Annotated in this window: 48 protein-coding genes and 1 tRNA gene (1 of these 49 only partly in view); 25 read left to right on the top strand and 24 right to left on the bottom strand. The window is 74.0% G+C overall.

Annotation, left to right across the window (positions count from 1 at the left end):
* Nucleotides 1-108, bottom strand: the start of a protein-coding gene (locus ABZ641_RS00245; RefSeq protein WP_359978023.1) for a helix-turn-helix domain-containing protein. The gene continues 1,140 nt to the left of window position 1, outside the view; only the first 108 of its 1,248 coding nucleotides appear in the window; it begins with the start codon at nucleotides 106-108; its stop codon lies off the left edge, out of view.
* 158 nt (nucleotides 109-266) lie between these two features.
* On the opposite strand from ABZ641_RS00245, the gene ABZ641_RS00240 reads away from it, so the two are divergent.
* Nucleotides 267-1,424 (top strand): acyl-CoA dehydrogenase family protein, encoded by a 1,158-nt coding sequence (locus ABZ641_RS00240; RefSeq protein WP_344622757.1) that lies wholly within the window; start codon nucleotides 267-269, stop codon nucleotides 1,422-1,424.
* A gap of 13 nt (nucleotides 1,425-1,437) precedes the next feature.
* Nucleotides 1,438-3,126, top strand: a complete 1,689-nt coding sequence (locus ABZ641_RS00235) for a class I adenylate-forming enzyme family protein (RefSeq protein ID WP_344622758.1) — start codon at nucleotides 1,438-1,440, stop codon at nucleotides 3,124-3,126.
* A gap of 12 nt (nucleotides 3,127-3,138) precedes the next feature.
* Here the strand turns inward: ABZ641_RS00235 and ABZ641_RS00230 are convergent, their stop codons facing one another.
* The gene (locus ABZ641_RS00230) at nucleotides 3,139-3,411 is read right to left on the bottom strand and encodes a hypothetical protein (protein ID WP_344622759.1); all 273 of its coding nucleotides are present in this window, start codon (nucleotides 3,409-3,411) and stop codon (nucleotides 3,139-3,141) included.
* 112 nt (nucleotides 3,412-3,523) lie between these two features.
* Here ABZ641_RS00230 and ABZ641_RS00225 point away from each other — a divergent pair, with 112 nt between their 5' ends.
* Entirely contained in the window at nucleotides 3,524-3,856 is a 333-nt protein-coding gene (locus ABZ641_RS00225) for a cupin (protein WP_344622760.1), read from the top strand.
* A gap of 6 nt (nucleotides 3,857-3,862) precedes the next feature.
* Here ABZ641_RS00225 and ABZ641_RS00220 read toward each other — a convergent pair whose 3' ends face one another.
* Nucleotides 3,863-4,465 (bottom strand): TetR/AcrR family transcriptional regulator, encoded by a 603-nt coding sequence (locus tag ABZ641_RS00220; RefSeq protein ID WP_344622761.1) that lies wholly within the window; start codon nucleotides 4,463-4,465, stop codon nucleotides 3,863-3,865.
* A 110-nt stretch (nucleotides 4,466-4,575) separates the two neighbouring features.
* Between ABZ641_RS00220 and ABZ641_RS00215 the strand changes: the two genes are divergently transcribed.
* From ABZ641_RS00215 to ABZ641_RS00200, 4 genes are all read left to right on the top strand, one after another.
* Entirely contained in the window at nucleotides 4,576-6,150 is a 1,575-nt protein-coding gene (locus tag ABZ641_RS00215) for an MFS transporter (protein WP_359978020.1), read from the top strand.
* Nucleotides 6,151-6,272: 122 nt separating this feature from the next.
* On the top strand, nucleotides 6,273-6,551 hold the full coding sequence (gene tatA / locus ABZ641_RS00210; RefSeq protein WP_344622763.1) for a Sec-independent protein translocase subunit TatA: 279 nt from the start codon (nucleotides 6,273-6,275) through the stop codon (nucleotides 6,549-6,551).
* Nucleotides 6,552-6,673: 122 nt separating this feature from the next.
* Nucleotides 6,674-7,939 (top strand): hypothetical protein, encoded by a 1,266-nt coding sequence (locus ABZ641_RS00205; RefSeq protein WP_359978018.1) that lies wholly within the window; start codon nucleotides 6,674-6,676, stop codon nucleotides 7,937-7,939.
* Complete coding sequence (locus ABZ641_RS00200; protein WP_344622765.1) at nucleotides 7,936-8,469, top strand: ion channel; 534 nt, start codon at nucleotides 7,936-7,938, stop codon at nucleotides 8,467-8,469. Before ABZ641_RS00205 ends, ABZ641_RS00200 begins: the two co-directional genes overlap by 4 nt.
* A gap of 9 nt (nucleotides 8,470-8,478) precedes the next feature.
* Here ABZ641_RS00200 and ABZ641_RS00195 read toward each other — a convergent pair whose 3' ends face one another.
* The 5 genes from ABZ641_RS00195 to ABZ641_RS00175 all read right to left on the bottom strand — a co-directional run bounded on the left by ABZ641_RS00195 (nucleotide 8,479) and on the right by ABZ641_RS00175 (nucleotide 14,618).
* Entirely contained in the window at nucleotides 8,479-10,029 is a 1,551-nt protein-coding gene (locus tag ABZ641_RS00195) for a protein kinase (RefSeq protein ID WP_359978016.1), read from the bottom strand.
* A gap of 63 nt (nucleotides 10,030-10,092) precedes the next feature.
* Entirely contained in the window at nucleotides 10,093-12,261 is a 2,169-nt protein-coding gene (locus tag ABZ641_RS00190) for a bifunctional polysaccharide deacetylase/glycosyltransferase family 2 protein (RefSeq protein WP_344622767.1), read from the bottom strand.
* Nucleotides 12,262-12,271: 10 nt separating this feature from the next.
* Nucleotides 12,272-12,742: a hypothetical protein gene (locus tag ABZ641_RS00185; protein ID WP_359978014.1), complete on the bottom strand. Its 471-nt coding sequence runs from the start codon at nucleotides 12,740-12,742 to the stop codon at nucleotides 12,272-12,274.
* Between the two features lie 281 nt (nucleotides 12,743-13,023).
* Nucleotides 13,024-13,887, bottom strand: a complete 864-nt coding sequence (locus ABZ641_RS00180; RefSeq protein ID WP_359978013.1) for a hypothetical protein — start codon at nucleotides 13,885-13,887, stop codon at nucleotides 13,024-13,026.
* Complete coding sequence (locus tag ABZ641_RS00175) at nucleotides 13,884-14,618, bottom strand: RNA polymerase sigma factor (RefSeq protein ID WP_344622872.1); 735 nt, start codon at nucleotides 14,616-14,618, stop codon at nucleotides 13,884-13,886. The genes ABZ641_RS00180 and ABZ641_RS00175 overlap by 4 nt, the downstream gene beginning before the upstream one ends.
* 214 nt (nucleotides 14,619-14,832) lie before the next feature.
* Here ABZ641_RS00175 and ABZ641_RS00170 point away from each other — a divergent pair, with 214 nt between their 5' ends.
* Both ABZ641_RS00170 and ABZ641_RS00165 read left to right on the top strand, forming a co-directional pair.
* Nucleotides 14,833-15,522 carry a DUF4304 domain-containing protein gene (locus ABZ641_RS00170; protein WP_344622770.1) on the top strand — a complete coding sequence of 230 codons (690 nt, stop codon included), beginning with the start codon at nucleotides 14,833-14,835 and terminating at the stop codon, nucleotides 15,520-15,522.
* A gap of 104 nt (nucleotides 15,523-15,626) precedes the next feature.
* The gene (locus ABZ641_RS00165; protein WP_344622771.1) at nucleotides 15,627-16,322 is read left to right on the top strand and encodes a tyrosine-protein phosphatase; all 696 of its coding nucleotides are present in this window, start codon (nucleotides 15,627-15,629) and stop codon (nucleotides 16,320-16,322) included.
* A 19-nt stretch (nucleotides 16,323-16,341) separates the two neighbouring features.
* On the opposite strand, the gene ABZ641_RS00160 is transcribed toward ABZ641_RS00165, so the two are convergent.
* Nucleotides 16,342-16,911, bottom strand: a complete 570-nt coding sequence (locus tag ABZ641_RS00160) for a GNAT family N-acetyltransferase (protein WP_359978010.1) — start codon at nucleotides 16,909-16,911, stop codon at nucleotides 16,342-16,344.
* 16 nt (nucleotides 16,912-16,927) lie between these two features.
* Here ABZ641_RS00160 and ABZ641_RS00155 point away from each other — a divergent pair, with 16 nt between their 5' ends.
* Nucleotides 16,928-17,374 carry a GNAT family N-acetyltransferase gene (locus ABZ641_RS00155; protein WP_359978008.1) on the top strand — a complete coding sequence of 149 codons (447 nt, stop codon included), beginning with the start codon at nucleotides 16,928-16,930 and terminating at the stop codon, nucleotides 17,372-17,374.
* Nucleotides 17,375-17,389: 15 nt separating this feature from the next.
* Here the strand turns inward: ABZ641_RS00155 and ABZ641_RS00150 are convergent, their stop codons facing one another.
* Together ABZ641_RS00150 and ABZ641_RS00145 are read right to left on the bottom strand one after the other, a co-directional pair.
* Nucleotides 17,390-17,884, bottom strand: a complete 495-nt coding sequence (locus tag ABZ641_RS00150; RefSeq protein WP_344622774.1) for an NUDIX hydrolase — start codon at nucleotides 17,882-17,884, stop codon at nucleotides 17,390-17,392.
* Nucleotides 17,885-18,009: 125 nt separating this feature from the next.
* Complete coding sequence (locus ABZ641_RS00145; protein WP_344622775.1) at nucleotides 18,010-18,288, bottom strand: hypothetical protein; 279 nt, start codon at nucleotides 18,286-18,288, stop codon at nucleotides 18,010-18,012.
* A gap of 244 nt (nucleotides 18,289-18,532) precedes the next feature.
* On the opposite strand from ABZ641_RS00145, the gene ABZ641_RS00140 reads away from it, so the two are divergent.
* The gene (locus tag ABZ641_RS00140; protein ID WP_359978006.1) at nucleotides 18,533-20,908 is read left to right on the top strand and encodes a lysylphosphatidylglycerol synthase transmembrane domain-containing protein; all 2,376 of its coding nucleotides are present in this window, start codon (nucleotides 18,533-18,535) and stop codon (nucleotides 20,906-20,908) included.
* Between the two features lie 197 nt (nucleotides 20,909-21,105).
* Here ABZ641_RS00140 and ABZ641_RS00135 read toward each other — a convergent pair whose 3' ends face one another.
* Both ABZ641_RS00135 and ABZ641_RS00130 read right to left on the bottom strand, forming a co-directional pair.
* The gene (locus ABZ641_RS00135; protein WP_344622777.1) at nucleotides 21,106-21,330 is read right to left on the bottom strand and encodes a hypothetical protein; all 225 of its coding nucleotides are present in this window, start codon (nucleotides 21,328-21,330) and stop codon (nucleotides 21,106-21,108) included.
* Between the two features lie 92 nt (nucleotides 21,331-21,422).
* Entirely contained in the window at nucleotides 21,423-22,349 is a 927-nt protein-coding gene (locus ABZ641_RS00130) for an AraC family transcriptional regulator (RefSeq protein WP_359978004.1), read from the bottom strand.
* Between the two features lie 93 nt (nucleotides 22,350-22,442).
* On the opposite strand from ABZ641_RS00130, the gene ABZ641_RS00125 reads away from it, so the two are divergent.
* The gene (locus ABZ641_RS00125) at nucleotides 22,443-23,435 is read left to right on the top strand and encodes an NADP-dependent oxidoreductase (protein WP_359978002.1); all 993 of its coding nucleotides are present in this window, start codon (nucleotides 22,443-22,445) and stop codon (nucleotides 23,433-23,435) included.
* Nucleotides 23,436-23,442: 7 nt separating this feature from the next.
* On the opposite strand, the gene ABZ641_RS00120 is transcribed toward ABZ641_RS00125, so the two are convergent.
* The 5 genes from ABZ641_RS00120 to ABZ641_RS00100 are packed head-to-tail and all read right to left on the bottom strand — an operon-like array spanning nucleotide 23,443 to nucleotide 28,985.
* Nucleotides 23,443-24,039, bottom strand: a complete 597-nt coding sequence (locus tag ABZ641_RS00120) for a GNAT family N-acetyltransferase (protein WP_344622779.1) — start codon at nucleotides 24,037-24,039, stop codon at nucleotides 23,443-23,445.
* Nucleotides 24,039-26,105 (bottom strand): penicillin acylase family protein, encoded by a 2,067-nt coding sequence (locus tag ABZ641_RS00115; RefSeq protein WP_359977994.1) that lies wholly within the window; start codon nucleotides 26,103-26,105, stop codon nucleotides 24,039-24,041. The genes ABZ641_RS00120 and ABZ641_RS00115 overlap by 1 nt, the downstream gene beginning before the upstream one ends.
* On the bottom strand, nucleotides 26,102-26,926 hold the full coding sequence (locus tag ABZ641_RS00110) for an ABC transporter ATP-binding protein (protein WP_344622781.1): 825 nt from the start codon (nucleotides 26,924-26,926) through the stop codon (nucleotides 26,102-26,104). Before ABZ641_RS00110 ends, ABZ641_RS00115 begins: the two co-directional genes overlap by 4 nt.
* Nucleotides 26,927-26,979: 53 nt before the next feature.
* Entirely contained in the window at nucleotides 26,980-28,011 is a 1,032-nt protein-coding gene (locus tag ABZ641_RS00105) for an iron chelate uptake ABC transporter family permease subunit (RefSeq protein ID WP_344622782.1), read from the bottom strand.
* Complete coding sequence (locus ABZ641_RS00100; RefSeq protein WP_359978035.1) at nucleotides 28,008-28,985, bottom strand: iron ABC transporter permease; 978 nt, start codon at nucleotides 28,983-28,985, stop codon at nucleotides 28,008-28,010. Before ABZ641_RS00100 ends, ABZ641_RS00105 begins: the two co-directional genes overlap by 4 nt.
* 243 nt (nucleotides 28,986-29,228) lie before the next feature.
* On the opposite strand from ABZ641_RS00100, the gene ABZ641_RS00095 reads away from it, so the two are divergent.
* From ABZ641_RS00095 to ABZ641_RS00055, 9 genes are all read left to right on the top strand, one after another.
* Nucleotides 29,229-30,281: an ABC transporter substrate-binding protein gene (locus ABZ641_RS00095; protein ID WP_359977991.1), complete on the top strand. Its 1,053-nt coding sequence runs from the start codon at nucleotides 29,229-29,231 to the stop codon at nucleotides 30,279-30,281.
* 7 nt (nucleotides 30,282-30,288) lie between these two features.
* The gene (locus ABZ641_RS00090) at nucleotides 30,289-31,155 is read left to right on the top strand and encodes a siderophore-interacting protein (protein ID WP_344622784.1); all 867 of its coding nucleotides are present in this window, start codon (nucleotides 30,289-30,291) and stop codon (nucleotides 31,153-31,155) included.
* Between the two features lie 135 nt (nucleotides 31,156-31,290).
* Nucleotides 31,291-32,853, top strand: a complete 1,563-nt coding sequence (locus ABZ641_RS00085; RefSeq protein WP_359977989.1) for an aspartate aminotransferase family protein — start codon at nucleotides 31,291-31,293, stop codon at nucleotides 32,851-32,853.
* 34 nt (nucleotides 32,854-32,887) lie between these two features.
* Nucleotides 32,888-34,180: a SidA/IucD/PvdA family monooxygenase gene (locus tag ABZ641_RS00080; RefSeq protein WP_359977987.1), complete on the top strand. Its 1,293-nt coding sequence runs from the start codon at nucleotides 32,888-32,890 to the stop codon at nucleotides 34,178-34,180.
* Nucleotides 34,177-34,743 carry a GNAT family N-acetyltransferase gene (locus ABZ641_RS00075; protein ID WP_344622787.1) on the top strand — a complete coding sequence of 189 codons (567 nt, stop codon included), beginning with the start codon at nucleotides 34,177-34,179 and terminating at the stop codon, nucleotides 34,741-34,743. The genes ABZ641_RS00080 and ABZ641_RS00075 overlap by 4 nt, the downstream gene beginning before the upstream one ends.
* A complete protein-coding gene (locus ABZ641_RS00070; protein WP_359977985.1) occupies nucleotides 34,740-36,527 on the top strand; it encodes an IucA/IucC family siderophore biosynthesis protein in 1,788 nt (595 codons plus the stop codon). Before ABZ641_RS00075 ends, ABZ641_RS00070 begins: the two co-directional genes overlap by 4 nt.
* 17 nt (nucleotides 36,528-36,544) lie before the next feature.
* Nucleotides 36,545-38,020, top strand: a complete 1,476-nt coding sequence (locus ABZ641_RS00065; protein WP_359978033.1) for an MFS transporter — start codon at nucleotides 36,545-36,547, stop codon at nucleotides 38,018-38,020.
* A 106-nt stretch (nucleotides 38,021-38,126) separates the two neighbouring features.
* On the top strand, nucleotides 38,127-39,098 hold the full coding sequence (locus ABZ641_RS00060; protein ID WP_359977983.1) for a polyphosphate kinase 2 family protein: 972 nt from the start codon (nucleotides 38,127-38,129) through the stop codon (nucleotides 39,096-39,098).
* A complete protein-coding gene (locus ABZ641_RS00055; protein ID WP_359977981.1) occupies nucleotides 39,095-41,812 on the top strand; it encodes an HAD-IC family P-type ATPase in 2,718 nt (905 codons plus the stop codon). Before ABZ641_RS00060 ends, ABZ641_RS00055 begins: the two co-directional genes overlap by 4 nt.
* Nucleotides 41,813-41,903: 91 nt before the next feature.
* Here the strand turns inward: ABZ641_RS00055 and ABZ641_RS00050 are convergent, their stop codons facing one another.
* Entirely contained in the window at nucleotides 41,904-44,537 is a 2,634-nt protein-coding gene (locus ABZ641_RS00050) for a valine--tRNA ligase (RefSeq protein ID WP_344622791.1), read from the bottom strand.
* 217 nt (nucleotides 44,538-44,754) lie between these two features.
* Between ABZ641_RS00050 and gltX the strand changes: the two genes are divergently transcribed.
* The 4 genes from gltX to ABZ641_RS00030 all read left to right on the top strand — a co-directional run bounded on the left by gltX (nucleotide 44,755) and on the right by ABZ641_RS00030 (nucleotide 51,236).
* Nucleotides 44,755-46,119, top strand: a complete 1,365-nt coding sequence (gene gltX, locus ABZ641_RS00045; protein WP_359978031.1) for a glutamate--tRNA ligase — start codon at nucleotides 44,755-44,757, stop codon at nucleotides 46,117-46,119.
* 143 nt (nucleotides 46,120-46,262) lie between these two features.
* Nucleotides 46,263-46,994: a hypothetical protein gene (locus ABZ641_RS00040; RefSeq protein ID WP_359977979.1), complete on the top strand. Its 732-nt coding sequence runs from the start codon at nucleotides 46,263-46,265 to the stop codon at nucleotides 46,992-46,994.
* The gene (locus ABZ641_RS00035; RefSeq protein WP_359977977.1) at nucleotides 46,991-50,701 is read left to right on the top strand and encodes a DUF6531 domain-containing protein; all 3,711 of its coding nucleotides are present in this window, start codon (nucleotides 46,991-46,993) and stop codon (nucleotides 50,699-50,701) included. The genes ABZ641_RS00040 and ABZ641_RS00035 overlap by 4 nt, the downstream gene beginning before the upstream one ends.
* A gap of 106 nt (nucleotides 50,702-50,807) precedes the next feature.
* Nucleotides 50,808-51,236 (top strand): hypothetical protein, encoded by a 429-nt coding sequence (locus ABZ641_RS00030; RefSeq protein ID WP_359977975.1) that lies wholly within the window; start codon nucleotides 50,808-50,810, stop codon nucleotides 51,234-51,236.
* Nucleotides 51,237-51,653: 417 nt separating this feature from the next.
* Here ABZ641_RS00030 and ABZ641_RS00025 read toward each other — a convergent pair.
* From ABZ641_RS00025 to ABZ641_RS00005, 5 genes are all read right to left on the bottom strand, one after another.
* A tRNA-Thr gene (locus tag ABZ641_RS00025) sits at nucleotides 51,654-51,730 on the bottom strand.
* Nucleotides 51,731-51,829: 99 nt separating this feature from the next.
* A complete protein-coding gene (gene leuE / locus ABZ641_RS00020) occupies nucleotides 51,830-52,495 on the bottom strand; it encodes a leucine efflux protein LeuE (protein WP_344622795.1) in 666 nt (221 codons plus the stop codon).
* Between the two features lie 126 nt (nucleotides 52,496-52,621).
* A complete protein-coding gene (locus tag ABZ641_RS00015; RefSeq protein WP_344622796.1) occupies nucleotides 52,622-54,217 on the bottom strand; it encodes an alpha/beta hydrolase in 1,596 nt (531 codons plus the stop codon).
* A 191-nt stretch (nucleotides 54,218-54,408) separates the two neighbouring features.
* A complete protein-coding gene (locus tag ABZ641_RS00010; protein ID WP_359977973.1) occupies nucleotides 54,409-55,548 on the bottom strand; it encodes a hypothetical protein in 1,140 nt (379 codons plus the stop codon).
* A 242-nt stretch (nucleotides 55,549-55,790) separates the two neighbouring features.
* A partial coding sequence (locus ABZ641_RS00005; protein ID WP_359977971.1) for a DNA polymerase III subunit delta' C-terminal domain-containing protein occupies nucleotides 55,791-56,394 on the bottom strand: 604 nt, incomplete at its 5' end.

Genomic DNA, 56,394 nt, shown 5'->3' with positions numbered 1-56,394 from the left:
CCGGTGGAACTGCTCCGCGGCGGCGGCGAGGATCTGCGCCTTCCGTCCGGGCGGTCGGCGCACCACCCGCCCCGCCGCGCCCGCCCCGGGTACGCGCTCCGCCGCCACGTGCGCTCCTCCACCTCGCCGATGATCGACGCCAGGGTAGCAAGGATTCACTTATGCGCCTGTGACCTGCAAGGAAAAGCCGCCCGGATGCTTTACAGCCACAGCTACCGGCGATTAACTTGTCTGGCGATCAGCCGCCGAACGAAGGGAGTGCCGCCGTGCGCCGGACGGTGTTCAACGAGGACCACGAGGCGTTCCGGGCGACCATCCGGGACTTCATCACCAAGGAGGTCGTCCCGGTCTACGAGAGCTGGGAGGCGGCCGGCCACCCGCCGCGCGACTTCTACCGCAAGCTCGGCGCCCTCGGCGTGTACGGCATCGAGGTGCCGGAGGAGTACGGCGGCGCCGGCGAGAGCGGCTTCAAGTACCAGGCGGTCGTCACCGAGGAGGTCGCCCGGGCGGGCGTGAGCTTCGGCTCGTCCGGCGTGCACACCGGCCTGGTGCTTCCGTACCTGCTGGAGTACGCGAACGAGGAGCAGAAGCAGCGCTGGCTGCCCGGCTTCGTCTCCGGCGACATCATGACGGCGATCGCGATGACCGAGCCGGGCGCGGGCTCCGACCTGGCCGGCATCGCGACCACGGCGAAGCTCTCCGAGGACGGCACCCACTACGTCCTGAACGGCGCCAAGACCTTCATCACCGGCGGCGTGCTGGCGGACCTCGTCCTGGTGGTGGCCCGCACCGCCCCCTACGACCCGGCGAACCGCAGGGCGGGCCTGTCGATCCTCTGCGTGGACACCACGTCCGAGGGCTACGCGGTCGGCCGGAAGCTGCAGAAGATCGGCCTGCGCACCTCCGACACCGCCGAGCTCTCCTTCACCGACGTCAAGGTGCCGGTGGAGGACCTGCTGGGCGAGGAGGGCAAGGCGTTCAGCTACCTCACCCACAACCTGGTGCAGGAGCGCCTGGCGATCGCCGTCGGCGCGTACGCCGCGGCGGCCGCCGCGGTGCGCTTCGCGGTGCAGTACGTGAAGGACCGCAAGGTCTTCGGCCAGGCCGTCGCCGAGTTCCAGAACACCAAGTTCACCCTGGCGGACTGCGAGGCCCAGGTGGTCGCCCAGCAGTCGATGGTCGACCGCGCCCTGGAGCTCTACCAGAACGGCGACCTGACGGTCGCGGACGCGGCGGCCGCCAAGCTGTTCTGCACCGAGTCGGCCTCCGACGTGATCGACAAGTGCCTGCAGCTGCACGGCGGCTACGGCTACATCCTGGAGTACCCGATCGCCCGCCTCTACACCGACAACCGGGTGTTCCGGATCTACGGCGGCACCAGCGAGGTCATGAAGACCATCATCGCCAAGTCGCTCGGCCTGTGAGGCCGGAGGGCCGATGACCGCCGCACCGGAGGACTCGCTCGCCGCCGTCGCCCGCGCCCACGCGGCGCTGGCCGCGCCCGGCGCGCCGTTCGAGGCGGAACCCGGCCCGCGGGGGCCGCGGTACGTCCGCGGCCCCCGCACCCTGCGGGAGGTGTTCGACGCCACCCTCGCCCACGGCGACCGCCCGTTCCTGGTGGCGGGCGGACGCACCTGGAGCTTCGCCGAGCACCACGCCGCGGCCTCGGCCCTCGCCCACCGCTTCCGCACGGTGTACGGGCTGCGCCCGGGCGACCGGGTGGCGATCGCGATGCGCAACCTGCCCGAGTGGCAGGTCGCGTTCTGGGCGGCCCAGGCCGCGGGCCTGGTCGCCGTCCCGCTGAACGCCTGGTGGGGGCCGCAGGAGCTGGCCCGGGCGCTGGACGACTGCGTGCCCGGCCTGGTCGTCGCCGATCAGGAACGGGCCGCGCGGACGGCCGCCTGGGCGGCGGCCCGCGGGGTGCCGCTGCTCACCGTCGGCGCCGACGGCAGCGACGGCCCGCACGACCGCTTCGAGGACCTGCCGCCGAGCGGCCCGCCCGCCCCCGGTCCGGCCGTCGGCCCGGACGACCCGGCCACGCTGATCTACACCTCGGGCACCACGGGCCGGCCCAAGGGCGTGGCCGCCAGCCACGCCAACTGGTGTGCCGGCGCGCACACCCCGCGGTTCTTCGCGGCGGGCGCGGCACTCCTCCGGGGTGACTCGCCGGCGGCCGCGGCGCCGCCGACGGTGCTGATGACCTTCCCGTTCTTCCACGTCGCGGCCTTCACCTCGGTGTTCCTGGCGATGGCCGCGGGCGGCACGGCGGTGCTGATGGACCGCTGGGACCCGGACGCGGCCCGGCAGCTGATCGCCCGCCACCGGGTCACGATCTTCGCCGGGGTGCCGACCACGGCGCTCGGCCTGCTGGACGCGGCGGAGTCCGCCGGCGACCCGCTGACGGGTCTGACCATGATCAGCACCGGCGGCGCCCCGGCCCCGCCGGGTCTCGCGGGGCGGATCGCCCGGCAGTTCGGCGGCCGGGTGGAGGCCCGCAACGGCTACGGCCTCACCGAGACCTGCGGCGGGGTGACGGCCCAGGTGGGCGCCCGCTACCTGGCCCGGCCCGAGTCGATCGGCCGGCCGTGCCCCGCGGTGGAGGTGCGGATCGCGGACGCGGAGGGGGCTCCGCTGCCGGACGGCGAGATCGGCGAACTGCTGCTGCGCGGCCAGCCGGTGTTCGGCGGCTACCGGGGCGACCCGGACGCGACCGCCGCCGCGTTCACCGCCGACGGCTGGTTCCGCACCGGCGACCTCGCCCGGCTGGCCGACGGCGAGGTGCAGGTGGTGGACCGGTTGAAGGACGTGGTGATCCGCGGTGGCGAGAACGTCTACTGCGGTGAGGTCGAGGGCGTGCTGCTGGGCCATCCGGGCATCGCGGACGCCGCGGTGGTCGGTGTTCCGCACCCGCTGCTCGGCGAGGAGGTGGCGGCCGTGGTCGTGGCGCACACCGGTGCGGAGCCGGACGCCGCGGAGGTCCGCGCGCACGTGGCGGCCAGGCTGGCCGCGTTCAAGGTGCCCGCCCACGTGGTCTTCCGCGACGGGCCGCTGCCGCGCAACCCGACCGGCAAGATCCTCAAGCAGGCGCTGCGCCAGGAGGCCGGGGCGGCGGTGCCCCGGCCCTGACGGCGGCGGGGGTCAGTTGGCGGAGGCCGTCCGGCCCTCGGTCCGCCAGGCCTCCAGCCCGGCCATCGAGGCGGCCTTGGCCTGCTGCATCGCCCGGCGCGCCTGCTCGCTCGGCGGGGTCTCCATCCGGTTGACGTAGTCGCGACCCGCCGAGGCGAGGGTCGCGCACGCGATCGCCGTGCCGGCCAGCGAGAGCACGGTGCCGATGCCGGCGAGGACCACGCCGGTGCCGAGCATGGTGCGGTTGACGCGGAATCCGTTGCTGAACTTCTGGTTGGTCGCCATGCATCCACGATCGGGCCCCTCCGGACGGCCCGCACGCCGAGCGGGTCCGGGTGCGGCCGGATGCCTGACAGGTGTCTGATGGATCGGAGCGCCGAGCCGCGAGGAGGCCGCGATGACCGAACCCGTCCGCGTCGACATCGACGCGCTCGCCGACGAACACGCCGCACTGGCCGCCGCCCACCCGCACGGGCGCAGCGCCCATCTGGTGCTGCACGACGGCGTCCTGCGGCAGACCGTCATCGCACTGACCGCGGGCAGCTCGCTGGACGAGCACAACGCCCCGGTCGCCGCCAGCCTGCTGGTGCTGCGCGGCCGGGTGTCGCTGACCATCGCCGGCCGCCAGCAGGAGGCGTCGGCGGGCGAGCTGCACGCCATCCCGCAGGAGCGGCACGGCCTGCTCGCCCACGAGGACTCGGTCGTGCTGCTGACCGCCGTCACCAACTGACGGCGGTCAGCCGGCCGCCGACCGGGTGCCGGCGGCCGGCAGCACGGCGGCACCGACCAGCCGGAGCCCCTCCAGGAACTCCTTGCCGTCCGGGGCGAGTTCGGGGGAGACCAGCCACTGGGTGGCGAGCCCGGCGAGCAGTGCCTGGTAGAAGGCGCCGCGGGCCAGCTCGTCCGGGGTGTCGGGCACCTCGGGCACGCCCTGGAACATCGCGGAGAGGCCGAGCCGGGCCTCCTTCTGCGCGCCGCCGAGCACCTCGCGCAGCTCGGGCGAGTGCTCCATCTGCGCGAGGATCTCGATCTGCACCGCCCACAGCCCGCGGTGCTCGGTGAAGCTCTCCACGACCTTGTCCCAGGCGGCGACGAAGCGCTCCCGAGGGTCCGTCTCCTCGCCGAGCGCGGCCAGCACCCGGCCGAGCTCGTCGCCCCACTCCCCCATCGCCTCCATCATCGCCTGCGTCAGCAGGGCGTCCTTGGAGCCGTAGTGGTAGCCGATGGCGGCCAGGCTGACGCCCGCGGACGAGGCGATGTCCCGGGCGGTGGTGCGCCCGTAGCCCTTCTCGAGAAGGCAGCGCTTGGCGCCGGCCAGCAGGTCCTCGCGATTTCCCATGCCCCCGATGCTACCGCCGGACTGGACGATCGTCTTGCACGATCGAGTGAGACGAGAGATTTAGACGCTCGTACTAGACAAGCGTTTCACACGCTCGTACAGTCACTGCCATGACCGCAACCCACGGCCTCGCCGGCCGACGCGAATGGACCGGACTCGCCGTCCTCCTGCTGCCGACCCTCGTCCTGACCATGGACATGGGCGTGCTCTTCTTCGCCGTCCCGTTCATCTCCACCGACCTGCGGCCGAGCGGCACCCAGCAGCTGTGGATCATGGACATCTACTCGTTCCTGCTGGCCGGGCTGCTGATCCCGATGGGTGCGCTGGGCGACCGGATCGGCCGGCGGCGGCTGCTGATGCTGGGGGCGGCCGGGTTCGCCGCGGCCTCGCTGCTGGCGGCCCGGGCGGACGGCGCCGGCGGGTTGATCGCCGCCCGGGCGCTGCTCGGCGTGGCCGGGGCCACCGTCATGCCCTCCACGCTGGCGCTGATCCGCAACATGTTCCACGACCCCAAGCAGCGCCAGGCCGCGCTCGGCATCTGGACGGCCGCGCTGATGGGCGGCGCCACCCTCGGCCCGGTGGCCGGCGGGCTGCTGCTGGACCGCTTCTGGTGGGGCTCGGCCTTCCTGGCCGCCGTCCCGGTGATGCTGCTGGTGCTCGTCGCGGCGCCGCTGCTGATGCCCGAGTACCGCGCACCGCGGCAGGGCCGCTTCGACCTCCCCGGCGCCGCGCTGTCGATCGCCGCCGTCCTGCCGGTGGTGTACGGCGTCAAGACCCTCGCGGTGGACGGATGGGCCGCGCCGCCGCTCGCCGCGCTGGCCGCCGGGGCACTGGCCGCCGCCGCGCTCGTCCGCCGGCTGCGCACCGCCGAGCACCCGCTGATCGACCCCGCGCTGTTCCGGATCCGCACCTTCACCGGGGCGATCACCGTCAACACCGTGGCGATGTTCGCGATGATGGGCTTCACCCTCTACACCTCGCAGTACCTGCAGCTGGTCAAGGGGATGAGCCCGCTGACCGCCGCGCTCTGGGCGCTGCTGCCCTCGGTCGGCGTCGCGGCGGCCGCCGGCTCGGTGGGCGCGCTGGCCGGGCGGGTCCGGCCGGCCGTCCTGATGACCGCGGGCTTCCTGACCGGTGCGGGCGGTTACGCGCTGATGGTCCTCGTCCGCCCGGACACCCCGCTCTGGCTGCCGCTCACCGCGGCCGGGGTGATCGCGGCCGGCTCGGTCGGCACCATGACCCTCACCACCGAGATGGTCGTCTCGGCCGCGCCGCCCGAGCAGGCCGGCGCCGCCTCCGCCGCCTCCGAGACGGCGTCCGAGCTGGGCGGCTCGCTGGGCATCGCGGTGCTCGGCACGGCGGGCGCCGCGGTCTACAAGTCGCGGCTCTCGGACGGCATGCCCGCCGGGGTGGCCGGCGAGGCCGCCCGGGCCGCGCACGACACGCTCGGCGGAGCCGTCACCGCCGCGGCCGGGATCGGCGGCCGCACCGGGGCCGAGCTGCTGGCGGTGGCGCGGAACGCCTTCGCCGACGGCATGCACGTCGCCGCGGTGGCCGGTGCGGTCTTCCTGATCGGTGCCGCCCTGGTCGCCCACCGCCTCATGAAGCACCTGCCGGCCGGTCCGACCAGCCGTCCCGCGCCCGAAATGGTCCAGACCACAACCCAAGAAACACCTGCATTTTGACCGTGGTTTCCGGGCCGGTGTATACGCCCGACGACTCGGCCAGGCATACTGGCCGGAGTCGGGCACAACCGTCCGACGTCCTAGAAGCGACGAGAACTCCTCGGAAGGACCGGTGGTCAGGGATGTTCCGTAACGGTCTCGAGCCCTGGCACATCCTCGTGATGGTGGCAGTGCTCGTCCTGCTGTTCGGCTCGAAGAAGCTCCCCGAGATGGCCCGTGGACTCGGCAAGTCCATGCGCATCCTCAAGGCCGAGACCAAGGCGCTCCGTGAGGACGACGCCCAGGCCGAGGGCCAGAACACCACCGCCTCCTCGACCGCGGCCGACCAGCCGCGTCAGGCGGTCAACCCGAGCAGCATCACCACGTCGGCCGAGACCAACAAGTCGGCCACCAACGCCTGAGACCACCCCGGAGCCGCCGGTACGTCACCCGACGTACCGGCGGCTCCGGCGTTCTCGCCGACTGGCCCGACCGCCGGAGCCGGTGTCTGCTGGGACGAACGCGTTCCCGAGTGGAGGCACCGATGGCCAGCAGCACGCCGGACGGGCCCGACGGGCCCGCTCCGGCACCGTCACCGGCACGGCGACCACTGCGCTCAGCAGCGGCCGCCGTGCTGATCGTGCTGGCGGTGCTGCTCACTCCCCCGGCGGTCGTCGCGGCCTGGGCGAAGTCCGAGATCAGCGACCCGGACCGGTACGTCGCGACGATGGCGCCGCTCGCCCACGACCCGGCGGTGCAGGCCGCCGTGACGAACCGGGTGACCGCCGCCGTCGTCCAGCGGTTCCCGGTCGACTCGCTGGTCTCCGACCTCGTCCCCGGCGGCTCGCCGCTGCTGGGCGCGCTGCTGCAGCGGCTCGGCTCGGCACTGGAGGGCGGCGTCACCGGGCTCGTCCACGACGGGGTGCAGCGGCTGGTGCGCAGCGACGCCTTCCCCGCGATCTGGGACGGGCTCAACCGTGACGCGCACGCCGCCGTCGACCGGGCGCTCACCGGCGAGGGCGGCGGCGCCGTCGAGGTCCGCGGGAACACCGTCACCCTCGACCTCGCCCCGGTGATCGACCGCACCAAGCAGGCGCTGGTCGCCGACGGCGTGCCGGCGGCCTCGCGCATCCCGGAGATCCACACCTCGTACGTGCTGGTCAGGTCCGACCAGGTGGCGCACGTCCGGACGCTGCTGCGGCTGCTGTCGCTGGCCGGGTACTGGGTGGCGGTGCTGGCGGCGGCCTGCGCGGTGGGCGGGGTGCTGCTCGCGGTGCGGCGGCACCGGGCGGCGGTGGCCGCGGCCCTCGGGGCGGCCGCCGCGGCCGCGCTGCTCGGCCTCGGGCTGACCGCCTTCCGGGCGGTCTACCTGGACCGGCTGCCCGCGGGCGTCGACCAGGACGCCGCCTCCGCGGTCTACGACACCCTCGTCCGCTACCTGCGGGACGCCGTCCGGCTGGTGGTCGTGCTCGGCGTGCTGGCCGCGCTGGGCGCCTGGCTGTCCGGCCGGGGCCGCTCGGCGGGCGCGGTGCGCGGGCTGTGGGAGGCCGGGCTGGGCGGGGTCCGCACGGCCGCGGAGCGGATGGGGCTGCGGCCCGGCCCGGTCGGCCGCTTCGTGCACCGGTTCAAGGCACCGCTCTGCTGGGCGGCGGTCGGCGCGGCCGTGCTCGTGCTGCTGCTCTGGGACCGTCCGACCGCCGAGGTGGCGGTCTGGCTCGGATTGGCGCTGCTGGCCGTCCTCGCGGCGGTCGAACTGCTCGACGAACCGGGCACCGGTGCGGCAGGAGGGACGGAGGAGGTCCGGCCATGAGGCGGCGTCCGAATCTGTGGGGCCTGGTGACCATGCTCGGCGGGCCGGCGCTGATGCTGACCGCCTGGTTCCTGGTGCCGATCGGGGTGTTCGGCCCGGAACACCCGGCGGTCAGTTGGACGGTGTTCGCCGTGGCGCTGGTCGCCCTGGCCGCCGCGCTGATGCACGAGATCTGGTCCGAACTCACCGAGCGGCCGGGTCACCCCGCCTTCGTCATCATGGTGCTGATCGCCGCGGCCCTGATCGTCTTCGCGACGGCGTACCTCTCACTGGCCCGGACCCCGGGGACGTTCAACGGCATCATGACGACCCGGCTGGACGCCCTGTACTTCACCGTGATCACCATGGCCACGGTCGGCTACGGCGACATCACCCCGGTCAGCCAGGAGGCCCGGGGCATCGTGATGCTGCAGATCCTCTACACGCTGATCTTCCTGACCGCCGGCGCGACCTCGGTCAGCCGGCGGACCCGCAACCTGGTGGGGCGCCGGATCGGCCGCACGCCGGAGGGGTCGTCCGACCCGGACTGAGCGGGCCGCTCAGTCCGCCTTGGCGTGCACCGCGGCGGTGATCGCGGCGAGCCTGGTCTGCCAGGAGGCGAGGACCGCCGGCGGCAGCGCGTGCCGCTTGCCGAGGTCGCGGACCGTCCGCTGGGCCGACTTCAGCTTGTCCTCCGCGGCCGAGAAGTCCTGCTCGCCGATCGCCTCCGAGGCCGCGTCGAGGGTGCGCAGCAGCGACTCCTTGCGGTCCTTCTCCTTGGCCAGCTCGGTGTCGGCGACGTCGGAGCGCAGGTCGGCCAGCGCCGCCGCGGCGGTCAGCCGGCCGGCGGAGGGCGAGGCCGAGCGGGAGGGCGAGGCCGAGGCCGTCGGGGTGGGCGTCTGCGAGGGGACCGCGGGGGCGGTGACGGAGACCGAAGGACCAGGGGTCGCGGCCGCCGCGGTGCCCTCGCCGTCCGGGCCGCCGCTGAACGCGAAGGCCGCGACCGCGGCGACGCCCACCAGCACGGCGGCGCCGGCGCCGGCCAGCAGCCAGGGGTTGCGGCGCTCGGGCTCGTCCGGCCCGTCCTGGTCGTCGGCCCAGGCGGGGGCGGCGGACGGCGGCATGTCCATCTGCGGCAGCAGCGAGGTGCGCTGCTGCTCCACGTACGGCTGCCCGCCCGCGGCGGGGAAGGGCGGGGGCGTCGGGAAGCCGCCCTGCTGGGCGGCCACCGGCGGGATGACCTGGGTGGCGGCGCCGAGCAGTTCGCTGGTGCGGTCCTGGGCCGCGGCGACCGGCACGGCGGCCAGCAGCTCGGCCCGGGCAGCGCCGGCGCCCGCCGGACGGTCCTCGGGGTTCTTGGCCAGCAGCCGCATGATCGCGACGTCCAGCGCGGGCGGGATCTCCGGGCGGCGCAGCGAGACGGGGGCGGGCTGCTCGGAGACGTGCTTGAAGGCGATCGCGACGGGGGTGTCGGCGGTGAACGGCGGGGCGCCGGTGAGCATCTCGGCGAGCACGCAGCCGACCGCGTAGAGGTCGGAGCGGCCGTCCAGCGGGGCCGCGGTGGCCTGCTCCGGCGAGAGGTAGGAGGCGGTGCCGAGGACGGCGGCGCTCTGGGTGAGCTGCTGACCGGCGGAGGCGTTGGCGCGGGCGATGCCGAAGTCCACCACCTTCACCCCGCCGTCGTCGGAGATCATGATGTTGCCGGGCTTGACGTCGCGGTGCACCAGGCCGGCGTGGTGCGCGACCTCCAGCGCCTCGCAGACCGCGGCGGCGATGCCGACGGCGCGCTCCACCGGCAGGATCCGCTGCTCGGCGAGCAGCCGGCCGAGCGTCCGGCCCTGCACCAGCTCCATGACGATGTACGGGGAGCCCTGGTCGACGCCGGAGTCGAAGACCATGACGATCCGCGGGTGGACCAGCATCGCGGCGAGCTGGGCCTCGCGGCCGAAGCGCTCGGCGAAGCGCGGGTCGTCGGCCAGGCCGCCGTTCAGCACCTTGACCGCGACCTGCCGGCCGAGCTGGTGGTCCGTGCCGCGGTAGACGGTGGCCATGCCGCCGACGCCGAGTATCTCGGTCAGCTCGTAGCGGCCGTTCAGTGCGCGTCCGATCACCCGTCCGGCTCCTCTCGCTTCCGTGGTCCGGGCCTCGGCGCCCGCCTCGTGCACCTGTGCACCCTAGCGGCCCGCCGCGGATCCGGCGGCGGGCGGCGGGACGGAGAGGCTGCCGTAGCGCTGCATCCGCTGCCAGCGCAGCCGGGAGCCGGCCAGTGCGGTGCACACGGACTGGATCACCACGAGGTACATCAGCTGCCGGTAGACGACCTGCTGCAGGGGCAGCGTCCAGAGCGGGCCGAGCCTCTCGCCGTCCAGCCGGAAGGCGTAGGCGCCCATGGCGACCTGCACGAGCATGAAGGCCAGCCAGAGGCCGGTGATCCGGACGGGGTCGAGGAAGACCAGCCCGTACAGGGTGAAGACGTCGACCACCGGGGCGAGCAGCGGCAGCAGGACCTGGAACATCAGCAGGTAGAGCAGGCCGCGGCGGCCGAGCTTGCCGGCCTGGCCGCGCTGGCGGAGCGCGCCCCGGTGCTTCCACATGGCCTGCAGGGTGCCGTAGCACCAGCGGTAGCGCTGCCGCCACAGGGCGCCGAGCGAGGCGGGGGCCTCCGTCCAGGCCCTGGCCCGCTCTTCGTAGACGACCCGCCAGCCGGCCCGGCAGAGCGCCATGGTGAGGTCGGTGTCCTCGGCGAGGGTCTCCTCGGCGACGCCGCCGATCCGCAGCAGGGCGGAGCGGCGGAAGGCGCCGACCGCGCCGGGCACGGTGGGCATGCACTCGGCGAGGTCGAAGAGCCGGCGGTCCAGGTTGAAGCCGACCACGTACTCGATGTGCTGCCAGCGGCCGAGCAGGCCGCCGCGGTTGACCACCTTGGCGTTGCCGGAGACGGCGCCGACCCGGCGGTCGGCGAAGGGCTGGACGAGCATCCGCACGGCGTCCGGCTCGAACACGGTGTCGCCGTCGACCATGACCACGAGCTCGGCGCGGGCGTAGCGCAGGCCGAGGTTGAGTGCGGCGGGCTTGCCGGAGTTGGGCTGCCGGAAGACCCGGACGTAGGGGAGGTTCAGGGATTCGACGAGGTCGGCGGTGCCGTCGGTGGAGCCGTCGTCGACGACGATCACCTCGACCGGGTGGTCGGAGGCGAGCAGGGAGCGGACGGCGGCCTCGATGCCGGCGCTCTCGTTGTAGGCGGGGACGATCACCGAGACCGGCTCGGTGATCGGCGGGCCCCAACCGCGGGCCCGCAGCCGCTTGTGCCGGCGGGCCGCGACCAGCAGGGCGATCGCACGCAGCACGCCGATCGCACCGGCCGCCCACAGGAGCCAGCCCAGCAGGTCGAGCACCCACGAACTGGCGCCGAGGACGGTGACGAGGGCGAGGCCCTGCCAGTGCTCGGCGGCGGTCGCGGGGTGCACCGGGTCGGTCGTGCCGACGGCGGCGGAGACGGTGTCGAAGCGCCAGCCGGCCGCCTGCAGCCGGGGCAGCAGGACGTCCAGGGCGGCCACGGTCTGGCCGCGGTCGCCGCCGGCGTCGTGCATCAGCACCACCTGGCCGTCGCGGCCCTTCGGGGTGGCGCCGGCGATGATCTGCTCGACACCCGGGCGGCGCCAGTCCTCGCTGTCGAGCGTGGTGAGGACGGTGAGGTAGCCGTCCCGGCCGGCCTGCCGGACGGCGTCCCAGCCGGCGTCGGTGAGCGCGTCGTTCCCGGCGGAGTACGGCGGCCGGAAGAGCGTGCTGGTCACTCCGGCGGCGCCGGCCAGGGCGAGCTGGGACTCCCGGAGTTCCAGCGTGCGCCGCCAGGGTGCGACGGCCGAGAGGTCGGCGTGGGTGAAGGTGTGCACGCCGATCTGGTGGCCCTCGGCGACGATCCGGCGGGCGAGGTCGGGGTGGTCGGCGACCTGGGTGCCGACGGTGAAGAAGGTGGCGTGCACGCCGTGGCGGCGGAGCACGTCGAGGACCTGCGGGGTCCAGCGCGGGTCCGGGCCGTCGTCGAAGGTGAGCGCGATCGTCCCGGTGGCCGGGCGGGCGGTACGGGCGGAACCGTCCTCGGACGCGGCGATCACCGGGCCGCCGGTGCGCACCTGCTCGGGGACGGCCGCACTGCTCCCGTCGGCGCGGGCGGCACCGTCCGCGGTGTTCCCGTACATGTGCCGGGTGTAGCCCTGGATCAGCAGCGCGGCCGCCAGGGTGAGGACGAGCACGGTCAGCAGCAGCCAGTGGGTGCGCAGCGGTGTCTGCCGGACGGCGGCCCGGCGGCCGCGGCTCCTGCGGGGGCGGGTGGCGGTGGTCACGGGGCGGCGCTCACGGGGTCTTGGTGGGCTTGCGGCCGGGCTGTGCGGTGGAGCGACCGTGGGTCGGGCTCGGCACGGTGGTCGCCGTGGCGGTCGGCTGCGGGGTGGCGGGCGCCGTGGTGCGGGTGGCGGGCACCGTCGGCCGGGTGGTCGCGGTGCTGCGGGTACCGGTCGGTCCGGCCGCACCGGCGGGGCCGGACGCCGGTTCGGAGCCCGCTGCGGCCGGTACGGGGGACTCGGCGGGCACGGTGGCCGCCGGGGTCGCGGTGTGCGCGGGCAGGGCCGGCAGGAAGGGGGCGTCCAGGACGGGGCCGCCGACCAGACTGGAGGCCAGCAGGCCGAGGTAGCCGACGGCGGGCACGGTGAGCAGCCAGCCGGCCCGGCGGACCAGCCGCCGGCGGCGCCCGCTGCCGTCGACGAACACCGGGGCGTCCGGTCGTGGCGCCGTCACGCGGGGGATCCGCAGCGTGTCGTCGGTCACGGGTGCTCCAATCGTCGCCCCCGGGCCCGGCACGGCCGGGCGGGCGGTGGACACGGGGGAATCCACCGCCCGCCCGGGGTTCCGGGGCGCCCGTCGGGGCGGATCCGGACGGGCACAAGGACCCGGGGGAGTTCCTGCGCCCGTCCGGAGCGGTTCCCGGGGAGGCGGTGGGCACGGGGGAACCCACCGACCCCCCGGAGTCTTCGGGGTGGTGCGGTCACCGGACGGCCGCCGAGCCCGGGGGGGGGTGTGTGCCCGCCGGCCGTCCGGAGTCTGTGGTGTCACCTCACCGCGGCACCGGCCTTGTCGGCGGTGTCGGTGAGGTTCTGCGCGGCGGTGCGGGTCGAGGTCCGCTCCGCCTTGGTCGGCGAGGCGCTCGGCTGGCCGCCGTCGTGCCCCGTACCGGTGGTCGCGGACGGGCTCGCCGTGGCGGTCCTGCCCTTGCCGGACTTGCAGTACGAGTCGACCTTGGCGGTGCCGCCGGCCGCCGCGACCAGTGGTGCCATCCGCGGCTCGGCCAGCAGGTCGCGCGGCTTGGTGCCGCTGCGCGAGCGGTCCGTCCAGACCTGGCAGAGCGCCGCGAGGTCGGGCAGCCCGGAGGCCGCCGAGGCGGAGCCCCCCGCTTGGGAGCCGGCCGACGGGGAGCCGGCCGCGTCGGTGCGGCCCGCGCTGCCGGACGGGGCCGGGCGCCCGCTAGGGGTGCCGTGGCCGTTGCGGGAGGCGGAGGCCGGGTCGGTCGGGGAGGCGTCCGGCGCGACGGGGGCGTGCCCCTTGGCCGGACTGCCGCCGAGGGCCTGCGGCAGGTTGCCGGTGCCCGCGGCGACGGCGACGCCGCCGACGGCGGTCACGGCGAACGCCGCGACGAGTGCCTTCAGCGTGAAGGTCCTCCTTCGCGCGTGGTCCGCCATGGTCGCTCTCCCGGGTTGCGGTGCAGGTGTGCGACGAGCCTCCCGGAAGGCGGCCACAGCCCGTTCCTCCCCGGGCAGTGCGCCGTCGGCGGGTGGGGCTGCCGCGGCGGCGAGCAGCCCGGCGAGGGCCGCATGACCGGTGAGGGAGGCCGGACCGGCCTCCGAGCCGACCGCGGCGCCGCCGAGCAGCTGCTCGGCGGTGTCCCGGTCGATCCGGCGGGATCGGTTCTTGCTCATCTCATGTCCTTCAGCGTCGCGGTCCGCGCGCGTGTCACACCCTGCGCGGAATTCTTTTCGGCGGGCTGCTGCCGGGGCAGTCCGGCGGCCGGTCCGCCGGTCTGGTCGAGCAGCTTGGCCAGCCGCTTCAGTCCGCGGTGGGCGGCCATCCGGACGCTGCCGGAGCGCTTGCCGAGCACCCGGGCGGCGCTCTCCGCGTCGAGCTGGAGCAGCACGCGCAGCAGGACGGCCTCGGCCTGGTCCCGGGGCAGCCGGGATATCAGGGCGAGCGCGTCCTCGGTGGTGACGGTGGCGATGGCGCTGTGCGCGGTGTCCTCGGCGGCCGCGAGGTCGAGCAGGTGCTCGACGGGCAGGTCGGCGACCGGGCGGCGGCGCTGGCGGCGCAGGTGGTCCATGGCGCGGTTGCGGGCGATGGTGGCCACCCAGCCGCGGAAGCCGTCCGAGTCCCCCTGGAATCCGGCGAGGTCGCGGGCGACCTGCAGCCAGGTCTCGGAGGCGATGTCCTCGGCGTCCTCGGGTCTGCCGCCGACCAGCACTCTCAGATAGCGCAGCAGACCGGGCTGGACGGCTCTGAAGAGCAGGCGGAAGGCCTGTTCGTCGCCGTTCCGGGCGGCCGCCACGGCCGCGGTGAGGTCCGCCGTCCGGCCGGGCGGGTGGTCCGGGCTGGTGGTGTGGCCCGCCGGGTCGCCGACGCCCGGGCCGTGGTGATCTGCACTGTGCACCCGCCACATCATGGGCCATCACGGCGCGGCCGTGGGGCGGCAGGGCGAGGTCCGTGGTTCGGGCCCGAAGTCCGCGGCCGGCAGGACCAATGTCCTGGCAGCAGCTGTCATTCGTCCGCGTCCGACAGAGGTGACCGGGGCATACGTTGGACCGGGCCGCTCCACCCCCCGCGGCCCGCCCGGTCCTCCACCCCCGGACCCCGCCTACCCCCAGGACACCGTGATGACCACTGCCCGGACGCTCTTCGCGGAGGGCATGCGCGACCATCTCGCGCCCGCCCTGCGCACCATGGGCTTCACCGGCTGGCGGCACACCTTCGCCCTGCCCGACGAGGAGCACTGGGCGCTGCTCGGCGTCGAGCTCGGCACCGCCGACGACCGCGTCGTCCGCTACACGGTGAACCTGGGGCTCACCCGCAAGTCCGCCTGGGCGGCCGACCGGCCCGGGCGGGCGGTGCGGCCCGACCCGAACGCGGTCACCGGCCTGGAGTCCTGGCACACCCGGATAGGCCGGCTGCTGCCGGTCGGCGGCGACGTGTGGTGGCAGATCACGCCCGGCCCGCGCTGGGCGGTCGCCGTCCAGGACACGGTGGCGGCCGTGCGCCACTACGGGCTGCCCGAGCTGCTCCGCCGCCTGGAGGCGGCCTCCGGCGGCACCGAGCGCTACCTCGGCCCCGAGGAGCTGGTGGACGTCAACGCCGCGCTTCGGCTCGCCGACGTCGCCCCGATCCGCCGGACGGAGCTGACCGACCGGGTGCTGCGGCTGTACGGCGACTGGTCGCCGGCGGACCGGGTCGCCCGCGAGGTGCTCCGCGGCGCCGCCACCGGCTTCCTCTCGGTCGGCGACACCCGCTTCGGCGCCGTCGGCTGCCGCGACACGGCCGGCCGCCACCTCTGGTCCTTCGGCGGCTGAACCGCCGGGCGCGGGCGGCGTCCGGGGAACCATCGGCGCACCCCCGGGAGTCTGTTCTGAGGGGGATCCGCAGGGGCCCCGCAACGGCTTGGGGGGAACGGGACATGACGGACGATCGGCGCCTGGTGTGGGACGGCTGCCTCAATGTGCGCGAGCTCGGCGGGCTGCCCACCCGGGACGGCCGGCGGACGCGGCGCGGGGCCGTCGTCCGCGCCGACAACCTGGACCGGCTGACCGCCGAGGGCTGGGCCGCGCTGCAGGCGTACGGCATCCGCACCGTGATCGACCTGCGCAACGAGGAGGAGTACCGGCCGCTGCTGCAGCGCCCGGACGGCATCGAGCTGGTCCGGGTACCGCTGGACGAGCTGGCCGGACCGGAGTGGTGGGCGCGGTTCGGCGGCCTGGACGGCACCCCGCTGGCCTTCCGGCCGTACCTGGACCACTGCCCGCGGGCGGTGGCGGAGGTGGTGGCCGCGGTCGGCCGGGCGGCGCCGGGCGGGGTGGTGGTGCACTGCGGCGCGGGCCGCGACCGCACCGGACTCGCCGCGCTGGTGCTGCTCGCCGTGGCCGGGGTCGCGGCCGACGCGATCGTCGACGACTACCTGCTGAGCGCCGGGAACCTGCGCCCGCTCTGGGCGATGCTGGGCCGGCCCGACGAGACCGCCGAGATCGAGGCGGTGCTGGACCGGGCCGGCACCACGGCCGAGGCGGCCCTGCTGGAGACGATCGCCGAGTTCGAGCCGGGCGTCTTCCTGCCGGCGGCCGACACGGCGGCGGTCCGGGCCCGGCTGCTGGCCTGACGCACCCGGGCCGGGGCCGCTACCAGAGACGGTCGACGGTGCCCGGGTGGAGCGCGATCCGGGCACCGTCGAAGCCGTGCCGGCGGGCCCGGCCGTGCGCGGAGAAGAACCCGGCGAGGACGGCCTTGTCGAAGCCGGGCCGGTCGCTCGGGAAGGGCTCCTCGGCCGTTCCGCCGACCAGGACGGCCCCGGGCAGCACCTCCCAGCCGGCCCGCTCGTAGAACCCCTGCAGCGGCCGGTCGCAGGTGAACAGGCCGAGGTCGGCGCCGAGCGCGGCGATCCGCGTGCGGGCCGCCGTGACGAGGGCCAGCCCGTGGCCGCGGCCCCGGCGGGCCGGGTCGGTGACCACCGCGGACAGCCCTCGGGCCGCGAACACCTCGCCGCCGTGCCGGAGGTCCTTGCCGAGCAGGTCGAGCGCGGCCACCACCCGCGGCCCGTCGACCAGCAGCATGCTCCGCGGGTCGAGCGCCGGGTCGTGACTCACCCCCGGGTCGGGCGCCCCGGTGGGCCAGGCCCGCTCCTGCAGGGCCCACACCTGGGCCCGGAGCCGGGCCGGCACCTCGGCCTCCGGGTACTCCACGACCTCCATCTGCCAGACTCCCCGTGTGATCGTCCGTACCGCCGTCCGCGGCGACCTGCCTGCCGTGCTCGCCCTGCTCGCCGACGAGTCCGCCGTCACCGATCCGGCGTCGGTGCGGGTCGGTGCAGCCTACGAGGCGGCCTTCGCCGCCATCGAGGCGGATCCGCGCAACGAACTGCTGGTGCTCGACGAGGGCGACGGCACGGTGCTCGGCTGCCTGCAGCTGACCCGCATCCCCGGCCTCGGCCGGGGCGGGGCGGAGCGGGCGCTGATCGAGGCCGTCCGGATCCGGGCCGACCGGCGCGGCGGCGGGCTGGGCCGGATGCTGCTGGCCCGGGCGATCGACCGGGCCCGCGAACAGGGCTGCTCCCTGGTGCAGTTGACCAGCAACAAGCGGCGGACCGAGGCACACCGCTTCTACGCCTCACTGGGGTTCGAGCGCAGCCACGACGGCTTCAAGCTCGTCCTGTGACGCGGCGGTCGCCGCTCAGAGGCCGCTGACCGGGCTGGTGACGACCCGGGTGCGGCCGTCGGCGCGGGCGGCGAGGCCCGCCGACAGGCGCAGCGAGCGGGCCGGGCCGAGGAGTTCGAGCGCCTCGTCGACCTCCGCCCAGCGGTGATCGTCGAGTTCGCCCGCGGGCAGGGTGATCGGGGTGTCGGCCGGCAGGGTGCCCAGGTCGAAGAGGAAGTGGCAGGCGGGGTGGTCGAGTTCGCCCGAGGGGTTGGTCCAGGCGACGGCCAGCAGCTCGCCGGCCTCCTTCTCGATGCCGGTCTCCTCGTGCAGTTCGCGGGTGGCGCACTGCTGCGGGTTCTCGCCGGGGTCGACCGTCCCGCCGACGAACTGCCAGTGCTCGCGGTAGCCGGCCTTGACGATCAGCACCCGGCCCTGCGGGTCGGTGATCAGGCAGCCGGCGGCCGCGTACACCCTGGTCAGCGAGGCGAGCCACTCCTCACGGGTCTGCAGCAGGGGGCTGTCGGACATGCGGTGCTCCTCCGCGTCGGGGACGGCCGCCGGGCGGCGGCACGGGCCCACTCTTCCGTACGGGCGCGCACGGCCGCGCCCCGTCGGTGTCGGCGGGGCGCGGCCGTGCGCGGGCGGAGGCCGTCTCAGTGCGCGGAGTGCTTCTCCGCGCCGCGGTGCCGGTGGCCCGGCAGCTCGACGTGGTGGGCGACGCCGGCCATCGGCCCCGCCGTCGTGTCGGAGCGGCGCCCGCCGTGGCTGAACACCGCGTCCCCGAAGTACGGCCCGTTGCGGGCGGCGGAGGCGGTGTCGGTGTGCAGCTGCGGGGCGAGCGGGCCGGGGTTGGTGGCCATGCCGCGGCGTTCGAGCAGTTCCTGGGTGCCGCGGCGGAGCTTGGTCATCTTGCCGGTGGTCTGCTTGGCCATGGTCGGCCTCCCTTCCGCAGCCGGGCCGCCCGCGGGGGCCGCGGGACTCGGGGAACGCCGACCGCACGGGGTGTTATGTCCGGATTTTAGCGTTTTCACTCCTTCCTGTACCCCCCGCCTGCCGACCCCGCACCTTTGGCCCGGACACCCGCCCGACGAGCCTCCGCAGGCCCGGCCCGGCAACCGGGCGGATCTCGTGACCGGCATCGCACTCCCCCGTCCGGGGGATGTGGGAGCATGCCGCGTGGCCACGCTGACCCCTGCAGGAGAACTGCGGACCGCGCCCGCGACACCGCGTCACCGCCGGGTGCGGCACCCCGCGGCGCTGATCCGCGCCCTGATCGGGCTCACCGCGATCGGCCTGCTCCTGCTGCTCGCCCAGTACGCCCAGGGCACCGCCGGCGGTCTGGACGCCGACGTCGTCGAGGGCACCGGCCTGCTCCCCCGGCCCCCGGTGCGGCTGCTGGCCGCCTGCAGCGCGGCCGCCCTGCTGCTGGTGCCGCTCGCCTTCGCCGTCGGCCGGGTGCTGCGCCGGGCCGGCCGGCAGGTCGCCGACGGGGTGCTCGCCGCCGTCCTCGCCTACGCCGTCTCGCTCCTCCTCGACCTCGCGGTCGGCGGGCTCACCGCGCTCACCCACCCCTTCCCCGAGGGCCCCGGCCGCACCGACCCGGTGTACGGACACCTGGCCCCCGTCCTGGCCTTCATGACCGCGGTCGGCACCGGCGGACTGCCCCGCTGGCGCGCCTCGCTCGCCGCCACCCTCACCGCCGCCGGGCTGTCCGGCCTGCTCACCGGCTACGCCACCCCGCTGTCGGTGCTGCTCGCGCTGCTGATCGGCTGGACCACCGCGCACCTGGTCGCCTGGACCGTCGGCGAACCCACCCGGGAGCCGTCCGAACTGCAGCTCTGGGTGACCCTGCGCAACGCCGGGACCCGCCCGAACACCGTGCGGGTGGCCGGCCCCTGCCGGTACCTGGTGACCCAGCACCAGGACCGGCCCGACCTCGACGTCCGGCTGCTCGACCGGCGCGCCGCCGCCCTCGGCCTGCCGCAGCACGTCTGGCAACTGCTGCGGCTGCGCACCGCCCCGCTGCCGCTCGGCCTGCGCTCGCTGCGCGAAGGACTGGAGCACCAGACCCTGGTGGCGCACGCAGCCTTCGCCGCCGGGGTACGTACCCCGGAGCCGCTCGCCGCCGCCGAACTCGGTCCGGACGCCGCCCTGGTGGCCTACCGCCACCTGCCCGGCCGGCCGCTCGGCGACGTCCCCGCGGACGAGGTCACCGACGAGGTGCTGCACGACGCCTGGCAGCAGCTGCGGCTGCTGCACCGGCGCAGCATCGCCCACCGCACCCTCGGCCCCGACACCGTCCGCCTCGGCCCGGACGGCGCGGTGCAGCTCACCGAACTCGCGTACGGCGAGATCGCGGCCGGCGAACTCCTGCTGCGCCTCGACGTGGCCGGGATGCTCACCGCGCTGGCCCTGAAGGCCGGTCCGGAACGGGCGGTGGCCGCCGGCGCCACGGTGCTCGGACCCGCCACGATCGGCGCCGCGCTGCCGCTGCTGCAGCCGATCGCCCTGCCCCGGGCGACCCGCGACGCCCTCGCCGCACAGCCCGAACTGGCCGCCGCGATACGCGCGGAAGTGCTCCGGCTGCGCCCGCAGGCACCGGCGGAACCCGTCCGGCTGGAACGGCTGCGGCCGCGCACCCTCGCCACCGTCGCCGCCGGCATGGCCGGCGGGTACCTGCTGCTGCAGGCACTGTTCGGCTCCGGCCTCGACTCCTTCCGCGCGGTCGCCGACGCCGACCCGTTCTGGCTCTCGGCGGCCGTCCTGGCGGCCGTCGCCAGCTACGGCGCGGCGGCCCTCGGATTCATCGGCTTCGTCCCGGAACGGCTCGACCCGCGCGGCGCGCTCGCCGCCCAAGTGGCGGGCTCCTTCGTCAAACTGGTGTCACCCGGCGGAGTGGGCGGCATCGCACTGAACACCCGGTTCCTGCAGGCCAGCGGGATCCCCACCGCACAGGCACTCTCCAGCGTGGGCGCCTCCCAGCTGGTCGGCCTGGCACTGCACATGCTGCAACTCGCCTTCTTCACCACCCTGGTGGGCCTCGGACCGCAGACCGAACTGCCCAGCCCGGCCTGGCTCGCGGCCGGCCTCGGCCTGGTCGCCGCCGTCCTGCTGTCCGCGCTCGCCGTGCCCTGGCTGCGGCGGCGGGTCGTCGGCCTGCTGCGGCCGCTGCGGGCCGAGGTGCTGCCGCGCCTGCTCGACCTGCTGCAGCAGCCGGGCAAGCTGGCGGCCGGCATCGCCGGGCAACTGCTGGTCTCGACGGCCTTCGTGGCCTGCCTGTACTGCTGCGCACTGGCGGTCGGCGCCCGGCCGTCCTTCAGCGCGGTCGCGGTGGTGTTCCTGGCCGGCAACGCGGCCGGCTCCGCGGCGCCCACGCCGGGCGGCGCGGGCGTGGTGGAGGGTCTGCTGACGGAGGGCCTGGCGCACACCGGCGGCATGGACCAGGGCAGCGCGTTCGCCGCGGTGATGCTCTTCCGGCTGCTGGTCTTCCTGCTGCCCGTCCTCCCGGGCTGGCTCGCCTTCACCTGGCTCCAGCGCCGCCGGGCCCTGTAGGCAACGCCCCAGGGGCGCGTGGGAGCACCTCCCGGCCGAAGGCTGGGGAGAACTGCGCAATTCGGATGGGGCTGCCCTACGGATCAGCGCGCGGCCCGAAATTCTGTGGCGTACCCGCTCCCGGACTGCGCAGTTCCCCGCGCCCCTGGGGTGCTGCCACTGGGGTGCTGCCCGTGGGGGTGCTGCCCGTGGCTGCCTCAGTCCCGGTAGTCGTCCTCGTCGAGGGAGACCACGATGGACTGCTCGACGGCGTCGCCGTCGTCGGCCTGGTCCGCGCCGAGGGCCCGCCGCTCGCGCAGTTGCTCCAGTTCGTCGACCTGGCGCTCGGCCACCTCCCGCTCCTCGTCCTCCGCCTCCATGACGGCCGGCGACTCCTCGTCGTAGTCTTCGGGGAACTCCGGGTTCTCTGGGTTCTGGACCATGGCGCCAGTATCCGCCGCGGACCGCCCGCCCGCGCCCCCTCGGCCGACCTCGGCGTGTTGGACGCACCGGACCGAACGCCGCCGCGCAGGGGTCAGGCGGCCTCGCGGGCCCGCCGCCGGTACTGGCCGGGCGGCAGCCCGTACGCGCGTTTGAAGGCCTTGGCGAAGGCGAATTCGGAGCGGTACCCGACCCGGTCCCCGACCACCGCGATCGGGGTGTCGGAGTGCCTCAGCAGGCCGGCCGCGGTGGTCATCCGCCAGCGGGTGAGGTAGGCGAGCGGCGGTTCGCCGACCAGGGCGGTGAAGCGCCGGGCGAACGCGGCCCGGGAGAGCCCGACGCCCGCACCGAGGCTCTCGACCGTCCAGGTGCCGCCGGGGTCGGCGTGGATCGCCTTCAGGGCGGGGGCGATCGCCGGGTCGCGCAGGGCGGCGGCCCAGCCGACTGCCGCGGCGTCGGGCTGTTCGTCGAGCCAGGCCCGCAGGATGTAGAGCAGCAGCAGGTCGATCAGCTGGGCGACGATGCCGTCGGAGCCGGGCCCGGGCCGCTCCAGTTCGGCGGCGAGCAGGTCGACCGCGGAGGCGAGGGCGGTGTGGCGGCCGCGCCGGGCCGGCAGGTGGATCAGCGGGGGCAGGGTGGCGACCAGCGGGTGCGGGCGCTCCTGGTCGAGGAGGTAGGAGCCGCAGAGGATCGTGCTGACCGGGCCGGTGCCGGGATCGGCGGGGCTCGGCGTCGGCGGCCGGGGCCAGCTGAGGTCGGCCCGGTAGTCGACGACCGGGGAGCCGGGGTCGTCGGCGAGGACGTGCTCCCGGCCGCTGCGTACGAAGACGATGTCGCCGGGGCCGAGCCGGGTGGTGGCGCCGCCGGGTTCGATCAGCCAGCAGGTGCCGGCGAGCACCACGTGGAAGCCGGCGCCGGCCTGCTCGGCGAAGCGCAGGCCCCAGGGCGCCCGGCAGTCGGTGCGGGCGGAGACGGGGTTGCCGGTCCGTACGGAGGCGACGGCGTCGGTGAGGATGTCCACCCGGCGAGCCTATCCGCCCGCCCACCACCTGGAGACGATCGGACATCGAATCGAGTCGATCAGCCATTCATCGTCTCGCACAGGGTTCCTACGGTGGACACCGAACCGATCGGCGGGACCGTCCCGCCGCACCCCCGCCGCCACCAGGAGCACCCCTTGCGCGCCATCGTCCAGCAGTCCTTCGGCACCCCCGACGTCCTCGTCCCGGCCGAGGCCGTCCGCCCGGTCGCCGGCCCCGGCGAGGTGCTCGTCCGGGTGCACGCCGCCTCGGTCAACCCGGTGGACGCCCACGTCCGGGCGGGTGCGCTGCCGATGCTCGGCGAGCCGCCGTTCGTGCTCGGCTGGGACGTCTCGGGCGTGGTCGAGGAGGTCGCCCCGGACGTCACCCGGTTCCGGGTCGGCGACGAGGTCTTCGGCATGCCGTGCTTCCCGCGGCCGGCGGGCGCCTACGCCGAGTACGTCGCGGCGCCGGCCGGGCACCTCGTCCGCAAGCCGGCCGGCCTGGACCACGTGCGGGCCGCCGCGCTGCCGCTGGCCGGGCTGACCGCCTGGCAGGCGCTGGTCGGCACGGCCGGCCTGCGGGAGGGCATGCGGGTGCTGGTGCACGGCGCGGGCGGCGGGGTCGGCCACCTCGCGGTGCAGATCGCCAGGGCCCGCGGCGCGGAGGTACTGGCCACGGCGAGCGCGGCCAAGCACGACTTCGTCCGCTCGCTCGGGGCGGACCGCGTCATCGACTACCGGGCCGGCGACTTCGCCGCCGGGCTGGGCGGGCTCGACGTCGTCCTGGACGGCGTCGGCGGATACGGGCGGCGTTCGCTGCCGCTGCTGGCCGAGGACGGCATGCTGATCACCCTGATCGAGCGGAACAGCCCGGAGCTCACCGCAGCGGCCGCGGCGGCCGGACGGCGCCTCGCCGGGCCGGTCGTCGCGCCGGACGCCGCCGGGCTGGCGGCCCTGGCCGAGCTGGCGGAGCAGGGCCGGCTGCGCCCGCACGTGCAGCACGTGCTGCCGCTGGAGGAGGCCGCGAAGGCGCACGCGCTGATCGAGTCGCGTGGCACCCGGGGCAAGATCGTGCTGACGGTCTGAGTCCGGGTCAGGCCCGTTCGGCGGCCTCCCGGTCGAGGAAGACCAGCCGGGCCCGCTTCTCCGGCTTGTCGATCTCCGGGCCGGGTTCGAAGCCGCAGCGCCGCAGCAGCGCGATCGCCCGGTCGTTGCGGGCGTCGGGCTCGGCGACGATCCGGCGGCGGCCCGGGTCGGCGAGCAGGAAGCGGACGAACACGCCGACCAGCGCCCGGCTGACGCCGTGCTGCGGGGGGCCGTCCGCCGGGCCGATCAGCAGGTGCATCCCGTGGTCGCCCGGCCGGACGTCGTAGCACTCGCCGACCGGGTCGTGCTCGGGTTCGTAGCTCTGGAAGAGCGCGGCCGGGCGGCCGTCGCGCAGCGCGAGGAAGGCGTGGTGGGTGGTCAGCGAGTCGACGAACTCGTAGGTCTCCCGGACCTGTTCGCGGTCGGCGTCGAGCATGCCCCAGTAGCGGGCGCGCGGTTCGGTGACCCAGCGGTGGACGAGTCCGGCGTCGGCGGCCGGGTCCAGCTCGACGATCCGGACGGCTCCCACGACGGGCAGCCGCTCCTCGTGCAGCGCCGGGCGGTCCGCGGGCAGGGCCGCCCGGGCGGGGGTGTCGGCGGTCATCACGGCTCCTCGGTGAGGCGGGTCCAGTCGGTGGTGACGGGTGCGAGGCCGCCGCTCAGCCACAACGGCAGCTGGTCGCGCCGGTGCGGGTGGCCGGGCAGCCCGGAGGCGCCGAACGGCACCACCCAGCGGCTGTTGTCGCGGTCGGCCAGATCCCAGACGTACCGGGCCGCCGGTCCGCGGGCGCTGCGGTCGGTGAAGCCGGGCACGCTGGAGGTGGAGAGCACGCAGTCGTGGTCGCCGGCCAGCCCCGGCCGGTCCTCGTCGGATCCGCCGTCGGCACCGGGCAGCGCCTGCCAGGGCGCCAGCCGGTGGGTGGCGCCCCAGGTCCGCCCGGTGTCCTCGGCGGCGGCGGTCTCCTCCGCGGCGGCCCGCACCAGCGCGGTGCGGTCCACGCCGGGCAGCCGGTCCTCCGCCAGCAGGGTCTCCAGCGCGTAGGCGATCCTGGGCAGCAGTGCCAGCCAGGGCAGGAACGGCTCCGGGTACGGCGAGGGCCCGGTGAGGCCGGCGAGCGCCGGTTCGGCGGCGAACCGGCGGACGACGGCGGAGCGCAGCTCGGCGAACCGGGCGGCGTCGGTGGAGTCGGCCGCCATCCGGCGGTCCCAGGCCAGCAGCCGGTCGCGGAGCTTCTCGGCGGCCGGGCTGAGGGCGTCGAGGGCGGCGAGCAGGTCGAGCAGCGGGGCGGCGGAGGCCAGGTGGGTGTCCATGTGGACGAGCGCCATGTCGGCCGCCGTCCAGGCGACCGGGGCGGCGAGCAGGTCGGCGATCCGGTCGGCCCGGTGCGGCGGCGCGAACTCCACGCCGAGCGGGGCGGCGAGGCCCCGCTGATTGGCCATCACCGCGGTGCCGTCCACCTCGGCGCGCGGCATCGGGCGCCGGCCGCGCCAGGCGTGCTCGGCCTCCCAGGCGGGGACGGGCCGCAGGCTGTTGGCGCGGGGCCGGTCCGGGACGGCGCCGGCGACCCGGTGCAGCAGGCCGCCCGCGGTGTCGGCGGCCTGGACGACGTTGACCGGCTCGATCCAGTGGTCGAAGGCGCGGTCGACGTCGTCGACGGTGCGGGCGCGCAGCAGGGCGGGCAGCGCGTCGAAGCCGAGTTCGACGTCGACCCGCGGCAGGCAGCGGAGGCTGAGGGCCTCCCCTTCGCCGTCGGCGCCGCCGGTGATCACCGGTCCGCGGGCGGTCTCGACGATCTCGATCTCCACCGGTCCGGCGCCGGCGACCTCGACCGTCTCGCGGTGGACGGCGGCGGGCTGCCAGCCGTCCGGGCCGAGCGCCTCGACGCCGGGGCCGCCGGGGCCGCCGGTGCGGCGCAGCCGTTCCCGGTAGAGGTCCTGGTAGTCGGCCATGGCGTTGGTGATCGCCCAGGCGACGCCGCCGGTGTGGCCGAAGTGGCCGATGCCGGGGACGCCGGGCACGGCCAGGCCGATCACGTCGTACTCCGGGCAGGCCAGCCGGACCTGCTGGTAGATGCCCGGGTCCTCGACGAAGCGGTGCGGGTCTCCGGCGATCAGGGCGGCGCCGCTGCCGGTGCGCCCGCCGGCGATCAGCCAGCCGTTGCTGCCGGAGGTGCCGGGGCCGTCGGTGGCGAAGAGTTCGGTGTGCTCCTCGCCGAGGGCGCGGGCGACCCGGTCGCGCCAGAGCTTGGTGGGGAAGCCGGCGAACAGGACGTGGTGGGAGAGCCAGACGGAGAGCGGGGTCCACGGCTCCCAGTGGCCGGGGGTGGTCCCGGCGGCGGCGAACTCGGGGGCCCGGTGGCCGTGTTCGGCGAGCCCGTCGTTGACACCGTCGACGTAGGCGCGGACCCATGCGGCGGTCGCCGGGGCGAGGGCGTCGTAGCAGCGGCGGGCGGTGTCGGCGAGCCGGGCCCGCCGGGCGAAGACGTCCCAGCCGAGGGCGTCGGCGCCGAGGAAGGCGGCGGAGGTGCCGCGGGCGCGGTGCCGCTCGACCTCGATCTGCCAGGCGCGGTCGGCGGCGGCGTTGCGGCCCTGGGCGCGGGCGAGTTCGAGCGGGTCGTCGGCGCGCAGGTGCGGGATGCCGTACGCGTCGCGGTAGGTACGGGCGGTCATGCCCGGCTCCCTTCGGGGCGGGCGGCGCCGCGGCGGGCGGCGGGGACGACCAGCGGGGTGCCGGTCTCGGGGCAGTCGATGACCCGGCAGGGCAGCGTGAAGACCTGTTCGACGAGGTCGGCGGTGACGATCTCGGCGGGCGGCCCGGAGGCGACGACCTTGCCGTCGCGCATGGCGATCAGGTGGGTGGCGTAGCGGGCGGCGTGGTTGAGGTCGTGCAGCACGGCGACGAGGGTGCGGCCCTGCTCCTCGTGCAGCCGGGCGCACAGGTCGAGGACCTCGATCTGGTGGGCGATGTCGAGGTAGGTGGTGGGCTCGTCGAGGAGGAGCAGCGGGGTCTCCTGGGCGAGTGCCATGGCGATCCAGACGCGCTGGCGCTGGCCGCCGGAGAGTTCGTCGACGAGCCGGTCGGCGAGGGTGTCGACGCCGGTGGCGGCCATCGACTCGGTGACGACCTCCTCGTCGCGGGCGGACCACTGGCGGAGCAGGCCCTGGTGCGGGTAGCGGCCGCGGGCGACGAGTTCGGCGACGGTGATGCCGTCGGGGGCGACGGAGGACTGGGGCAGCAGGCCGAGGGTGCGGGCGACCTTGCGGGCCGGGATCGTCGCGATGTCCTGGCCGTCGAGCAGCACCGAGCCGGCGGCCGGCCTGAGGGTGCGGGAGAGGGCGCGCAGCAGGGTGGACTTGCCGCAGGCGTTGGGGCCGACGACGACGGTGAACGACCGGTCGGGGACGGCGACGGTCAGGCCCTCGGCGATGGTGCGCTTCTCGTAGGCGAGGGTCAGCTCGGCGCCGGCGAGGCGCGTTCCGCCGCTGTCCATGGTCGGTTCTCCGTTCCGGGGCGTGGTGCTGGTGCGGGGTGCGGTCCGTCTGTTCACAGCCGGCCCGCCCGGCGCTCGGTGGCGAGGAGCCAGACGAGGTAGCCGCCGCCGAGGACTCCGGTGACCACGCCGACCGGCAGCTGGTGGCCGGCGAAGGCGTGCTGGGCGGCGTAGTCGGCGGTGACGAGCAGGGCTGCGCCGGTGCACGTGGCGGCGAGCAGGTTGGGGCCGGGCGCCCGGGTGAGCCGCTTGGCCAGCTGGGGTGCGGTGAGGGCGACGAAGTTGACCGGTCCTGCGGCGGCCGCGGCGAGCGAGGCGAGCAGGACGGCGCAGACGAGCAGGGCGAGGCGGACGCGCTCGACCCGGATGCCGAGGCCGCTGGCGGCGTCGTCGCCCATCTCCAGCATCCGCAGGGCGCGGCCGCAGCCGAGCAGCACGGCGGGGCCGAGGACGGCGAGGGCGATCAGCAGCGGGACGGCGTCGCGCCAGCCGCGGCCGTCGAGGCTGCCGGTGAGCCAGAGCATCGCGCGGGCGGCGTCCATGAGCTGGGTGCGGGTCAGCAGGTAGCCGTTGATGCCGGTGAGGATGGCGGCGCTGCCGATGCCGACGAGGACGAGCCGGCTGCCCTGGACGCCCTGCCGCCAGGCGAGGGCGTAGATCGCGGCGCCGGTGGCGGTGCCGCCGGCGACCGCGCCGCCGGCCAGGGCGAGGCTGCTGCCGCCGGCGAGGACGACGAGCAGGGCGCCGGCGCCGGCGCCCTGGGTGAAGCCCAGGATGTCGGGGCTGCCGAGCGGGTTGCGGACGAGGGACTGGAACAGCGCGCCGGACAGGGCGAGGGCCGCGCCGACCAGCAGGGCGGTGACGACGCGGGGCAGCCGCAGGTCGTTGACGACGAAGTCCTCGGCGGGGCTGCCGCCGCCGGTGAGAGTGCGCAGCACGTCGGAGGTGCTCATCGGGTAGTCGCCGCTGCCGAGGGCGAGGACGCCGACGGCGAGGGCGAGCAGGGCGGCCGAGGCGCCGACGAGCAGGGCGCGGGGCCGGTGGCGGACGGAGACGGAGGTGCCGATCCGGAGGGTGCTGCTCATGCCCGGGCCACCTTTCCGCGGCGTGCGAACCAGAGGAAGAAGGGGCCGCCGAGGACGGCGGTGACGATGCCGACCTGGAGTTCGCCGGGCCGGCCGAGGACGCGGCCCAGCACGTCGGCGCCGAGCAGCAGGACGGGGGCGAGGACCGCGCAGTAGGGGAAGAGCCAGCGCAGGTCGGGGCCGGTGAGGGCGCGGACGAAGTGCGGCACCATCAGGCCGACGAAGACGATCGGTCCGCAGGCCGCGGTGGCCGCGCCGCAGAGCAGGGTGACGGCGGTGATCGCGGCGGCGCGGACGAGTTCGGGCCGGGCGCCCAGCGCGCGGGCGGAGTCGTCGCCGAGGGCCATGGCGTTGAGCGGCCGGGCGAGGGCGAGGGCGAGCAGCAGGCCGGTGGCGATGAACGGCAGCACCTTGAACACGGTGGAGGCCTGGGCGCCGGCGAGCGAGCCGACCGTCCAGAAGCGCATCTTCTCCAGGGCGCCGGTGTCCAGCAGCATCAGGGCGCTGACGTAGCTGTAGAGGGTGGCGTTGAGGGCGGAGCCGGCGAGGGCGAGCCGGGCCGGGGTGGCGCCGCGGCCGCCGCCGACGGCGTAGACCAGGGCGGCGACGGCGGCGGTGCCGGCGAGGGCGAACCAGACGTAGCCGTCGAAGGTGGCGATGCCGAGGAAGGTGCCGGCGGAGACGACGGCCGCGGAGGCGCCGGCGTTGATGCCGAGCAGGCCGGGGTCGGCGAGCGGGTTGCGGGTGAGGGCCTGCATGACGCCGCCGGCGAGGCCGAGCGCGGTGCCGGCGAGCAGGCCGAGCAGGGTCCGCGGCAGCCGCATCTCGTGGACGACGGTGTACGAGCCGGAGGCGGGGTCGGTGAGGCCGTGCCAGACCTCGGCGGGCGCGAGCTGCTTGGCGCCGACGCCGACGCTGAGGACCAGGACGGCGATCAGGACGGCGAGGGCGGCGAGGAGGCCGGCGGCGCGCAGCGCGGTGCGGGCGCCGGGCGGGCGTCGTCGGAGGTCGGCGGGTTCGGCCGAACCCCCTTGGGCCTGTGGCGGCTTGGTGAGAGACACGGGTGGTGCTCCGGCGCTGGCGGGGACCGGATTCCGGAACCCCCTCTGGACAACGACTTAGGTTAGGTTAACCTAATGTCCGCTGCGGGTCAGCCGCCAGTCCCTGCCTGCGCCGACCGCCGCACCCGCCCCCTTCGAACCGAGAGAGACACCGTCATGCCGCGTTCCAGAACTGCCGCTCACCTCTCCCGTCGCGGCCTGCTCGCCGCCGGTGGCGCCACCGCCCTCGGTGCCGTGCTGGCCGCCTGCGGCAGTGGCGGCGGTTCGGGATCCGACGGCGCGTCGGGCTCTTCGGCGAAGCCCGCCGGTGCGGGCTCCTGGTCGTTCACCGACGACCGCAGGAAGGAGGTCACCGCCAAGTCCGCCCCGAAGCGGGTCGTGGCGTACACCGGCACCGCGGCCGCCCTGGTGGACTTCGGCCTGGACGAGCAGATCGTCGGCGTCTTCGGCGAGACGAAGACCGCCGACGGCAAGGCCGACCCGACGGCCGGCGACCTGAAGGTCGACAAGGTCGAGATCCTCGGCAACGTCTGGGGCGAGTTCGGCGTCGAGAAGTACGCGGCGCTGCGGCCCGAGCTGCTGGTGACGCACATGTACGACCCGGACGCGCTCTGGTACGTGCCGGACGAGAGCAAGGACAAGATCCTGGGGCTCGCCCCGAGCGTCGCGATCACCACCGCCCGCGTCCCGATGACCAAGCCGATCGAGCGGTACGCCGCACTCGCCGAGTCGCTCGGCGCGGACCTGAAGGCGAAGAAGGTCACCGACGCCAAGGCCCGCTTCGAGAAGGCCGCCGAGGAGCTGCGCCAGGCCGCCAAGGCCGCCGGCGGCCTCAAGGTGATGGCCTGTTCGGGCAGCGCGGACATCTTCTACGTCTCCAACCCGAAGGTCTCCACCGACCTGATGTACTTCGCCGAGCTCGGCGTGGACATCGTGGTGCCGACCAAGCTGGAGGCCGGCGACTACTTCGAGGCGCTCAGCTGGGAGAACGCCGGCAAGTTCCCCGCCGACCTGATCCTGCTGGACAACCGCTCGACCGCGCTGCAGCCCAAGGACCTCGCAGCCAAGCCGGCCTGGGGCCAGCTGCCCGCCGTCAAGGCCGGCCAGGTCACCCCGTGGGACGCCGTGCCGCGCTTCTCGTACGCGGGTGCCGCGCCGCTGCTGGAGAACCTCGCCAAGGCGATCCGGAACGCCAAGAAGGTGAGCTGACGCCGCCATGGCCACCGCTTCCGCGATCGCGGCGCAGTACGGCTTCTTCGAGGCCGAGGTCGTCCGCACCCGCCGGCTCGGGCCGACGATGCTGCGGGTCACCTTCGGCGGCGCACAGCTGGCCGGCTTCGCCTCGGGCGGCCGGGACCAGAGCTTCTCGCTCTTCCTGCCGCACCCCGGGCAGGACGCCCCGGTGCTGCCGGTCGAGGAGGGCGAGGGCTGGTTCGCCGCCTGGCGGGCGCTCGACGAGGACGTCCGGGCGGTGATGCGCTCGTACACCGTCCGCGCGCAGCGCCGTGACCCGGACGAGGTGGACGTCGACTTCGTGCTGCACGGGGTCGACGTGCCCGGCGCGGCCGGACCGGCCGCCTCCTGGGCGGCGAAGGCCGCACCGGGTGACCGGGTGGTCATGCTCGGCCCGGCGGTCGAGGACAACCGCAGCGTCTGCTTCCGGCCGCCGGCCGGCACCGACTGGGTGCTGCTGGCCGCGGACGAGACGGCACTGCCCGCGGTCGGCGGCATCCTGGACGCGCTGCCGCCGGCCACCCGCGCCCGGGTCTGGATCGAGGTCCCGTACGCGCAGGACATCCAGGACCTGGCCGCCGGACCGGAGGTGGAGATCACCTGGCTGGTCCGGGAGAGCGGGGCGACCCCGCTGGTGGAGGCCGTCCGCGCGGCCGACCTGCCCGGGGGCACCCCGTACGCCTGGATCGCGGGCGAGTCCGGGAGCGTCCGGGCGCTGCGCCGGCACCTGGTCGGCGAGCGCGGGACGGACCGCGCCGCGGTGACCTTCTCCGGCTACTGGCGGCGCGGCGCCTCCGAGGAGCAGCTGCGCCTGGAGGCCGCTTCCGGCACGTCTTCTGACGAGGACTGAATTCGACACACCGTCAATCGCACCTCCACGACGGCCCGTTCCCCGACTCCGGGGTACGGGCCGTCGCGCATGCATGGAACTTAGGATAGGCTAACCTAAGTTCCACTCCCCGTCCGCGACCGTTGAGGACTGACCATGAGTTTCCGGGGCCACACCGTCGAGCCGTCGGCAGGCAGCACCGCCACCCTGGAGGACGCCAGATCACACCTGTTCAACGACCGCACGGTGGAGCGCTACCGGGAGTCCCTGCGGGCCGGCGTCGAGACCGTCGCCGCCAAGGTCTCCACCACCACCCGCCCCTTCACCGGGACGACCCCGGACCGGCTGGCCCCGGAGATATCCGGCATCGACCTCGACCGCCCGCTCGGCGACCTTGCCGAGGCGCTCGCCGAGCTGGAGGACGTCTACCTCCGCGACGCCGTCTACTTCCACCACCCCCGCTACCTGGCCCACCTCAACTGCCCGGTGGTGATCCCCGCCCTGCTCGGCGAGGCCGTCCTCACCGCCGTCAACTCCTCGCTGGACACCTGGGACCAGAGCGCCGGCGGCACCCTGATCGAGCGTCGCCTGATCGACTGGACGGCCGAGCGGATCGGCCTCGGCCCGGACGCCGACGGCGTCTTCACCAGCGGCGGCACCCAGTCCAACCTCCAGGCCCTGCTGCTCGCCCGCGAAGAGGCCTGCACCGCCCTCGCGGCCGCCGCCGACACCCCGCCGGCCAAGCACGAACTGCTGCCGCAGCTGCGCATCATCGCCTCCGAGGCCAGCCACTTCAGCGTCAAGAAGTCCGCGAAACTGCTCGGCCTCGGCATGGACGCGGTGATCTCCGTGGAGACCGACCGCGGCCGCCGGATGAAGCCCGAGGCGCTCGCCCGGGAGCTCGCCCGCTGCACCGCCGAGGGCCTGACCGTGATGGCCGTGGTCTCCACCGCCGGCACCACCGACTTCGGCTCGATCGACCCGCTGCCCGAGATCGCCGGCCTGTGCGCCGCCGCCGGGGTGTGGATGCACGTGGACGCCGCCTACGGCTGCGGACTGCTGGTCTCCCCCACCCGCCGGCACCTGCTGGACGGCATCGAGCGGGCCGACTCGGTCACCGTCGACTACCACAAGTCCTTCTTCCAGCCGGTGAGTTCCTCCGCCGTGCTGGTCCGCGACGGCGCCGTGCTGCGGCACGCCACCTACCACGCGGACTACCTCAACCCGGCCCGGATGGCCGAGCGGCGGATCCCCAACCAGGTCGACAAGAGCATCCAGACCACCCGGCGCTTCGACGCCCTCAAGCTCTGGCTGACCCTGCGCACCATGGGCGCCGAGGCCGTCGGCCTGCTCTTCGACGAGGTCGTCGACCGCGCCGCCGCCGCCTGGGAGATGCTCACCGAGGACCCGCGCTTCGAGGTCGTCACCAAGTCGCAGCTGTCCACCGTCGTCTTCCGCTGGCTGCCGCCCGCCGGCCCGGCGCGCGACCTCGCCGACGAGGCCAACCTGTACGCCCGCGAGGCGCTCGCCGCCTCCGGCGAGGCCGTCGTCGCCGGCACCAAGGTCGACGGCCGCCACCACCTGAAGTTCACCCTGCTCAACCCGGAGACCACCGTGGACGACATCGCGCACGTCCTCGACCTCCTCGCCGAGCACGCCGGCCGGTACGTCAACGACCGGGCCGCCGTCGCCCCCGAGCTCTGCCCCACCGCGGTCTGATCCCCGCCCGCCCCCTCCGCACCACGGGAGAAGCATGTCCACCCACGACTTCGTCGCGATCGGGCTGGGTCCCTACAACCTGGGCCTCGCCTGCCTCACCGAGCCGATCGACGGCCTCGACGGCGTGTTCCTGGAGAGCAAGCCGGACTTCGACTGGCACCCCGGGATGCTGCTCGACTTCGCCACCCTGCAGACGCCGTTCATGGCCGACCTGGTGACGCTCGCCGACCCGACCTCGCCGTACTCCTTCCTCAACTACCTGAAGGAGCGCGGCCGGCTGTACCCGTTCTACATCCGCGAGATGTTCTACCCGGTGCGCAGCGAGTACAACGAGTACTGCCGCTGGGCCGCCGCCAGGCTGCGCAGCGTCCGCTTCGGGCACACCGTCACCCGGGTCGAGTACGACGGGGCCGACGGCCTGTACACCGTCGTCTCCGAGGCCGGCGGCGGAACCGTCCGGCACCGCGCCCGGCACCTGGTGCTCGGCACCGGCACCCCGCCCTTCCTGCCCGAGCCCTGCCGCGGGCTCGGCGGCGACCTGGTGCACAACTCCGGCTACCTGGAGGCCAAGCAGACGCTGCAGAAGAAGCGCAGCATCACCGTCGTGGGCAGCGGCCAGAGCGCCGCCGAGATCTACTACGACCTGCTCGCCGAGACGGACGTGCACGGCTACCGGCTCGACTGGGTGACCCGCTCGCCGCGGTTCTTCCCACTGGAGTACACCAAGCTCACCCTGGAGATGACCTCCCCCGAGTACGTGGACTACTTCCACGCCCTGCCGGAGGAGACCCGCTACCGCCTGGAGTCCGAGCAGAAGGGCCTCTTCAAGGGCATCGACGCCGACCTGGTCAACGGCATCTACGACCTGCTCTACCAGAAGAGCGTCAAGGGCCCCGTCCCGACCAGGCTGCTCACCAACTCCGCGCTGCGCAGCGCCTCGTACGACGAGACGCCGGGTACCTACACCCTCGGGCTGCACCACGCCGAGCAGCAGCGGGACTTCTCGCTGACCACCGAGGGCCTGGTGCTGGCCACCGGCTACGCGTACACCCCGCCCGCCTTCCTGGAGCCGGTGCACGACCGGATCCGCTGGGACGGCCGCGGCCGCTTCGACGTCGCCCGCAACTACAGCATCGACACCACCGGGCGCGGGATCTTCCTGCAGAACGGCGGCACCCACACCCACAGCATCACCTCGCCCGACCTCGGCATGGGCCCGTACCGCAACTCGTGGATCGTCCGCGAGCTGACCGGCCGCGAGGTCTACCCGATCGAGAAGACCATCGCCTTCCAGGAGTTCGGCGCGCCGGAGGGCGCCCCCGCATGACGCTCTTCACCCGCACCGACGCCCGCCTCGGCGAGTTCTCCGTCCGCCCGCTCGACCCGGACGCCGACGCCGCACTGCTGCACGGCTGGGTCACCCACCCCAAGGCCGCGTTCTGGATGATGCAGGACGCCACCGAGGACGACGTCCGCGCCGAGTACCGGCGGATCACCGGGCACCCGCACCACGACGCCTTCCTCGGCCTGGTCGACGGCGTGCCGGCCTTCCTGGCCGAACGCTACGACCCGGCCCGGCTCGAACTCGTCGGCCTCCACGACGCCGAGCCCGGCGACGTCGGCATGCACTTCCTGTGCGCGCCCGCCGACACCCCGGTGCACGGCTTCACCCGGGCCGTCATCACCACCGTGATGGCCTTCCTCTTCGACGACCCGGCCACCCGCCGCGTCGTCGTCGAGCCGGACGTCCGCAACACCGCCGTCCACGCCCTGAACGCCGCCGTCGGCTTCGAGGTGGTCGGCCCGATCGCCAAGCCGGAGAAGGACGCCCTGCTCAGCGTCTGCACCCGCGCCCAGTTCCAGCACGCCCTCGCAGGAGCCGCCGCATGATGCCCGCCGGAGCCGTCGCCCACCTGACGCCGGACGCCTGGGCACGGGCCAACCGGCTGCTCGTCCGCAAGGCGCTCGCCGAGTTCTCGCACGAGCGGCTGCTCGCCCCCGAGCGGCTGCCCGACGGCCGGTACGCCGTCCGCAGCGACGACGGCACGGTGGAGTACCGCTTCACCGCCCGGCTGCGCGCCCTCGACCACTGGCAGATCCCGGACGGGTCCGTCACCCGGCACCGCGGCGAGCAGGAACTGCCGCTCGACGCCCTGGACTTCTGCATCGAACTGCGCGGCACGCTCGGCCTGACCGACGAGGTGCTGCCGGTCTACCTGGAGGAGATCTCCTCCACCCTGGCCGGCACCGCCTACAAGCTCTCCCGGCCCGCCCTCGGCGCCGACGAGCTGGCCAAGGCGGACTTCCAGACCGTCGAGACCGGCATGACCGAGGGCCACCCCGGCTTCGTCGCCAACAACGGCCGGATCGGCTTCGGCGTGCACGAGTACCACCGGTACGCCCCGGAGGCCGCCTCCCCGGTCAAGCTGGTCTGGCTCGCCGCGCACCGCGACCACTCGGTCTTCACCTCCTGCGCGGACACCGACTACGACACGCTGATCCGCCAGGAGCTGGATCCGGCCACCCTGGCCCGGTTCGCCGCCGCGATGGCCGCCCGCGGGCTCTCCCTCTCCGACTACCACCTGCTGCCGGTGCACCCCTGGCAGTGGTGGAACAAGCTGTCGGTGACCTTCGCCGGCGAGGTCGCCCAGCAGCGCCTGGTCTGCCTCGGCGAGGGCGACGACGAGTACCTCGCCCAGCAGTCCATCCGCACCTTCTTCAACACCAGCGACCCGTCCCGGCACTACGTGAAGACGGCCATCTCGGTGCTCAACATGGGCTTCATGCGCGGCCTCTCGGCCGCCTACATGGAGGCCACCCCGGCCATCAACGACTGGCTGGCCAAGCTGATCGCCGACGACGAGGTGCTGCGCGGCACCGGCCTGACGATCATCCGCGAGCACGCCGCGATCGGCTACCGGCACCGCCAGTACGAGGCCGCCACCGACCGGTACTCGCCGTACCGCAAGATGCTCGCCGCGCTCTGGCGGGAGAGCCCCGTGCCCTCCCTCGCCCCCAGCGAGCGGCTGATGACGATGGCCGCCCTGCTGCACACCGACCGGGCCGGCCGCTCGCTGGCCGCCGCCCTGATCGGGCAGTCCGGCCTCGCCCCCGAGGTGTGGCTGCGACGCTACCTGGACGCCTACCTGACCCCGCTGCTGCACAGCTTCTACGCCTACGACCTGGCGTTCATGCCGCACGGCGAGAACACGATCCTCGTGCTGGACGGCGGCACCGTGCAGCGGGCGGTCTTCAAGGACATCGCCGAGGAGATCGTCGTCATGGACGAGAACGCGGTGCTGCCGCCCGCCGTCCGGCGCGTCCGGGCCGCGGTGCCCGACGACATGAAGCTGCTGTCGATCTTCACCGACGTCTTCGACTGCTTCTTCCGCTACCTCGCCGCGACCCTCGCCGAGGACGGCGTGCTCGACGAGGACGGCTTCTGGCGGACGGTCGCCGAGTGCGTCGCCGACTACCGCGACTCGGTGCCGCACCTCGCCGACCGGTTCGACCGGTACGACCCGTTCGCGCCCGAGTTCGCGCTGTCCTGCCTCAACCGGCTGCAGCTGCGCAACAACCGGCAGATGGTCGACCTGGCCGACCCGTCCGCCGCCCTGCAGCTGGTCGGCACCCTGGCCAACCCGATCGCCCGCTTCGCCCCCGCGGCCCGGTGACCGCCGCCACCGCGCCGGTGGAGTCCGCCCGCGAGGCCCGGCTGCCCGGCCGGTGGCCGGCCCTCGCGGTGATCTGCCTCGCCCAGCTCGTCGTGGTGCTCGACAACACCGTGCTGAACGTGGCCGTCCCCACCCTCGGCCGGGAGCTCGGCGCGGACACCGCCGGCATCCAGTGGATCGTCAACGCCTACTCCCTCGTCCAGGCCGGGCTGGTGCTCGCCGCGGGCGCCGCCGCCGACCGGTACGGCCGGCGACGGCTGCTGCTCACCGGGCTCGCCCTCTTCGGCCTCGGCTCGCTCGCCGCCGGACTCTCCACCACCACCGGGCAGCTGATCGCCGCCCGGGCCGGCATGGGGGTGGGCGGCGCCCTGCTGATGACCAGCACGCTCGCCGTGGTGATGCAGCTCTTCGACGCCGAGGAGCGCACCCGGGCGATCGCCGCCTGGAGCGCCGTCAGCGCGCTCGGCTTCGCGGCCGGCCCGCCGGTCGGCGGCCTGCTGCTGGCGCACTTCGCGTGGGGCGCGCTCTTCCTGGTCAACATCCCGGTGGTGCTGCTCGGGCTGGCGGCCACCCGGCTGCTCGTCCCCGAGTCCCGCGCCCCCGGCGGCGGCCCGCCCGACCTGCTCGGCGCCCTGCTCTCCACGGCCGGCACGACCGCGGTGGTCTACGCCGTCGTCTCCGGGCCGGAGCACGGCTGGGCCTCCGCCCACGTGCTGCTGCCCGCCCCGGCCGGCCTGCTGCTGCTCGCCGCCTTCGCCCACTGGGAGCGGCGGACGGCCCACCCGATGCTCGACCCGGCGTTCTTCCGCGACCGGCGGTTCACCGGGGCGGTCACCGGCGTCGTGCTGATCACCTTCGGCAGCGCCGGCGTGCTCTTCCTGCTCACCCAGCAGCTGCAGTTCGTCCGCGGCTACCCGCCGCTGGAGGCCGGCCTGCGGATGGCGCCGTTCGCGCTCACCGTCGTCGCGCTCAACTTCACCGGCCTCACCGCCCGGCTGATCGCCCGGCTCGGGACGCCCCGCTCCATCGCCCTCGGCATGACGGTGCTCGCCGCCGGCTTCTGCACCGCCGCGTTCGCCGGCGGCGGCTACGGGCCGCTGCTCGCCGGGCTGGTGCTCATGGGCGCCGGCTGCGCGGTCGCCAACCCGGCCATCGTCGAGGCCGTGGTGGGCGCGATCCCGCCGGACCGGGCCGGAGCCGGCGCCGGCATCGACGGTGCGATGGCCGAGGCCGGCAGCAGCCTCGGGGTGGCCGCGCTCGGCGCCGTGATGAACGCCCGGCTGACGGCCGTCCTGCCGGCCGCGGCCTCCGTACCGGCCGCCCTCGCCGCGGCCCGCACCGAGGCGGACCGCGCCGCCGTCCTCGACGCCTTCACCGAGGCCTCCCGCACCGCCCAGCTGGTCGGCGCCGCCGCCGTCCTCGCCGGCGGTCTGGCCGCCGCCCTGCTGCTGGCCCGCGCCGCCCGGACCTCCCCCGGCCACGACCCCGCCTGACCCGGCCCGAACGGCCGTACTCCGATTGCCGCACCCGGACCCCGGGCGGAGCGTGGCAGGTGACTCCCGCCTCCGCCCGAGGCGGTCCTGCGGAAGGTGCCCGGGCATGGCGGACGACCGAGCCGAGGCCATCGCGCGCTTCATCGCGCCGCTCCGGGTGGAGCCCGGGTCGAGGGTCGACCTCGCCCGCGACTTCGACCCCCGCTACCGGGCCCACCTCAAGAAGCGGGACGGCGCCGAGCTGCTGCGCACCGGCGTCGAACTGCTCGCCGAGTACCAGGACCGGCTCGCCGCCCAGGACACCTACGGCGTGCTGCTCTGCCTCCAGGCGCTCGACGCCGGCGGCAAGGACGGCACGATCCGCCACGTCATGAGCGGCGTGAACCCGCAGGGCGTGAAGGTCAGCAGCTTCAAGGTGCCCTCCTCCGAAGAGCTCGACCACGACTACCTGTGGCGCTACAACCTCCGGCTGCCCGGCCGCGGCGAGATCGGCATCTTCAACCGCTCGCACTACGAGGAGGTCCTCGTCGTCCGGGTCCACCCGGAGAACCTGGAACGGCAGCGGCTGCCCGAGGCCGCCCGCGGACCGGACGTCTGGAAGCGCCGCTACCGCGACATCAACCGCTGGGAACGCCACCTCACCGACAACGGCTTCAAGGTCGTCAAGGTCTTCCTCAACCTCTCCCGCGAGGAGCAGCGGATCCGCTTCCTGAAGCGGATCGACCTGCCGCAGAAGAACTGGAAGTTCTCCGCGGCCGACGTCCGGGAGCGCCGCTTCTGGGACGACTACCAGCTGGCCTTCTCCGAGATGCTCTCCGCGACCAGCACCGAGTGGGCGCCCTGGTACGTGGTGCCGGCCGACCGCAAGTGGTTCGCGCGGATCTGCGCGGCGGCCGTCCTGGTGCACACCCTGGCCGGGATCGACCCGCAGTACCCGACGGTCGGCGCCGAGGCCCGCAAGCAGCTGCGCCTCGTCCGGCGCGACCTGGAGGACGAGGCCCCGCCCGGCGCCGAGGCCGACCCGTACGAGGCTGAGCACGGGAAGGGCAAGAAGCGGAAGAAGAAGGGGAGCCGATGACCCAGCAGGCTGACCCGGCGGCGGCTGCGCCCGCACCGAGCTGGTACACCCGGCCGCCGACGGAGGTGCTGGCCGCCTTCGACGTCGATCCGGCCGTCGGCCTGAGCGCCGCCCGGGCGGCCGAGCGGCTCGCCGCGGACGGCCCGAACGCGCTGCCCGAGGAGAAGCCGAAGCCGACCTGGCGGCGGTTCCTCGACGAGTACCGCAGCTACATGCAGATCATCCTGGTGGCCGCCGCGGTGGTCTCGCTGGCCATCAAGCAGTGGAGCACCGGCATCCTGCTGGTCCTGCTGACGCTGCTGAACGCCGTGGTGGGCCTGCGCCAGGAGGGCAAGGCCGAGAGCGCGATGAACGCGCTGAAGTCGATGATGAAGGCCACCGCGCGGGTCCGCCGGGACGGCACCGAGTCGGAGATCCCCGCCGAGCAGCTGGTCGTCGGCGACGTCGTGCTGATCTCGGCGGGCGACCAGGTCCCCGCGGACGGACGGATCGTCCAGGCGAGCGCGCTGCAGATCGACGAGTCGGCGCTCACCGGCGAGAGCGTCCCGGCCGCCAAGGACGCGGGCACGCTGACCGGCGAACGGCTGGCGCCCGGCGAGCAGTCGAACATGGCGTTCATGAACACCCCGGTGACGCACGGCAGCGGGCTGCTGGTCATCACCGGCACCGGTTCCGGCACCGAGCTCGGCAAGATCTCCGGCCTGCTCTCGGCCACCGAGAAGGAGCAGTCCCCGCTCGACCGGGAGCTCAACACCCTCACCCTGTGGATCGCCGGCGCGGCCGGCCTGACCATGATCGTGATGTTCGCGCTCGGCCGCAGCCGCGACCAGGCCTGGGACGCCCTCTTCGTCAGCGCGGTCTCGCTGGCCATCGCGGCCATCCCGGAGGCGCTGCCGACCGTCTCCCAGGTGATCCTCTCCGTCGGCAGCCTCAACCTGGCGAAGCGCCACGCGATCGTGAAGGAGCTGCCCTCGGTCGAGACCCTGGGCTTCACCTCGGCGATCAACTCCGACAAGACCGGCACCCTGACGATGAATCAGATGACGGCCGTGGAGGTGCTCAGCCCGACCGACCGCTACACCGTCTCCGGCACCGGCTACGGCCTGGAGGGCCGGATCCACCACGCCGCGGGCACCTCGGCCGGCGTCGAGGACGCGGTGCTGCCGTACCTGGTCGCCAGCGACGCCAAGCTGGTGGACGGCCGGGTGGTCGGCGACCCCACCGAGGGCGCCCTGCTGGTGCTCGGCCACAAGGCCGGTCTGGACATCGAGGCGACCCGGGAACGCTACCCGCGGCTCGCCACGCTGCCCTTCGACCCCGGCTACAAGCTGATGGCCACCTTCAACTCGGCGGTGGACGCCATGGGCCGGCCGGTCGTCCGCTGCTTCGTCAAGGGGGCCGCCCCGGCGGTGATGGGCCGGGCCGCCACCGCGCTCTCGGCCGGCACCACCGTCCCCTGGGACGGCGAGCTCGCCCGGCGGGCCGTCGCGGCCACCGAGCGGATGGGCGGCGAGGGTCGCCGGGTGATGGCCGCCGCCGTCCGCGACATCGACCCGGCGCACTTCGATCCCGGCGGCGATCTGCTCGCCCTGGTCACCGACCTGCAGATGACCAGCCTGGTCGGCATGGTGGACCCGCCGCGCGAGGAGTCCAAGGCGGCGGTCGCCGAGGCGCAGGCCGCCCACATCCGGGTCCGGATGGTGACCGGCGATGACGTCACCACGGGCGCCGCCATCGCCCGGCAGCTCGGCATCGAGGGCGAGGCCGTGCTCGGCGCCGACTTCGCGGCCCTGTCCGAGCAGGAGCAGATGGAGCGGATCGACACCATCGGGGTGGTCGGCCGGGTCGCGCCCGAGCACAAGGTGCTGCTGGCGAACACGCTCAAGAAGAAGGGCGCCGTCGTCGCGATGACCGGCGACGGCGTCAACGACGCGCCGGCGATCAAGGCCGCCGACATCGGCATCGCCATGGGCAGCGGCACCGACGTGGCGAAGAACGCCAGCCGGATGATCCTCTCCGACGACAACTTCGCCACCATCGTCTACGCCGTGGCGGAGGGCCGGAAGCTCTACGACAACCTCACCAAGTACATCCGCTTCGTCCTCCTGCTGCTGGTCACCTTCGTGCTGACCTTCCTCGGCGCGACGATCCTCAACATCGCGAGCGGCGAGCCCTTCCCGCCGCCCCAGGTGCTGTGGATCCACTTCGTGGTGAACGCGCCGTTCGGCTTCGCGCTCGGCTTCGACCAGGAGAGCCCCGGGCTGATGCAGCGGACGCCGCGGCCGCGCGGGGAGTCGGTGCTGACCCGGCCGGTGATGGTCACCGTGGGGCTGAGCGGCCTCGCCATCACCGTCTTCCTGCTCTCGCTGATCAAGCTCGGCGAGTCGCGCTACGGCGACGTGGACACGGGGAGCTCGATCGCCTTCACCGCCTTCTCGCTCTGCCTGATCGTCGCGGCCTTCGAGTGCCGCAGCGAGACGGCCTCGGTGTTCAACACCACGACCTTCGACAGCAAGCAGATGAACTGGGCCGCGCTCGGCGAGTTCGTACTGGCCGTGATGGTCACCCAGATGGACGGCTTCCGCCGCATCCTGGGCACCACCCGGATCAGCGTCCAGCAGTTCGGCTGGGCCCTGCTGGCGCCCTTGGCGCTGCTGGTGCTCTGGGAGCTCGGCAAGTGGCTGGCCCGGCGGATGCGGCCGGCCGTGGCCTGAAGGCCCCGAGGAGCCCGAGCGGCCGGACGTGCCGGAGGGCCGCACCCGTCGCGCGGGTGCGGCCCTCCGTCGTCCGTGCCGGGCGGCCCGGTCAGCCCTGCGGCAGGCCGGCCAGCTGGGCGGTGATCCGGGCGATGTCGGCCTCGGCGGCCTCCTGGCGGGTACGGATCTTGGCGACCACCTCGTCCGGGGCCTTCGCGAGGAAGGCCTCGTTGCCGAGCTTGGCGGTGGTCTGCGCCTTCTCCTTCTCGGCGGCGGCGAGGTCCTTGGCGAGGCGCTTGCGCTCCGCCGCGACGTCGATCGTGCCGGACAGGTCCAGCGAGACCGTCGCGCCGGCGACCGGCAGCGAGGCGGTGGCGGCGAAGCCGGCCTCCGGCACGGTCAGGCGCAGCAGCGAGCGGATCGCGTCCTCGTGGACGCCGAGCACGGTGCCGGCCAGCTCGAGCCGCGCGGGGACGCGCTGCGCGGGCTGCAGGCCCTGGTCCGAGCGGAAGCGGCGGACCTCGGTGACCACCTGCTGCAGGGTGGCGATCTCGGCCTCGGCCTCCGCGTCGCGGAAGCCGGAATCCTTCGGCCACTCGGTGACCACCAGCGACTCCGCGCCGGTGAGGGTGGTCCACAGGGTGTCGGTGACGAACGGGACCACCGGGTGCAGCAGGCGCAGGGTGAGGTCCAGGACCTCGCCGAGGACCCGGCGGGCCGCGTCGGCCTGCGCGCCGCCCTTGGCGAGGGTGGTCTTGGAGAGCTCGACGTACCAGTCGAAGACCTCGTCCCACGCGAAGTGGTAGAGCGCGTCCGAGACCTTGGCGAACTCGTAGTCGTCGTACAGCGCGTCGACCTCGGCCACGGTCGCGTTGAGGCGCGAGAGGATCCAGCGGTCGACCGAGGTCAGCTCCTCGGCGGCCGGGAGCGGGCCCTCGACGGTGGCGCCGTTCATCAGCGCGAAGCGGGTGGCGTTCCAGATCTTGTTGCAGAAGTTCCGGGAGCCCTTGACCCAGTCCTCGCCGATCGGCACGTCGGCGCCGGGGTTGGCGCCGCGGGCCAGGGTGAAGCGGACGGCGTCGGCACCGTAGGCGTCCATCCAGTCCAGCGGGTCGACGGCGGTGCCGGACGACTTCGACATCTTCTTGCCGAACTCGTCGCGGACCAGACCGGTCAGGGCGACCGTCTTGAACGGCGCCTGGCCGTCCATCGCGTACAGGCCGAACATCATCATCCGGGCGACCCAGAAGAAGATGATGTCGTGGCCGGTCAGCAGGACGTCGGTCGGGTAGAACTTCTCGAGGTCGGCGGTCTTCTCCGGCCAGCCGAGCGTGGAGAACGGCCACAGGCCGGAGGAGAACCAGGTGTCCAGGACGTCCGGGTCCTGGTGCCAGCCCTCGCCGGTCGGCGGCTGCTCGTCCGGTCCGACGCAGACGACCTCGCCGTCCGGGCCGTACCAGACCGGGATCCGGTGGCCCCACCAGAGCTGGCGCGAGATGCACCAGTCGTACATGTTGTCGACCCAGTCGAAGTAGCGGCGCTCCAGCTCCTTCGGGTGGATCTCGACCCGGCCGTCGCGGACCGCGTCGCCGGCGGCCTGGGCCAGCGGGCCGACCTTGACCCACCACTGCAGCGACAGCCGCGGCTCGACCACGGTGTGGCAGCGCGAGCAGTGCCCGACCGAGTGCTCGTACGGGCGCTTCTCGGCGACGATCCGGCCCTGCTCGCGGAGCGCGCCGACCACGGCCGAGCGGGCCTCGAAGCGGTCCAGGCCGAGGAAGGGGCCGTGCACGGTGATGACACCGCGCTCGTCCATCACGGTCACGTTGGGCAGGCCGTGGCGCTGGCCGATGGCGAAGTCGTTGGGGTCGTGCGCCGGGGTCACCTTGACGGCGCCGGTGCCGAACTCCGGGTCGACGTGCTCGTCGGCGACGACCGGGATCTCGCGGTCCGTCAGCGGCAGCTTGACGGTCCGGCCGACCAGGTGCTTGTAGCGCTCGTCGTCCGGGTGGACGGCGACCGCGGTGTCGCCCAGCATCGTCTCGGCGCGGGTGGTCGCGACGACCACCGAGTCCTCGCCCTCGCCGTAGCGGATCGAGACCAGCTCGCCGTCGCGGTCCTTGTGCTCGACCTCGATGTCGGAGAGCGCGGTGAGGCAGCGCGGGCACCAGTTGATGATGCGCTCGGCCCGGTAGATCAGGCCGTCGTCGAAGAGCTTCTTGAAGATGGTCTGGACGGCCTGGGACAGGCCCTCGTCCATGGTGAAGCGCTCGCGCGACCAGTCGACGCCGTCGCCGAGGCGGCGCATCTGGCCGAGGATCTTGCCGCCGTAGTTCTCCTTCCACTCCCAGACCTTCTCGACGAAGGCCTCGCGGCCCAGGTCGTGGCGGGAGAGGCCGGACTCGGCGAGCTGCTGCTCGACCTTGTTCTGGGTGGCGATGCCGGCGTGGTCCATGCCGGGCAGCCACAGCGTCTCGAAGCCCTGCATCCGCTTGCGGCGGGTGAGGGCGTCCATCAGCGTGTGCTGGAAGGCGTGGCCGAGGTGCAGCGCACCGGTGACGTTCGGCGGCGGGATGACGATGGTGTACGCCGGCTTGTCGCTCTTCGCGTCCGCCGTGAAGTAACCGCGGTCCACCCAGCGCTCGTACAGCTCGCCCTCTACCTCGGCCGGGGCGTAGGCGGTCGGCAGTTCGGGGTGGCTGATCGGCCCGCGGTCGGGAGCCTGCTGAGTGTCATCGGTCACCCCGCCATCCTAGAGGACGGGCCGCGAGCGGCCGGACGCCGTCCGTGGTGCGGCGCGGTGCGGCGGGCCGTGCGGGGGCCGTGCGGGGGCAGTGCGGGGGCGGGTGCACGCCCTCGGGGCGGCGGTCGGGCGGAGCAGGGGCGGGCGCGGGATCGGTAGGCTGTGCGGCATGTCTGCTCCCGCTGTTCGCGTCCGTTTCGCACCGTCCCCGACCGGCATGTTCCACGTCGGCGGCGCTCGTTCCGCCCTCTACAACTGGGCTGTGGCGCGACAGTCCGGCGGCACCTTCGTCCTGCGCATCGAAGACACCGATGCGGCGCGCAACAAGCCCGAGTGGATCGACGGCATCGTCAACGCCCTCTCCGCGATCGGCATCAACGAGTCCGACCCCGCCTTCGAGGGCCCCTACTTCCAGTCGCACAACGCCGACCGGCACCGCGAGGCGGCCGGGCAGCTGCACGCCGCCGGCAAGGCCTACTTCTGCGACTGCACCCGCGAGCAGGTCCAGGAGCGCACCGGCTCGCAGCAGTTGGGCTACGACGGCTTCTGCCGCGAGCGCGGCCTCGACTGGGAGGCCGGCCGGGCGATGCGCTTCCGCACCCCGGACGAGGGCGAGACCGTGGTCGTGGACCTGATCCGCGGCGAGCCGGCCTTCCCGAACAGCGCCATCGAGGACTTCGTCATCGCCCGCGGCGACGGCACCCCGGTCTTCCTGCTCGCCAACGTGGTCGACGACCTCGACGAGGGCGTCACCCAGGTGATCCGCGGCGAGGAGCACCTCTCCAACACCCCGAAGCAGCAGCTGCTCTGGGAGGCGCTCGGCGTGCAGCCCCCGGTGTGGGCGCACCTGCCGGTCATCGTCAACGAGAAGCGGCAGAAGCTCTCCAAGCGCCGCGACAAGGTGGCGCTGGAGGACTACCTGGCCGAGGGCTTCCTGCCCGAGGCGATGGTCAACTACCTGATGCTGCTGGGCTGGGCGCCGGGCGACGACCGCGAGATCCTGCCGTTCGAGGAGCTGCAGCAGCTCTTCCGCGTGGAGAACGTCAACAGCTCCTCGGCGTTCTTCGACATCAAGAAGCTGACCGCCTTCAACGGCGACTACATCCGGGCGCTGGGCGCGGAGCAGTTCGCCGCGGCCTGCGCGCCGTGGCTGGCCGCCCCGCACGCGCCGTGGCAGCCGGAGGCCTTCGACGCCGCCGTGTTCGAGAAGGTCGCGCCGCTCGCGCAGACCCGGATCGCGGTGCTGTCGGAGATCACCGCGCAGGTGGACTTCCTCTTCCTCGACGAGCCGGTCGCCGACGAGGCGTCCTGGGCGAAGGCGATGAAGGCGGGCGCCGCCGAGCTGCTGCGGGACGTCCGGGCCGTGCTCGCCACGGCGGCCTGGACGGCCGAGGACCTCAAGACCGTCCTGGAGAAGGTCGGCGCCGAGCACGGCCTCAAGCTCGGCAAGGCCCAGGCCCCGATCCGGGTGGCCGTCACCGGCCGCACCGTCGGCCTGCCGCTGTTCGAGTCGATGGAGCTGCTCGGCCGCGACCGCGTGCTGGCCCGCCTCGACGCCGCCGCGGAGCGCCTCGCCGCCTGATCCCCGCTCCACCCCGTCCGCCCCCGGACCGCCGGCCCCGCCGGTGAGGTCCGGGGGCGGCGGCATGTGTGCAACCGCGGCATCGGCACTGTCGTCCTGCTGTGCGATCGTAGGTTCACATGCCGTGACGGGGGAGGAACAGCATGGCGATCGAGTTACCCGGTGAGGTGGAGTCGTTCCTGGCCTTCATCGGGATCCGCTGGCCGTCGGTGAACGAGGACAAGGTCCGCGAGTTCGCCGACCACGTGCGGGAGTTCGCCGACAAGGTGGACGAGGCGCACCGGGAGTCGACGGCGACGATCCACGCGTTGTCGGAGGCGTACGAGGGTGCCTCGTACGAGGCGCTGCTGGCGAAGTGGGCGTCGCTGTCGGACTCCCACATGAACGAGCTGGTGCAGGCCTGCCGGGTGGTGGCGACGGCACTGGACGTGGCGGCGGACGTGATCGTGGCGATGAAGCTGGAGGCGATCGCCGAACTCGTCGTACTGGCAGCCACGTTGATCGCCGAGCAGGCGGCCGCGGTGGCCACGTTGGGTGCGGCGGAGGCGGCTGCGGCAGCGACGGTGCTGGCGGGGCGCAAGCTGGTGCAGTTCCTTGAGCAGCAGCTGGAGGACTACATCATCGGCCAGGTGATCGAGGCCGCGATCGACCCGCTGGTGGGTGTTGTCGCGGGTGCGGTGTCGGGCCTGGTGTTCCAGGCGGCCGAGTCGGCGCTCGGTGTCTCCGGCGGCAGTGGGGGCGGGGGCGGCACCGGTTTCCGGATCAACCCGGACGCCCTGGAGGCGCACGCCCGCACCATGCACCAGCACGCCGAGACCGTGGCCGGCCATGCGCAGGCCCTCCAGTCCAAGCTCGCGGGGGTGAGCTTCGAATGAGCAACCGGATCGTCAAGGCGCTCGAACACGGCGCGCAGAAGCTCGGCAAGACGCTCGCGGACGATGCCGGCAAGGCCGTCCACCAGCTGTACAAGCAGGCCGGCGACAACCTGACCAAGGTCGCCAAGAACGTCCGCGAGGTCGAGGCGAAGCACGCCAAGGACCTGGAGAAGATCCTCGCCGGGCACGAGGGCAAGGGTGTCCCGCACCCGCGCTCCGGCGGCGGGGGTCGGGGCGGACGCGGGAACACCCACGGCGGCGAGGGCCGCCGCCAGGTGGCGGATCCGCGGCAGGCGGGCCGGCGTGAGGACGCGGTGTGCGGCGGCGGCGAGCCCGTCGACATGGCCACCGGGCGGATGTTCATCGACCAGGACGACGCCTCCCTGCCCGGCTCACTGCCGCTGGTGTTCACCCGCAACTACGAGTCCGGCTACCTCGCCGGCCGCTGGATGGGCCCGCGCTGGGTCTGCACCTTCGACGAACGACTGGAGATCGACGACGAGGGCGTCGTCCACCTCTGCCCGGACCGCACCACCCAGGCCTACCCCCATCCCGAGCCCGGCGACCCGGTCCAGGCCTCCGCGGGCGGCGCCCGCCGCGACCTCGACATCGACCCGGACAGCGGCACCTACACCCTCACCGACCGCTCCGACGGCCTGACCCGCACCTTCACCACCCGGCCCGGCGCGCAGATCGCCCTGCTCACCCGGGTCCGCGACCGCCACGGCCGCCACTACGACCTCGCCTACGACGCCGACGGCGCACCCGTCTCCATCACCCACTCCGGCGGCTACCAACTGCTGGTCACCGTCGACGCCGGCCGCATCACCGCCCTGCGACTGGCCGGTGGCGGCGAGGACGGCCACGACGCCCTGCTGCTGCGCTACGGCTACACCGACGGCCACCTCGCGTCCGTCTACAACTCCTCCGGCAAGCCGATGCGCTTCGCCAACGACGCGAGCGGCCGCATCCTGTCCTGGACCGACCGCAACAACTCCCGGTACGTCTACACCTACGACGCGCACGACCGGGTCGTCGACGAGGGCGGCACCGACGGTGCGCTGCGCTTCCGCTTCGGCTACGGCGAGGTGGACCCCGCCACCGGTCTCAAGGTCCACACCGAGACCGACGCACTCGGCCACACCACCGCCTACGAGGTCAACGAACACTCCCAGATCACCGCGATCACCGACCCGCTCGGCCACACCACCCGCTACGAACGCGACGCCTACGACCGGCTCCTCGCCGAGACCGACCCCCTCGGCCGCACCACCCGCTACGACTACGACGGTGCCGGCGACCTCGTGTGCGTCACCCGCCCCGACGGCGAACGGTCAACCGCCACCTACGTCGGCGAACTCAGTCTCCCGGCGGACGTCATGGAACCCGGCGGCGCCACCTGGCACCAGACCTATGACAACAGCGGTCTGCGCACCTCGCTCACCGACCCGCTCGGTGCCACAACCCTCTTCTCGTACGACGGGAACGGCCACCTCACCGCCGCCACCGACGCCCTCGGCCATACCACCAGCGTCCGTTGCAACCTCGCAGGTCTCCCCGTCGAGGTCACTGACCCCATCGGGGCCACCACCCACTACGAGCGGGACGCCTTCGGCCGTATCACCAGCATCACCGACCCGCTCGGCCACACCATCCGCACCACCTGGACCGTCGAGGGCCACCCGGCTTCGCGCACCACCTCCGACGGCGCCACCGAGACCTGGACCTACGACGGTGAGGGAAACTGCCTCACCCACACCGACCAACTCGGGCAGACCACCACCTACGAGTACACCCACTTCGAAACGCTCGCAGCCCGCACCACTCCCGACGGTGCCCGCCTCGCGTTCACCCACGACGCGAACATGCAGCTCGTCGCCGTCACCAACGCGCTCGGACAGCAGTGGAGTTACACCTACGACCCGGCCGGCCGTCTGATCGGCGAACGCGACTTCCACGGTCGGACGCTCAGTTACGACATCGACGCCGCAGGCCGCCCGACCAGCACGGTGAATCCGCTCGGCCAGCACACCCGGTACCGCTACGACGTGCTCGATCGTCTCGTCGGCAAGGAGGCCGAAGGCCGCTCCACCGTCTACGCCTACGACAGCGCCGGCAACCTGTGCCGCGCGACCAACCCCGACGCCGCTGTCACCCGCACCCACGACGCACTCGGCAACCTGCTCACCGAAACCGTCGACGGACGCACCACTGCCCACGCCTACGACGCCCTCGGCCGCCGCACTCACCGCACCACTCCGGCCGGCCACACGACGACGTGGACCTACGACCCCGCCGGCCAGGCCGTATCGGTGACCACACCTGGCGGCAGCATCGACTTCGCCTACGACGCAGCGGGACGCGAACAACAGCGCACCGTCGCCGGCCACCTCACCCTGTCCAGCACCTGGGACGCCCGGAACCGCCTCACCGGTCACGCTTTCCGCACCCGGCAGTCCGTTCTCCGGCAACGCTCCTACGCGTATCGGGCCGACGACAGCCTCACCACGATCCACGACGATCTCTCCGGCACACGAACCTTCGAACACGACCCGGCCGGCCGGGTCACCGCCGTTCATGCCGCCTCCTGGACCGAGACCTACGCCTACGACCCTGCGGGCAATCTCACCGGCGCCGACTGGCCCGCCACCGGCGCAGCCACGGCCGCCCACGGCAGCCGGACCTACAGCGGTACCCAACTCGTAGGCGCCGGCCGTATCCGTTACGAGCACGACGCCGCCGGCCGCACCACGCTCCGCCAGGTCACCCGCCTCTCCAGGAAGCCGGACACCTGGGTCTACACCTGGGACGCCGAGGACCGCCTGACCCACGTCCTCACCCCCGACGGCACCCGCTGGCACTACCTCTACGACCCCTTCGGCCGCCGGACCGCCAAGCAGAAGCTCAGCTCGGACGGAGTCACAGTCGAGGAGCAGACCGTCTTCACCTGGGACGGATCCACCCTCGCCGAGCAGACCACCCACGCCCCCTACCTGCCCGGCCCCCACACCCTCAGTTGGGACCACGAGGGCCTGCACCCGCTCGCCCAGACCGAGACCATCGCCACCCCCGGCCAGGCCGACGTCGACCGGCGGTTCTTCGCCATCGTCACCGACCTCATCGGTACCCCCACAGAACTCGTCGACCCGGTCACCGACACCATCGCCTGGCGCACCACCCAGAGCCTCTGGGGCCACACCACCTGGCCCAGCGACAGCACCACCTACACCCCGTTGCGCTTTCCCGGCCAGTACTACGACCCGGAAACCCGACTCCACTACAACGTCAACCGCTACTACGACCCCGAAACCGCCCGCTACACCAGCCCCGATCCGCTCGGGCTCCTCCCGTCCCCCAACCCCGACACCTACGTCCACAACCCGCACACCTGGTGTGACCCGCTCGGTCTCTCCCCGCACGTATCCCGGCAGAAGCAGGACCAGCACGTCCGAGGTACCAAGGAGTATCAGGCCCGGATCGCACAGGGGACACCCACATCGTATTTCGCGAACCGTGCGGAGGCGGATGCCTACGCGCAGCACGCCTGGGACAACGGAACCCCGGTTCCCAACCGGCCCCACGTCCGCGATTACGAATACGGACTTCCTGTCGGACGGGGCCCGAACGGCGGTTGGCAGACCCGGGTACGCGTACACATGGATCAGTCGAAGAAGATTCACGGCCATCCGGCCGGGCCCGAGCACTAGGATGAAAAGCCCCATGGGAAAACGACACCGTCGCCAATCAGATCCCTCATGGTCATGGAATTCCTGGGCCGCGCTGCTCAACCATGTCCAGACAGCCTATAGAGACATGGAGAATCCGCGAAGGAACTTCGTTCTCACCACGAGCCGCGAGAACCCGTATCGCGATCTTGTCCTCGAGCTCGGTTCCCTGGTCCCGCTGGTCGACGACACGGATGTGAACTGCGACGCCAGCTTCAACTACATCCTCGGAGCGAACGGTTCGCTTTTCGTCCGCCTGTCGATGGTCGGCCCGTATGCCATGCTGTCGCGCGATCAAGCGGAGGGGAGGAGCCGGCTCATCGCCACAGAGCAGGATTGCGACTCCGCCGTCGAGCGCGAAGTCTTCCGAACCATGACGAGGGCGGGCCTTCACCTCTTGTCCGAGGAGCAATTGACCACCGAAATCGATTTGGCCCTTCCCGAGGTCCAGCACGCCTCCGTCTACAACGCGTTGTTCGCTCCGGAGGAGGAAACCACGACCAGATGGCCGGAGTAGGCAACCGGCCGCCCGAAGCGCGGTTTCCCGATCGGTCGCACGACAGGTACAAGGTGCTCACCTGACACTGCGGGCCGGGCCTCAGGACGGACGGCGGGAAGCGAGGGGATGACGGGTCCCTGTGGCACGCCTCATCGCGGCCCCGGCCGGCGGGTCGCCGCTCGGCAGAGGAAGGGTCATATCGCCGAACGACCCAGAAAAGATGGGCGTCCTGATCGGCGACAACGCTCCTGCAGGCCCAAGACTCGGGGGCAACCGGAACAAGTACGACCGAACCCATGTCCCCGGCCTGCTCCACCCCCTTCTACGACCGGACCCGAGACCAGGAACACCCGTCTCGCCCGTACCCGCACCACCGAGGTGGGTGGTGACACACGGCAAGGGCCCGGTCGAATCCTCCGACCGGGCCCTTCCTAGTGGAGCCGCCTGCGGGATTCGAACCCGCGACCTACGCATTACGAGTGCGTTGCTCTGGCCAACTGAGCTAAGGCGGCGCCGTTGCCGGAGCTCCCCGACGGGTCGAGGATCGCATCGGCAACGCGGGCCAGTCTACACAGTTTCCAGAGGTGGTCCGCACCGCGGCCGGCTCGGGGTCAGGCGGAGGAGACGGCGAGCTTGGCGGCGAAGCCGGCGAAGAGCAGGGCGACGCCGCTGGTGAGCCCGGCGGAGAGGCGCTTGCGGCGGCGGAAGGCGGTCGCGAGCGTGGTGCCGGCGAAGATCAGCAGGGAGAGGTAGAGGACGCTGAAGGTCTGCAGGATGCCGCCGAGCAGGCCGAAGGAGAGCGCCGGCATGCCGTAGGACGGGTCCACGAACTGGGTGAAGAAGGAGAGCAGGAAGAGGATGGCCTTCGGGTTGAGCAGGCTGATCACCAACGCCCGGCGGAAGGGGTTCTCGGTGCTCTCCGGCAGCGCCTCGGCGGCCGCGGCCGCGTCGATCGCCTCGGCCGCGGCCCGCCGCTCGCGCCAGAGCTCCCGGGCGGCCCGGATCATGCCGACGCCGATCCAGAGCAGGTAGGCGGCGCCGCCGAACTTCACCACGGCGAAGACCGCCGGGTTGGCCTCCAGCAGCGAGGAGGCGCCGAGCGCGGTGAGGCTGATGAGGGTGAAGTCGCCGATGAAGACGCCCGCGGCGGCCCGGTAGCCGGTGCGGACGCCCCTGCGGGCGGCGACGGACAGGACGTACAGCGAGTTCGGGCCGGGCAGCAGGACGATGACCAGGGCGCCGAGGACGTACGTCGCCAGGTCGTTGACTCCGAGCACGGGGGCTCCTGTCGGTGCGGCGGGACACGTGGGGGCGCCTCATGCTAACCGCCAGCACCGTCAGCCAGGTACGGGTCTTACCTGGTGGACAAGGCGCACGCCCCCGGCGCTACGCGGCCCGGGGCGCTACTTGGCGCAGCGGGTGCCCTCCGCCGGCGCCTCGCCGCCCAGCAGGTAACGGTTGACCGCGCCGTCCACGCAGGTGTTGCGCCGCCCGTAGGCGGTGTGGCCGTCGCCGTCGTAGGTGAGCAGCCGGCCGGTCTCCAACTGGCCGGCCAGGGACTGCGCCCAGGCGTACGGGGTGGCCGGGTCGCGGGTGGTGCCGACGACCACGATCGGGGCGGCCCCGACGGCGCGGACGGTGTGCGGCAGCCCGGTCGGCCGGTCCGGCCAGTAGGTGCAGGAGAGGGCCATCCAGGCCATGTCACGGCCGAAGTGCGGGGAGGCGGCGGCGAAGTCCGCCTCGGCGGCCCGGGCCTCCTCCGGGCCGGTGAACGGTGCGGGCAGGTCGAGGCAGTTGACGGCCATGTTGGCGGCCATCAGGTTGGGGTAGCTGCCGTCCTCGCCGCGCTCGTAGTACTCGTCGGACAGCGCGAGCAGCGTGGTGCCGTCGCCGGCCACCGCGTCGGTGAGCGCGGTGCGCAGCTGCGGCCAGAGGAACTCGGCGTACATCGCCTGGATGACGCCGGTGGTGGCCTGGGCCTCGGTGAGCTTGCGGCCGGATCCGGTCGGCAGCGGCTTGGCGTCGATCTGCTGGAAGAGGGCGGTGAGCCGGTCGCCGATCTCCTTCTCGGTGCGGCCGAGCGGGCAGTCCTCGCGCTTGGCGCAGTCCTTGGCGAAGGCGGCCCAGGCGGTCTCGAAGCCGCCGGCCTGGGTGCGGTTGCCGGCCCTGGCGTCCAGGGAAGGGTCCATCGCGCCGTCGAGCACCATCCGGCCGACCCGGCCGGGGAAGAGGCCCGCGTAGGTCGCACCGAGGTAGGTGCCGTAGCTCTTGCCGAGGTAGTGCAGCTTGTCGTCGCCGACCAGGGCCCGCAGGACGTCCATGTCGCGGGCGGCCTCGACGGTGGAGACGTGGCCGAGGACGTCGCCGGACTTCGTCTTGCAGGCTTCGGCGAACTCCTTGTCGGCGGCGATCAGGGCGTCGGTCTCGGCCTGGTCGTCGGGGGTGATGTCGACGGCGGTGTAGGCGTCCATCCGCTCGCCGGAGAGGCAGCTGACCGGGGCGGATCGGCCGACGCCGCGCGGGTCGAGGCCGACGAGGTCGTAGGCGGCGCGGACCTTCGGGTCGTAGCCGTGGGCGACGGCCTCCAGGTAGTCGACGGCGGAACCGCCGGGGCCGCCGGGGTTGAGCAGCAGCGAGCCGAGCCGCTGGGCGCCGCCGGAGGCGCGCTTGCGCACGGCGGCGAGGGTGATGTCCCCGCCGGCCGGCCGGTCGTAGTCGAGCGGGACCTTGAACTGCGCGCACTCGAACTCGCCGTCGCAGCTCTTCCAGTCGAGCTTCTGCGCGTAGTACGGGGCGAGGGCGGCCGGGGTCTGCTCGGGCAGCGGCTGCAGCGGGGCGGCCTTCGCCGCGGCCCCGGAGGCACTCGCGGAGGCGCCGGGCGTGCCGGTGTCGCTGGGGGCCGGCGAGCCGGAGGAGGAACAGCCGGCCAGCAGCAGGGCCGAGGCGGCTGCGGCGGCCAGGACGGCGGTCGCGGGGCGGTTCCGCCGGGTGGCTCGCATGGTGTGGGTCTCCCTCGGGCGCGGCACGGCGCGGAACGGCGGTGCTGTGCGCGGGCCGGTCGCGGGCTCGGCGGGGCGGTCGCCTGGCCGCCCCCAGCGTATCGGGCCCCGCCCGGGCCGCCCCGGTGCCGACACCCTGCGGCGGGTCCGGCCCCGCCGGGTGGGGCCGGGTACACGTCCGGCGGACGGGCTCAGCGGGCCCGGTCGAGGCTGTCGGCGAGGTACTGCACGGCGACCCGCACCAGCCGCAGGCGCTCCCGCTCGTGCGTGTAGTCCTGCACGATGTCGGAGACCTTGACGTCGGCGCGGGCGGCCGGGCCCCTGCCGCCGTGCAGCGCCGTCTGCAGCGCGCGGGCGGCGCCGACGCCAGCGGTGTCCGCCTTGGCTGCGGCCAGCAGCAGGCGGCCTGCGGAGTCGGCGGGCGCGTCGGCGGCGGCCGAGGCGAGTGCGGCGGCGTCGTACCGTCCGGAGACCGCGGCGGCCGCCCCGTACAGGTCGGGGCGGGTCAGCCCGGCGGCCGCCGCGCAGGGGGCTCCGGACTCGACGCCGAGCACGCCCCAGCTGTCCGGTCCGGCGGACAGGGTGCGGAAGGCGGTGGTCACCGCGGTGCGCAGCGCGGCGTCGTCGGCGACGGCCTGCGGGGCGGCGGCGACCAGCTCGCAGGGGTGTTCGGTGCCGCTGGGGGCCTCGGGGGCGACCACCAGGACGGGCCGGGAGCGGCCGAGCTTCACCGCGGAGGCGATGCCGTCGAAGAGGTCCGGCAGTTCGGCGTCGGCGGTCTTCCGGGCGGTGCCGGAGGGCAGGACGATCACCGGGAAGCGGGCCTGCGGGTCGGTGCGGTACTGCGCGGGCAGCCAGACCCGGACGGCGCGGGGCCGGCCGTCGGGGCCGGGGACGGCGGCCTCCATCAGCTCGCCCTCGGCCGGGTGCCCGATCGAGGTGAAGGCGGTGGCGGCGGGCGGCGCCGGACGGGCGGTGGCGGAGTACTGCTCGGCGGCCGGCCGCGGTGTCGCGGGGGCGGCCCCATCGGCGGCCGGCGCGGCCGGGGCGGGCCGGGAGGCCGCCGAGGCCCCGAGGTGCTGCGACCGCCCCCAGGCGCCGGGTGCCCGGCCGGGCAGTACGGCGACGGCCAGCACGGCGGCGCCGACGAGGCAGAACACGGCCGCGGCGGCGCGCAGCAGCAGCGGGCGCTGCTCGGCGGCGAGCCCGTACGTGCGGGCGGAGCGGAGGTCGCGCCAGCCGGTGAGGGTGGAGCGGCCGAGCCGGAGTCCGGCCGCGGCGGCTGCGGCGGCCGCCAGCAGGGGTACGACGACGAGGAGCGGACGGGGCATGGGCGTACCACCTCCGGGCGAGCACGGTCGCCGGACCACGGCTTTCGGACCGACCGTCCACAGGGTGCACAACGGGCCGTGCGGCTCGGCGGGGGCCGGGCGGGCGCCGGGCGACGTTCACTCGAACGAGCGAGGTGACATGCCGTCACCCGGAAGCCCTCGGGGGCGCCCGTCGCAGCAGGAGGCGCCCCGTCGCAGCGGACGCCGGGTCGGTCCGGCGCCCCGGTGGCCGACCTGGAGGTTCAGCCGGCCCGGAGGGCGAGCGTCATCGCCTCGACGGCGAGCAGCGGGTCGACGTTGCGGTCCAGCGCCTCGCGGCAGGCCAGGACGGCCTCGATCCGGCGCAGGGTCGACTCGGCGGGGCCGGCGGAGGCGACCCGGTCGAGGGTCTGCCGGTGGTCCTCGTTGGCGAGCGGGCCGGCGGAGCCGAACTGCAGGGCGAGGACGTCCCGGTAGAAGCCGAGCAGGTCGAGCAGGGCGGTGTTGAGCGTCTCGCGGCGGGTGCGGGTGGCCCGGCTCTTCTGCCGCTTCTCCAGCTCCTTGACCGCACCGGCCATGCCGCGTGGCGCCCGGCTGCCCTCGGAGGCGCCGTACGCGGCCTTCAGGTCGTCGGTCTCCTTGGCGTCCTGGGTCTCGGCCAGGGCCTCGGCGTCGGCCTTGGCGGTGTCGACCAGCCGCTGGGCGGCGGCGAGGCAGCCGCCGACGTCGGCGACCTCCAGCGGGATGCGCAGCACCTCGGCCCGGCGGGCGCGCGCCTGCTCGTCGACGGCGAGGCGGCGGGAGCGCTCGATGTCGCCCTGCCCGGCGAGGGCGGCGGCGTGCGCGGGGCCCGGGTCGACGCCGTCC

This window comes from Kitasatospora sp. NPDC007106, assembly GCF_040634455.1.
Classification (GTDB): Bacteria; Actinomycetota; Actinomycetes; order Streptomycetales; family Streptomycetaceae; genus Kitasatospora; species Kitasatospora arboriphila.
Note: the sequence above shows the minus strand (reverse complement) of the source record. Positions and strands in the feature narration are given on the sequence as shown.

What these genes read in the sequence shown, in the direction of transcription:
- ABZ641_RS00070 (WP_359977985.1), top strand. Translation starts at nt 34,740, where the DNA reads ATGATGCCCGCCGGAGCCGTCGCCCACCTGACGCCGGACGCCTGGGCA.
- ABZ641_RS00085 (WP_359977989.1), top strand. Translation starts at nt 31,291, where the DNA reads ATGAGTTTCCGGGGCCACACCGTCGAGCCGTCGGCAGGCAGCACCGCC.
- ABZ641_RS00055 (WP_359977981.1), top strand. Translation starts at nt 39,095, where the DNA reads ATGACCCAGCAGGCTGACCCGGCGGCGGCTGCGCCCGCACCGAGCTGG.
- ABZ641_RS00105 (WP_344622782.1), bottom strand. Translation starts at nt 28,011, where the DNA reads ATGAGCAGCACCCTCCGGATCGGCACCTCCGTCTCCGTCCGCCACCGG.
- ABZ641_RS00010 (WP_359977973.1), bottom strand. Translation starts at nt 55,548, where the DNA reads ATGCCCCGTCCGCTCCTCGTCGTCGTACCCCTGCTGGCGGCCGCCGCA.
- ABZ641_RS00015 (WP_344622796.1), bottom strand. Translation starts at nt 54,217, where the DNA reads ATGCGAGCCACCCGGCGGAACCGCCCCGCGACCGCCGTCCTGGCCGCC.
- ABZ641_RS00035 (WP_359977977.1), top strand. Translation starts at nt 46,991, where the DNA reads ATGAGCAACCGGATCGTCAAGGCGCTCGAACACGGCGCGCAGAAGCTC.
- ABZ641_RS00075 (WP_344622787.1), top strand. Translation starts at nt 34,177, where the DNA reads ATGACGCTCTTCACCCGCACCGACGCCCGCCTCGGCGAGTTCTCCGTC.
- ABZ641_RS00225 (WP_344622760.1), top strand. Translation starts at nt 3,524, where the DNA reads ATGACCGAACCCGTCCGCGTCGACATCGACGCGCTCGCCGACGAACAC.
- ABZ641_RS00095 (WP_359977991.1), top strand. Translation starts at nt 29,229, where the DNA reads ATGCCGCGTTCCAGAACTGCCGCTCACCTCTCCCGTCGCGGCCTGCTC.
- ABZ641_RS00170 (WP_344622770.1), top strand. Translation starts at nt 14,833, where the DNA reads ATGACCACTGCCCGGACGCTCTTCGCGGAGGGCATGCGCGACCATCTC.
- tatA (WP_344622763.1), top strand. Translation starts at nt 6,273, where the DNA reads ATGTTCCGTAACGGTCTCGAGCCCTGGCACATCCTCGTGATGGTGGCA.
- ABZ641_RS00090 (WP_344622784.1), top strand. Translation starts at nt 30,289, where the DNA reads ATGGCCACCGCTTCCGCGATCGCGGCGCAGTACGGCTTCTTCGAGGCC.
- ABZ641_RS00040 (WP_359977979.1), top strand. Translation starts at nt 46,263, where the DNA reads ATGGCGATCGAGTTACCCGGTGAGGTGGAGTCGTTCCTGGCCTTCATC.
- ABZ641_RS00135 (WP_344622777.1), bottom strand. Translation starts at nt 21,330, where the DNA reads ATGGTCCAGAACCCAGAGAACCCGGAGTTCCCCGAAGACTACGACGAG.
- gltX (WP_359978031.1), top strand. Translation starts at nt 44,755, where the DNA reads ATGTTCCACGTCGGCGGCGCTCGTTCCGCCCTCTACAACTGGGCTGTG.
- ABZ641_RS00060 (WP_359977983.1), top strand. Translation starts at nt 38,127, where the DNA reads ATGGCGGACGACCGAGCCGAGGCCATCGCGCGCTTCATCGCGCCGCTC.
- ABZ641_RS00175 (WP_344622872.1), bottom strand. Translation starts at nt 14,618, where the DNA reads ATGTGGCGGGTGCACAGTGCAGATCACCACGGCCCGGGCGTCGGCGAC.
- ABZ641_RS00200 (WP_344622765.1), top strand. Translation starts at nt 7,936, where the DNA reads ATGAGGCGGCGTCCGAATCTGTGGGGCCTGGTGACCATGCTCGGCGGG.
- ABZ641_RS00235 (WP_344622758.1), top strand. Translation starts at nt 1,438, where the DNA reads ATGACCGCCGCACCGGAGGACTCGCTCGCCGCCGTCGCCCGCGCCCAC.
- ABZ641_RS00150 (WP_344622774.1), bottom strand. Translation starts at nt 17,884, where the DNA reads ATGTCCGACAGCCCCCTGCTGCAGACCCGTGAGGAGTGGCTCGCCTCG.
- ABZ641_RS00080 (WP_359977987.1), top strand. Translation starts at nt 32,888, where the DNA reads ATGTCCACCCACGACTTCGTCGCGATCGGGCTGGGTCCCTACAACCTG.
- ABZ641_RS00160 (WP_359978010.1), bottom strand. Translation starts at nt 16,911, where the DNA reads ATGGAGGTCGTGGAGTACCCGGAGGCCGAGGTGCCGGCCCGGCTCCGG.
- ABZ641_RS00230 (WP_344622759.1), bottom strand. Translation starts at nt 3,411, where the DNA reads ATGGCGACCAACCAGAAGTTCAGCAACGGATTCCGCGTCAACCGCACC.
- ABZ641_RS00215 (WP_359978020.1), top strand. Translation starts at nt 4,576, where the DNA reads ATGACCGCAACCCACGGCCTCGCCGGCCGACGCGAATGGACCGGACTC.
- ABZ641_RS00145 (WP_344622775.1), bottom strand. Translation starts at nt 18,288, where the DNA reads ATGGCCAAGCAGACCACCGGCAAGATGACCAAGCTCCGCCGCGGCACC.
- ABZ641_RS00030 (WP_359977975.1), top strand. Translation starts at nt 50,808, where the DNA reads ATGGAGAATCCGCGAAGGAACTTCGTTCTCACCACGAGCCGCGAGAAC.
- ABZ641_RS00180 (WP_359978013.1), bottom strand. Translation starts at nt 13,887, where the DNA reads ATGAGCAAGAACCGATCCCGCCGGATCGACCGGGACACCGCCGAGCAG.
- ABZ641_RS00120 (WP_344622779.1), bottom strand. Translation starts at nt 24,039, where the DNA reads ATGACCGCCGACACCCCCGCCCGGGCGGCCCTGCCCGCGGACCGCCCG.
- ABZ641_RS00220 (WP_344622761.1), bottom strand. Translation starts at nt 4,465, where the DNA reads ATGGGAAATCGCGAGGACCTGCTGGCCGGCGCCAAGCGCTGCCTTCTC.
- ABZ641_RS00205 (WP_359978018.1), top strand. Translation starts at nt 6,674, where the DNA reads ATGGCCAGCAGCACGCCGGACGGGCCCGACGGGCCCGCTCCGGCACCG.
- ABZ641_RS00115 (WP_359977994.1), bottom strand. Translation starts at nt 26,105, where the DNA reads ATGACCGCCCGTACCTACCGCGACGCGTACGGCATCCCGCACCTGCGC.
- ABZ641_RS00110 (WP_344622781.1), bottom strand. Translation starts at nt 26,926, where the DNA reads ATGGACAGCGGCGGAACGCGCCTCGCCGGCGCCGAGCTGACCCTCGCC.
- ABZ641_RS00165 (WP_344622771.1), top strand. Translation starts at nt 15,627, where the DNA reads ATGACGGACGATCGGCGCCTGGTGTGGGACGGCTGCCTCAATGTGCGC.